Genomic DNA, 43,817 nt, shown 5'->3' on the forward strand with positions numbered 1-43,817 from the left:
GGATATGGTCTCCTCTCGTTCGGTTGTTGTCCGCAACTTCAACTATAACCGATGAGGCCCTGTCCTTCATCCTTTTTTATTCAGATGTCCAATATGTATTGTAGTCCTACAGGAGTGTATTAAACGTGTGATTGCAGTCACTTGACGGCGGGGGCGAAATGAGAGTAAAATAAAATGATTGTGTAAGAATGACAGCTTGGAGGGGTGCAGATGAAACAGAACGGCTTTGACAACGCAAAGTATTTGGAGACCCAGTCCGCTCACATCAAGGACCGCATCGCTCAGTTCGGGGACAAGCTCTACCTGGAGTTCGGCGGCAAGCTCTTTGACGACTACCACGCCTCCCGGGTGCTGCCCGGCTTCGCCCCCGACAGCAAGATCCGCATGCTGCTGGAGCTCAAGGATGACGTGGAGATGGTCATCTCCATCTGCGCCAACGACATCGAGAAGAACAAGATCCGGGGCGACCTGGGCATCACCTACGACGTGGACGTGCTCCGGCTCATCGACGCCTTCCGGGCCCAGGGCCTGTACGTGGGCAGCGTAGTGGTCACCCAGTATGACCGCCAGCCTGCCGCCGACGCCTTCAAGAAGCGGTTGGAGGACCTGGGCATGAAGGTCTTTCTCCACTACCCCATCGCCGGCTACCCCAACAACGTCTCCCTCATCGTCAGCGACGAGGGCTACGGCAAGAACGACTATATCGAGACCTCCCGCCCCCTGGTGGTGGTCACCGCCCCCGGCCCCGGCAGCGGCAAGATGGCCACCTGCCTCTCCCAGCTCTACCACGAGTACAAGCGGGGGGTGAAGGCGGGCTACGCCAAGTTCGAGACCTTCCCCATCTGGAACCTGCCCCTCCAGCACCCGGTGAACCTGGCCTACGAGGCGGCCACCGCCGACCTCAACGACGTGAACATGATCGACCCCTTCCACCTGGCTGCCTATGGAAAGACCACGGTAAACTACAACCGGGACGTGGAGATCTTCCCCGTTCTGGCCGCCATCTTTGAGAAGATCACCGGCGAGTGCCCCTATAAGTCCCCCACTGACATGGGGGTCAACATGGTAGGCAACTGCATTGTGGACGACGACGTGGTGTGCGAGGCCGCCCGGCAGGAGATCGTCCGCCGGTACTACGCCGCCCTGTGCGACCGCCGGCAGGGCCGCTGCGGGGACGAGCCGGTCTATAAGCTGGAGCTCCTCATGCAGCAGGTGAAGGCCGACGCCTCTCTCCGCCCGGTGGTGGGCGCCGCCCTGGCCGTGGCCGAGGAGACGGGCAAGCCCGCCGCCGCCATCGAGCTCCCCGACGGCGAGGTGGTCACCGGCAAGACCACCGACCTCATGGGCGCCTCCTCCACCACCCTTCTCAACGCCCTCAAGCGCCTGGCTGGCATCGGCCATGAGCACCACCTCATCTCCCGGGAGGCCATCGAGCCCATCCAGACGGTGAAGGTCAAGCATCTGGGCAGCGCCAACCCCCGGCTCCACTCCGACGAGGTCCTCATCGCTCTGGCCATCTCCGCCACCACAAACCCCCTGGCCCGTCAGGCCCTGGACCACCTGGCCCAGCTTCGGGACTGCGAGGCCCACGCCTCCGTCATCCTCTCGCCCCCCGACTCGGGCACCTACGCCAAGCTGGGTATGCGCCTCACCTGTGAGCCCACCTACGAGACCAATAAGCTCTACCACAGATAAATTCCTCTGCCGCGCCAGCGCCCCGGACCTCAAGTCTGGGGCGCTTTTCTGACGCCAAACTGTTACCCATCCTGCCTTGACAAAACGAGGTTACAGTTGTACCCTATATACAAAGGGTACAACTGTAACCTCGTTTACATGAAAGGGGGATACCCGTATGTGGGAGCGGGAGGCGAAGATCACCGACGCAGAGCTGGAGGTGATGGAGGTGCTGTGGCAGGGTGAGGACCTGACCCTGGCCCAGATAAAGGAGGGGGTCACCACCCGGAAGGGCTGGAGCGGCGACACCGTCAAGACCCTTCTCCGGCGGCTGCTGGAGAAGGGGGCGGTGGGCCAGGAGAAGCGGGGGGTGTACCACTACCGCCCCCTGGTGAGCCGGGAGGAGCTGGGGGACTACAAGACCCGCACCCTCATTGAAAAGCTCTACGACGGCAAGGCCAAGGACCTGGTGGCCGCCCTGGTGGAGCGGCGGCAGCTGGACCGCTCCGATGTGGCCGAGCTCAGGGACCTCTTCGACAGACTGTGGGAGGAGAGGGGGGAGGACACATGACCGGTTTTCTCCTCACCCTGCTGCGACTGAGTCTGCTGGGCTCGGTGCTGGGGGTGGTCCTCATGGGGGTGCTCCACCTGCTGGGCCGCCGCATCAGCCGGGCGGCGGGCTACTATTTATGGCTGCTGGTGCTGCTGCGGCTGTGCGTGCCGGTGTGGGTGGACCTGTCCATCCCTGCCTACCAGAGCATGACAACGGTTACCGGCATGGTGGTGCTGACCAACCCGGCGGACGGCCCTTCTGTGTGGACCGCACCTACGGCTCCACCTTCAGGCCAGGGTGGGCAGTCCCCGGACTCCGGAGGTGGGCCGTCGGTCCCTGACGGCGGAGGGGAGACGGTGACCGCCGCTCCAGCGGTGGACTGGGGGGTCGTCCTCACCTCGCCCGCCCTGTGGTTCACGGTGTGGGTTCTGGGTTTTGTCCTCAGCCTGGGCCGGTACGGCCGGAGTTACCATCGCTTTGCCCGGCTGGTACGGCGGGGGAGCCACGCCCCCGGTCCGGTGGCGCTGGAAGTGCTGAAGGACCTGGACCCCAGCGGGAAGATCGCCCTGGCGGTGTGCCCCGACCTCCCCTGTCCCATGGCCCTGGGGCTGCTGCGGCCCACCGTGTTTCTGCCCGAGGGGGTGGAGGACCGGGGGCGGTTGGAGGACATTCTCCGCCATGAGCTCACCCACCTGCGCCGCCGCGACCTCCTCTATAAGTGGTGCGCGGTGGTGGTGACCAGCCTCCACTGGTTTAACCCGCTCATGCCGGCGTTCCGCCGGGAGATGGCCCGGCGGTGTGAGCTCTCCTGTGATGAGGCCGCGGCGGGGAAGCTATCCCCGGAGGCGCGGCGGCGGTACGGAGAGACCCTGCTCTCCCTGGCGGCGGCACCCCCAAAGGGGCTGGTGGTCACCACCCTGTGCGAGGAAAAGGAGCATTTGAAGGAAAGACTGGTGGATCTGGTGAACGGGACAAAAAGAGGCCCTGCCGCCCTGGCCCTGACCCTGTGCGCGGCCCTACTGCTGGGGAGCTGTTCCCTGATCGGCGGCACGGCCATGGTGACGCCTGGCCCGGAGGTGTCGGTCCCCGCCGAGACCCAGGCGCCCAATCCGGCGCCCACGGTGGCCCCGGATGCCCTCTTTACCGACGCTGCCCTCTATGACCTGGGGGGCGGGCTCACCCTGGCCATCCCCACCGACATCGTGGAGGACACCATGGTCCTCTTTGACGAGGATCTGGGGGACGGCTCGGAGCCGGTGTTCCCCCGGGTCTACCACCGCTCCAGCTACGAGGCCGGCATGGAGGACTTCGACACCCCCATGGGCTTTTTGTTCTCCTTCTTCCGCTATGACCAGGTGGGGTACGAGCAGAACTATCTGGCCGTCCACGGCGGGGAGGGCCAGACCATCTTTGCCCGGGACGGCGAGTGGTACTACGGCATGGCGTACCCCACCGATGTGCAGTTTTTCACCGCAGACGGTGACCAGGACACCGGCAGCGCGGACTACCAGCGCTGGGAGTATGTCCGCTCCCGCATCCCCGACATCCAGGCCGACTTCATCGTCCGCAACGGCCTCACCCCCTACAACGGGGCGGAGCTGGACCGGCCCTTCCTGTGGACGGGAGAGCACCGCTATGTGGAGGTCCACAGCGCTGACTACGCCGTCTCCCTGACCCTCCTCCTCTCCCAGCCCGTCACCCAGGGCAGCGGCGGCATCTGGTGTGTGGAGGGCAGCTTTGACAACAACTATGGCAGCTGGAGCAGGGAGCTGCCCTACGGCATCGAGGTGACGGTGGCGGAGTACTACGCCGACCTCCAGGCCCAGGTGGACCAGGGCCACCGGCCCGGGCTCCTGGACCCGGTCCAGGCGGCCAGGGAGTGGTACCAGGAGAAGTACGACGCCGAGACCCTGGACGGCCTCACCTTCACCCTCCTGGAGGGGGAGCCCGCCGGGGACCTGGGGAGCACCATCGGGCGGTTGACGGGCCAGACCGGCACGCTGGAGAGCCTCTTCTATCTGGATGGCGACCCGGGCAGCAGCGAGGGCAGGCTGGCCTTCCACGACCCGGAGTTCCTGTCGGGCGAGGTGCGTTGGTACCTCCAAACCTTCGTGTGGATGGAGGGCCAAGGGCCGGAGACCATCGAGGGTGAGGCGGTGCGCTATCAGACGGAGAGCGGTGACGAGCTCCTCTTCCTGGAGGAGGACGGCCTTTTGCGCATCACCATCGGGGGTGAGGTTTTCTGGTACCGCCCTGCCTATGCCTACCAGGTGAGCCCCTATGACAAGATGCTAAGCTACTGCGCCGACCTGGCCCAGGAGGAGGACCCCTTCACTTGGGAGCAGATAGACGCCGGCATGGACGCCTTGTCCGCCTGGCTGGAAGGGCAGGGCTGGGGGACGCCCCTGGAGGGCTATCCCCAGTATCTGCCCCTCTACGCCCGCTACCATGCCCAGACCTATCTGGAAAACGGCAAGGGGCAGGGGCACGGCCTTGGCAGGACTGATGTGCTGGTCCTCTTCGCCGACTTTTCGGCGGACGTGTCTCAGGGGGAGGGGACCTACGTGTTCTGGCTCATTCCCGACGGCGCCGGCGGCTGGCAGGTGGACGACTGGGGCCGGACCGCCTTCCCTGACCTGGTGGGCTGAGAAAGCATGGGATCAGCGCCCTGTCAGTAGGAGTGACAGCAAAATGTAAAATTTTATATTGGGTGTCACTTTTTCCCCCGCTCAAGCGATAAAGAATAGGACGCCCCATGAATGGGGCGGAAGAAATCGAAGGAGGAAAATCCGAATGAAGAAGACATCCAAACTGCTCTCCCTGCTATTGGCACTGACCCTTGTGCTGAGCCTGGCCGCTTGTGGCGGCGGTAGTGGGAGCGAGACCACCGACCTCACCGGAACCACCTGGGTTCTCAGCGGCGGCTCCCAGGGAGACACCACCGTGGACAAGGAGACCCTGGAGGGCATGTTCGGTGGTGAGATGACCTACGCCTTTGAGGCTGACGGCAAAGTGACCCTGTCTCTGGCCGGCGTGTCGGTGGAGGGCACCTGGAGCCAGGACGGCAACAGTGTGACCGTGGACATTCAGGGCGATACCGGCACCATGACTCTGGATGGGGATAAGCTGACCATCGAGGAGTCCGGCGTGACGGTGGAGTTCAGCAAAAAGTAATCCTGCTCCATACGCTCGTCGGGGAACAGCCTTGGCCGTTCCCCGACGCTTTTTTATCCATCCTCTTGACGGAGCGGGTCTCTGAGCGTAGAATAGAAAAGATTTTTATTTCCCGCCTTTGATGGCGGACACAGGAGCTCAGCGCGTAGCGCTGTTTTGTGGGGCAATGGGGTCCCGGGGCAATGGCGTCCCATCCAAGATGGGAGGAATGTATATGGCGGTCAAGTATATTTTCGTTACCGGCGGTGTGGTCTCCGGCCTGGGTAAGGGCATCACGGCGGCCTCTCTGGGGCGGCTTCTGAAGCAGCGGGGGCTGAAGGTGGCCCTCCAGAAGTTCGACCCCTACCTGAATGTGGACCCGGGGACCATGAACCCCTTCCAGCACGGCGAGGTCTTCGTCACCGACGACGGCGCCGAGACCGACCTGGATCTGGGCCACTACGAGCGCTTCACCGATGAGGACCTGACGGTGGACTCCTCGGTGACCTCGGGCAAGGTCTACTGGACCGTCCTCAACCGAGAGCGAGAGGGCGGCTACCTGGGCGGCACCGTCCAGGTCATCCCCCACATCACCGATGAGATCAAGGACCGGATCTATCGGGTGGGCCGCCGGGGCGACGTGGACGTGGTCATCACCGAGATCGGCGGCACCGTGGGCGACATCGAGTCCCAGCCCTTCCTGGAGGCCATCCGGCAGGTGGCGGCCGAGGTGGGGCGGCAGGACGTCATGTACCTCCACGTCTCCCTCATCGTGGCCGTCCCCGGCTCCGACGAGCTCAAGAGCAAGCCCACCCAGCACTCGGCCAAGGAGCTGCTGGGCCTGGGCATTCAGCCCGACGTCATCGTCTGCCGCTCCGAGTACCCCATCCCCGACGACATCCGGAAAAAGATCTCCCTCTTCTGCAACATCCCCCCGGAGAACGTCATTGAGAACCTGACCGCTCCCTCCCTCTACGAGGTCCCCCTGATGCTGGAGGAGGCGGGCCTGGCCAGGGCGGTGTGCCGCCGTCTGGGTCTCACCGCCACGCCCCCCGACCTCATCGAGTGGACCGCCCTGGTGGAGCGGGAGAAGGCGGCCAAGGAGCACGTGGAGATCGCCCTGGTGGGCAAGTACGTGGGCCTCCACGACGCCTACCTCTCCGTGGTGGAGTCCCTGGCCCACGCCGGCATCATCAACGACGTGAAGGTGGACATCCGCTGGGTGGACTCCGAGACCCTCACCGACGACAACGCAGCCCAGGCGCTGGAGGGCTGCCACGGCGTGCTGGTGCCCGGCGGCTTCGGGAGCCGGGGCATCGACGGCATGATTGCCGCCGTGAAGTACGCCCGGGAGCAAAAGGTGCCCTACTTCGGCATCTGCCTGGGCATGCAGATGGCAGTGGTGGAGTTCGCCCGCCACGCCGCCGGCCTGGCCGGTGCCCACTCCAGCGAGCTGGACCCGGATACCTCCTATCCCGTCATCGCCCTCATGCCCGACCAGGTGGGAGTCACCGCCAAGGGCGGCACCATGCGCCTGGGGGCCTATCCCTGCCACCTCACCACGCCGGGCGGCCCCTGCCAGCGGGCCTACGGCGTCCAGGACGTCTCCGAGCGGCACCGGCACCGCTATGAGTTCAACAACGACTACCGGGAGGCCCTCACCTCCAAGGGACTGGTGCTGGCCGGCCTCTCCCCGGACGGCCGGCTGGTAGAGGCGGTGGAGCTCCCCGACCACCCCTGGTTCGTGGGCGTGCAGTTCCACCCCGAGTTCAAGTCCCGGCCCAACAAGGCCCACCCCCTCTTCCGGGCCTTCGTGGCGGCGGCCAAGGCCCAGGCAAATGCATAAAAAATCCCCCGGCGCTCATCTGTGAGCGCCGGGGGATTTTTTACAGGGCTTCTACCAGTGCGTAGTAGATGGGTACCGTGAGGAAGATCAGCCACCCCGGATGCCAGAGGTGGAAGGCAAAGCCCAGGACCAGGTAGACAAAGGGCAGACAGGCCCCGTAGGGAAAGGCCCGGAGCCGACGCTTCCACACGTTTCGCCGGCTGCGGGACTGGGCGTTTTCGGCCCGGTCCCAGGCCTCGGCGGCGGCCAGAACGGCTTCCCGCTCTTTGTCCTCGGGTGTGGCTCCTTTTGGGGAGAGCAGATCGTCCAGGGAAATGCCGTAAAGCTGGGACAGGGCAATCAGATTGTCGGTATCCGGAGAGGCCTCTGCCCGCTCCCACTTGGAAACGGCCTGACGGCTCACACCCAGGGCAGAGGCGAGCCCCTCCTGGGTGAGTCCATGCTCCCGGCGCAGGGCCACCAGGCGATTGGCGATCTCTAGGGTCAAAAATCTCACCTCCGGCACCATTGTATCAGAGCCGATCCGGTCTGACCAGAGCTTCTGCTTGACAGGCCGCAACCAGGGGTTGCGCCGGAGCTATTCCGCCTGGTTGTCGTCGTTCTCCAGGACCACCACCCGGATCTCCAGCACCCGGCGGTGGTCCACCTTGGTGACGGTGACGTCCAGGTTTTCGTAGACAAAGTGGTCGCCCTCCTCGGGCACCCGGCCCACCTCCTCCATGACCCAGCCGGAGACGGTGGTGGAATCGCTCTCCCCCTTGATGGAGAAGAGGTCGTAGAGGTCGGTGAGGTTGGCGTTGCAGGAGATGAGGTAGCTGCCGTCGGGCTGCTTTTTGAACTCTTCGATGACCTCGTCGTGCTCGTCCCAGATCTCGCCCACCAACTCCTCCACGATGTCCTCCATGGTGCACAGACCCTCGGTGCCGCCGTACTCGTCCACCACGATGACCATGTGGGCCTTGGCCTTCTGGAGGATGCGCAGCAGGTCGGAGATCTTGGTGTTGGCGGTGGTGTAGAGCACGGTGGAGACGATGGCGGAGACGTCGTCGTGGCCGTGGTAGCGGGCGGCGTGGAAGTCCTTCTCGTGGATGACGCCCACGATGTTGTCGATGTCCTCATGGTAGACCGGCAGCCGGGAGTAGCCGCTCTCGGCGAAGGCCTTGGCGATGTCGTCCATGGTATCGGTGTCCTCCACCGCCACGATGTCCACCCGGGGGGTGAGGATCTCGTCCACCTCCAGGTCGCCGAACTCGATGGCGGAGCGGATAAGCTCGCTCTCGTCCTGGTCCAGACCGCCCTCGGTCTCGGCCTGGTCCACCATGGTGATGAGCTCCTCCTCGGTGATGCCGCTGTCCGAGCTGTGGCGGAAGACCAGGCTGAGCAGCCGCTTCCACTGGGCAAAGAGGAAGTTCAGGGGGCGGAGAATGAGCATCAGCAGCCGAAGAATGGGGGCGGAAAACATGGCAAAGGCCTCGGGCTGCTCCTTGGCCAGACTCTTGGGGGAGATCTCGCCAAAGATCAGGATGACCACGGTGAGCACGATGGTGGACACCGCGGGGCCGTAGGCCGTGCCCACGTGCTTGGTGAAGAGGACGGTGCCCAGGGTGGAGGCCGAGATGTTCACGATGTTGTTGCCGATGAGGATGGTGGACAACAGCCGGTCATAGTCCTCCGCCAGGGCCAGGGTGCGGGCGGCCCGGCGGTCGCCGGCATCGGCCTTGCTCTTCAGGCGGATGCGGTTGAGGGAGGTGAAGGCGGTCTCCGTGGCGGAGAAGTAGGCGGAAAAAGCCACCATCAGGAACAAAACCGCAATCATTGTGATACTTTGGGGGTCCATAAGGACGATCAACTCAACTTTCTTTTAAATTAAATGTAGTTCCAGGAAAGGGGGGCGGGGAGGTGCAGAAGGGGGAAATTGCGCGCAAAAGGACAGCCCTACACCCTGAGGCTAAGGCTGCCCTTTGAAAGACATATGAAGCACTGACTAGGCGGAGGTTGGTCCACAGGGACTCACCAGACCCTTCTTTCCATAGAATGGGACCAGTATAACAGAAACCCGCCCGTCATGCAAGAGGGGATTTTTTCACCGGCGCTTTTCCGGCATCTGGAAGGTGCGGGGCGTTTTGCCGCTGCGCTGGGAGAGCAGGGGGAAGAGGGCGGCGGGGTCTCCCAGGGTAAAGTCCTTTTTCCGGGCCAGGACGCACTGGCCGCTTTTCAGAAAGACCAGCAGGTAGCCGGCGGTCTCCACCAGGTCGGTAATCTGGTCGTAGGGGGTCTCGGCGGAGCCGGCGCTGTCGGCGGAGTCCAGGTGATTTTCAAAGAAGCGGTAGCGGATGGGCTTGCCGTAGGCGCCGTTTTTCCGGGCGGCCTTCACCACCTGCTTTTCCATCCGGCGGCATACCCGCTGGGCGGCGAAGCGGTCCACATAGGGTACCCCCAGCAGAAAGAAGGCCAGGCAGAAGATGCCGGTGCCCAGGGCGCCCAGGTTGGTGTAGTTCCCGGCGGCGGCCAGCCACCAGATGGCGGCGGCCACCACCACGGCCAGGATATACAGGGCCCAGATGGGGTTTTTCTGATGGAGCATGTAGTGGACGGTCACCATGTTGCCGTAGGCGTCGGCGTCGTGGGAGGTCTCCACCTGAAAGAGCGGTTCCATGGTTGTCAGCCCCCTCTCAGCGCGGCGGCCTGCTCCTGGGTCAGGGGCACGCCCCCGCCCAGCAGCCGGACGTTGAGATGGATCTGGGCGGTGTGCTCCAGGGTCTCCATCCGCCAGTAGGCCCGCTCCAGGTCGGGACCCATGGTGAGGGCGCCGTGGTTGGCCAGGAGGATGGCGTCGTGGTCGGCCATGAGGGGGGCGGCGGCGGCGGGCAGCTCAGCGGTGCCGGTGCGGCCGTAGGGGGCGCAGGGGACCGGTCCCAGAGACATGACGGCCTCCCCCAGCAGGGGTTCCTCCAGGCCCATGTGAGCGCAGGCGAAGGCGGTGGCGGCGGGGGGATGGGCGTGGCACACGCCGCCCACGTCGGGGCGGACCCGGTAGCAGGCCAGGTGCAGGGGGGTCTCCGAGGAGGGGCGGTAGGAGGAGGGACTGGTCATCCGGCCCTGGCTGTCCACCACCAGCAGCATGTCGGTGGTGAGAAAGCCCTTGCTCACCCCGGCGGGGGTCACCAAAAAGAGGCCCTCTCCCAGTCTACGGCTGAAGTTGCCGTCGTTGGCGGCCACCCAGCCCCGTTCCCACAGTCTGCGGCCCAGCTCGCACATGAGCCGTCTTTGGGTCTCGTAATCCATAGCGCTCCTCCTTACTTGCGCACACGCGGTGCTTGTCCCCTCCATTATACCCTCTGGGAAGGCGCTTGACAACGGACAATTACCAAGGCCCGGAGCTTACGCTCCGGGCCTTGAGTCTCATCTTTGATCCAGCGGGGTGTAGTCCCGATGGGTGCCCACGTACTTGTAGGCGGGGCGGATGATCTTGCCCATGTTGATGAGCTCTTCGATGCGGTGGGCGCTCCAGCCGGCGATGCGGGCCATGGCGAAGAGGGGGGTGTAGAGCTCCAGGGGCAGGTCCAGCATGTGATAGACGAAGCCGGAGTAAAAGTCCACGTTGGCGGCCACGCCCTTGTAAATCTTCCGCTCATGGGCGATGATCTGGGGGGCCAGCCGCTCCACCCGGGCGTAGAGGTCGTACTCGTCGGTACGGCCCTTCTCCCGGGAGAGGGTCTCCACGAACCGGCGGAGGATGTTGGCCCGGGGGTCGGAGAGGGAGTAGACGGCGTGGCCCATGCCGTAGATGAGCCCCGCCTTGTCGAAGGCCTCCCCGTGGAGGAGGGCCTTCAGATAGGCGGAGATCTCCTCCTCGTCGGTCCAGTCCCGGACCTCCTTCTTCATGTCCTCGAACATCTGGATGACCTTGATGTTGGCGCCGCCGTGTTTGGGGCCCTTGAGGGAGGCCAGGGCGGCGGCCATGCAGGAATAGGTGTCGGTACCGGAGGAGGTGACCACGTGGGTGGTGAAGGTGGAGTTGTTGCCGCCGCCGTGCTCGGCGTGGAGCATGAGGCAGATGTCCAGGATGTGGGCCTCCCAGAAGGAATAGGCCGAGTCGGCCCGCAGGAGGGTGAGGATGTTCTCCGCGGTGGACAGTTCCGGCCGGGGGGCGTGGATGAAGAGGGAGTTGCCCTCCTTGTAGGTGTAGGCCTGGTAGGAGTAGACGGCATAGAGGGGGAAGGTGGCGATGAGCTGGATGCACTGCCGGGCCACGTTGGGGAGGCTGATGTCGTCGGTCTTGTCGTCGTAGGAGGCGATGGAGAGGACGCACTTGGCCAGGGAGTTCATCATGTCGCTGCTGGGGGATTTTAGAATCACGTCCCGGACGAAGTTCTTGGGGAGGGTCCGGTAGGAGGAGAGGAGCTGGGTGAAGTCGGCCAGCTCGGCGCGGGTGGGCAGCTGGCCGAACATGAGGAGATAGGCCGTCTCCTCGAAACCGAAGCGCTTCTCCCGCAGGGCGGAGCCCACCAGGTCCTCGATGTTGTAGCCCCGGAAGTAGAGCTCGCCCTCGCAGGGGACCTCCACCCCGTCCACCACCTTTTTGGAGATGATGTCGGAGACCTCGGTGAGTCCGGCCAGCACGCCCTTGCCGTCCAGGTCACGGAGGCCCCGTTTGACGTCGTAGCGGCGGTAATCTTCGGGGTCAATCTGACAGTTTTCCAGACTCCTGGCGGCGAGGGCCTGGATCTCGGGGGTCACGTCACTGTAATTGTAGCTGGCCATTGGCATCGCGCTCCTTTCTCTGCGAAGGCCCCGGGAGGGGCGGCGGTAGTTGTCATATGGGTATCTGAATGATTAGTGTATTTAACATTATTTTAGCATATAAATATTACTATTTTATGAATGGACAAACGTCCGCCCCACACGAATTTTGAGAAATGGGCAAAAAAATCCGCCCATGGGCCGGGCCCACAGGCGGATTTTGGGGATATATGGCGTTTATTCCAGGCCCTCCAGCTCCTCCAGCCAGAGGGAGGCCACGGCGTCGCTGGGCATTCGCCTCGTCGGCGCGGACTCCATATCCCTCGCTTCCGCCCGGAGGCGAAAGCTCGCTCATTTCGTCGGGCCTCCTCTCCCCGCGGGGGCCCCAATGGGCGACTGGCGGCGGAGGCGGTCTTGTTTACTCCAGGCCGTCCAATTCTTCCAGCCACAGTGCGGCCACAGCGTCAGACGGCATCCGCCAGTCGCCACGGGGCGACAGGGCCACGGAGCCCACCTTGGGGCCATCGGGGAGGCAGGAGCGCTTGAACTGCTGGGAGAAGAAGCGGCGGTAGAAGGTGCGCTCCCACTTGAGGATGGTGGCTCGGTCGTAGGTCCGGCCGAAGGCGTGCTCGGCCAGCCGAAGCACCTTCCGGGGCCGGAAGGCCCAGCGGACGGCGTAATAGAGGAAGAAGTCGTGGAGCTCGTAGGGACCCACCAGGTCCTCGGTCTTCTGGGCGATCTGGCCCTCGATGGCGGGGAGGAGCTCCGGAGAGACGGGAGTATCCAGGATGTCGGAGAGGACGCCGGAGAGCTGGGGGTCCTCCTGCTCCTTGTCGTCGCTGATGAAGCTCACCAGGTGGCGCACCAGGGTCTTGGGGATGCCGGCGTTGACGGCGTAGTTGCTCATGTGGTCGCCGTTGTAGGTGCACCAGCCCAGGGCCAGCTCGGAGAGGTCGCCGGTGCCGATGACCAGGCCGCCGGTCTGGTTGGCGATGTCCATGAGGACCTGGGTCCGCTCCCGGGCCTGGCCGTTTTCAAAGGTGACGTCGTGGTCGGACATGGACTGTCCGATGTCCCGAAAGTGCTGCTTCACCGCCTCACCGATGTCGATGGTCTTGAGGGTGCAGCCCAGCCGCTCGGCCAGCAGCACGGCGTTGGACTTAGTCCGGTCGGTGGTGCCGAAGCAGGGCATGGTGACGGCGATGATGTCGGTGGCAGGGCGCTGGAGCATCTGCATGGCCACCGCCGTGATGAGGACGGCCAGGGTGGAGTCCAGGCCGCCGGAGAGACCCACCACCGCCGTTTTGGCGCTGGTGTGCTCCAGCCGCTTCTTGAGGCCCAGGGCGGCCACGTACAGGATCTCGTTGCACCGCTCGGCCCGGTCGGTCTTGTCTTCGGGGACGAAGGGGGTGGGGGAGACGGGACGGGTCAGGTGGGTGTCGGCGGGCTCCAGGTCGAAGCCGATCCGCCACAGATCGTCCTGTTCGGGCAGGGGCTGGAAGGTATTGAGCCGCTGCCGCTCGGCGCACAGCCGGTCCACGTCGATCTCGCTGACGGTGAGGCCGGTGCCGAAGCGCCGCTCGGAGAGGAGGACGCCGTTCTCGGCGATCATGTTGTGGCCGGCAAAGACCAGGTCGGTGGAGGACTCCCCCTCGCCGGCGTCGGCATAGACGTAGCCGCACAGCAGCCGGCCCGACTGGCCGCACACCAGGGAGCGGCGGTAGACGGCCTTGCCCACTGTCTCATTGGAGGCGGAGAGGTTGAGGATGAGGGTGGCCCCCGCCCGGGCCGCCCGGATGGAGGGGGGCTCCGGCGCCCACAGGTCCTCGCAGATCTCCACGCCGATGACCAGCTGGGGCAGCTGGGTGCAGTAGAAGAGGCCGGTGGCCGACAGGTTGACCTCCTGGCCGCACAGGGGGAAGGTGACATCCACCCCGGCGCCGGAGGCGAACCAGCGCTGCTCATAGAACTCGCCGTAGTTGGGCAGGTGGGTCTTGGGCACCAGGCCTAAAATCTCCCCCTTGTGGATGACGGCGGCGCAGTTGTAGAGCTTGTTGTCATAGGGGCTGCGCACCGGCAGGCCGATGGCGGTGACCATGTCCAGGTTCTTGGTGGCATCCAGGATGGTCTGGAGTCCTTCCTCGGCTCCCTTGAGCAGGGTGGGCTGGAGGAAGAGGTCTCCGCAGGTGTAGCCGGTGAGGCACAGCTCCGGCAGGCAGAGGACCCGCACACCCTGGTGGTGGGCCTCCCGCATGAGGGTGAAGATCTGTTCGGCGTTATAACGGCAGTCGGCCACCCGTATGGACGGGGTGCCGGCGGCGACTTTCACAAAACCATCGCGCATATACATGACCTCCTATTCGCGTTGGTACCATTTTACCCCAAGGGGGAAGCGTTTGCAAGAAAAGCGGTCTTCCGATGTGAGAGAAAAAGTTTACCGGATTTTACATGGGTGGCCTTGACAAGGGGGGAAACAGTCGGTATAATCGTGGGTAGTTCAAAAGGGAGTAGTCGCAAGTTCCTCCTTCAACATCACGGCCTTTGGCCTGGGGGAGGACGCCGGTGACGGTGACAAGACTTTTGAGTATGTACTTCGCTGGGGCGGAGTGTATACTCAAAAGTCTTTTTTTATTGTTCCGGCGGGAGAATCGGTGGCTGTTCCCGGGGCAAGATAACCTGTAAAAGGAGTGTGCAGCATGGAAAAAGCCTTTTTCAACCGCACCCCGGAGGAGACCCTAAAGGCGGTGGAGTCCGCCCGGACGGGCCTCACTTCGGCCCAGGCGGCGGAGCGGCTGGAGCGGTTCGGCAAGAACGCCCTGGCCGAGGGCAAGAAGAAATCGGGCCTCCAGGTATTCCTGGAGCAGTTTCAGGACCTGTTGGTGGTCATCCTGCTGGTGGCCGCCGTCATCTCCGCCGTCTCCGGCAATCTGGAGAGCACCATCGTCATCTTCGCCGTCCTCATCCTCAACGCCATCCTGGGTACCGTCCAGCATTTCAAGGCGGAGAAGTCCCTGGAGAGTCTGAAGGCCATGTCCTCCCCCACAGCCAAGGTGCTGCGGGACGGCAAGCGCACCGTCATCCCCTCCGCCCAGATCGTCCCCGGCGACATCGTGGAGCTGGAGGCCGGCGACATGGTGGTGGCCGACGGCCGTATTCTGGAAAACTACTCCCTCAAGGTCAATGAGAGCTCCCTCACCGGCGAGAGCGAGGGGGTGGAGAAGACCGCCGACGTGATCCCCGGCGACGAGGTGGCCCTGGGCGACCGGAAGAACATGGTCTTTTCCGGCTCCCTGGTGACCTATGGCCGGGCCCTGGTGGTGGTCACCGGCACCGGCATGGACACCGAGCTGGGCAAGGTGGCCGCCCTCATGAACCAGACCCAGCAGCGCAAGACCCCCCTCCAGCAGTCTCTGGACGACTTCAGTAAGAAGCTGGCCATCGTCATCATGGCCATCTGCGTGCTGGTTTTCGGCCTGTCCCTCTACCGGGAGATGCCCATTCTGGACTCCCTCATGTTCGCCGTGGCCCTGGCCGTGGCCGCCATCCCGGAGGCCCTCTCCTCCATCGTCACCATCGTCCTGGCCCTGGGCACCCAGAAGATGGCCAAGGAGAACGCCATCATCAAGGACCTGAAGGCGGTGGAGAGCCTGGGCGCCGTGTCGGTCATCTGCTCGGACAAGACGGGTACTCTGACCCAGAACAAGATGACCCCCCAGAAGATCTATGCCGACGGCTCCCTGCTGGAGGGCAACGACCTGGACCTGGTCAACGATGTCCAGCGGCTTCTTTTGAAGGCGGCCCTCCTGGCCAGCGACGCCACCACCGACCCGGCCACCGGCACCGGCATCGGCGACCCCACCGAGGTGGCTCTGGTCATGCTGGGCGACCGGCTGGAGATCGACGAGGTGGCCTACCGCCAGCAGCACCCCCGCATCGGGGAGCTGGCCTTTGACTCCGACCGGAAGCTCATGAGCACCCTCCACGACATCGATGGCGTGCCCACCCTCTACACCAAGGGCGCCATCGACGTGCTCCTGGCCCGGTCCACCCACGTCCTCACCCGGGAGGGCAAGGTGCCCATGACCCCCGAGTGGAAGGAGCGCATCTCCCGGGTGAACATGGAGCTCTCCATGGAGGGCCTGCGGGTCCTGTCCTTCGCCTACCGAGAGCTGCCGGAGAACCACACCCTCACCCTGGACGACGAGCAGGACTTCACCTTCATCGGCCTCATCTCCATGATCGACCCGCCCCGGCCCGAGGCCATCCAGGCCGTGGCCGACGCCAAGCGGGGCGGTATCCGCACCATCATGATCACTGGCGACCACAAGGTCACCGCCTCCGCCATCGCCAAGCAGCTGGGCATCTTCCGGGAGGGGGACGAGGCCGTCTCCGGCGTGGAGCTGGACAACATGACTGACGCCGACCTGGACCAGCGGCTGGAGAAGATCTCCGTCTACGCCCGGGTGTCCCCCGAGCACAAGATCCGCATCGTGTCCGCCTGGCAGCGCAAGGGCAAGATCGTCTCCATGACCGGCGACGGCGTCAACGACGCCCCCGCCCTCAAGGCCGCCGACATCGGTGTGGCCATGGGTATCACCGGCACCGAGGTCTCCAAGGACGCCGCCTCCATGATCCTGGCCGACGACAACTTCGCCACCATCGTCAAGGCGGTGGTCAACGGCCGGGGCGTCTACACCAACATCAAGAACTCCATCAACTTCCTCCTCTCCGGCAACATGGCCGGCATCCTCTGCGTCCTCATCACCTCCATCCTGGGCCTCTCCGTCCCCTTCGCCCCGGTGCACCTGCTGTTCATCAACCTCCTCACCGACTCCCTGCCCGCCATCGCCATCGGCGTGGAGCCGGCCACCGGCGGCCTGCTGGACCAGAAGCCCCGTGACCCCAAGGAGCCCATCCTCACCAAGGGCCTCCTGGGCAAGATCTTTGCCTACGGCGCCATCATCGCCGTGGCCGTCATGGCCGCCTACTTCATCGGCCTCCGGGATGCCGGCGCCGAGCTGGCCATGACCATGGCCTTCTCCACCCTCACCCTGGCCCGGCTCTTCCACGGCTTCAACTGCCGCGGTCTCCCCTCCATCTTCCGCATCGGCCTCACCACCAACAAGGCCAGCATCGGCGCCTTCTTCGCCGGCGTGGTGCTCCTGGCCGCCGTTCTCTTCATCCCCGGCCTCAATACCCTCTTCGAGGTGGCCCCCTTCACCATGCAGGAGATCGGCCTGGTGGTCCTGCTGGCCTTCCTGCCTACGGTGGTCATCCAGATCTACAAGGTCATCAACGACGCCGTCCAGGCTTCCCGGCGGAAGTAAAAAGCAGAATGATGCCCTCCGATGCCTTTTGTTTGGGACAAATTGGCCGATATAACCAATAGAGACCTTGCCCATGGGCAAAAGGAGGGATCGCTATGGAGACGACCAGAGTGGATAGAACCACTTCGATCCAAATGCCGTCCAAAGCGGCTCCTGTCCGGAGCGGAACAGCTCCGCTCCGGCCCAAGACTGATCAGGTGGACCTTTCAGAGCAGGCGATGGAGCTGCTGCGCAGGATGGCCCGGCAGTCGGCCCAGGAGGACCGGGAAAAAAGCGCTCTGGAACAGCTGATGCGGCCCTGGGAACAGGAGGATGACGAGCCGTGGAGCAGCCTGAAAGAGGACCTGGAGGTCATGAAGGAGTGCGCCAAGATCGCCGCCAACATCCGCTCCGGAGACAGGGTGCCCCCGGAGGATCTGCGTTACCTCATCAAGCACGACCCGAAGCTCTATATGATGGCCATGGCCGTCCGGGAGCCGAAGGAGGACCCGGACAAGTGTGACCGGGTAAGTGAGGATGAGGAGCAGTCCGTCCAGGAATCGGCAGCGCCGTCGGCCGACGCTGGAGCCGCCAGCTCCAGCCCTGCGCCGGTTAGCGCGTCCGCCCCGGAGGGCGGCGGCTCTGACGCCCCGCCGGCAGAATAACGCCCGAGCAAGAAAAAGCGTGTGCCCCACGGAACAACTTCCGTGGGGCACACGCTTTTTTGAACGGTCACAGGTCAACAGGGGCCTTCGGCGTTTGGAAACATCTGCGCAGGGAAAAGAGCCCGAACATGAGCATCAGGGCGACAAGCATGGCCGCCAGGGCCATGCCAAGGAGGAGGAATGTGGCCACCCCCTCCGGCAGGGAGCTGCCCGGGAAGGTGAACTGCGCCCCGTTGGGGAAGCAGTAGCCCAGAACGGCAAAGGCGGTGAGGAGGAGGGTGTGGACCGTCCGCAGCCGCAGCAGGCTCCGGTCCAGCTCCTCTCCCTGGGGCTGGTAGCGCGCCGCCAGGTGGGCGAAGTCGGTGAAGAGCTGGAAGTGGAAGTAGATGGCCGCCACGGAGATGAGTAGGTCCATGGGCCGAAATTGTCCGTCCAGGGTCCCGCCAAAGAGGGTAAAGACCCAGTCCGCCCCCGCCCATACCCCCAGCAGCACGCACAGGGGCCGCAGCAGGGTGAGGTCCCGCTCCTCCTCCTCCAGACAGCCGATGGCCGACCACAGCAGGAGGTAGCACACGAAGTTGGGGAGGATGTTGATGGTGTTTAGGTTGACGTTGAAGTAGAGAAAGAAGTAGGCCCAGGCGGCGTGGGACACCCCACGGTACAGCTTCTCATGGTCTGGGATCACGACGCATTCCCTCCTTCCACGGGCCGGAGCTCCACGATCTGCTCCTCCCGGCCGTCCACATAGGAGAGGACCATGCGGTAGTGGTCCGGCCACACCGGCGCTTCATTGGGGTCGTCCCTGAAGCCGGAGCCGCCGCCGCTTTGCAGGCCGCCGCTGTCCCAGGCATTGCCCCAGAAGGTGCCGTCGCTGCTGCTGCCCTGGCCGGTGCCGAATACCAGGGAGGGTCCGCTGCCGTCGGCGTAGACCGGAGCGGCGGCGTAACGGTTCAGCCGGTCCACCGCCCCGGGGACGGTCTCGGTGCCGGTGAAATAGTAGTACTCCTTGGCGGCGTCAAACTGGGCGTTGGGCTTGGGTGTGGTGTCAAAGGAGGTGGAGGGTCCGGAAAACCAGGAGCCGCCAGTCTCCACTGTGCTGTCCACCGTGTGGACGGTCTGATAGGCGATTTCCAGGCGGAGGCCGTCCACATCGGCGGCGTAGGTGACGGCGGCGGGGAGGGCAGGATCACCCCAGGTGAGCAGGCTCACGCTGTCGTCATAGGCCTGCTGGAGTTCCGACACCTGGAAGTCCCCCTGGGGGATCACCACCCAGCGGTCCCCCTGTCGCTCCGCCCGGACGGTCTGCCAGGCGGCGTAGGCATAGCCCTCCTCGCTCTCACGGACCGGCGGGGCATCGGGGCCGTCCAGATAGGCCAGCTGGAGGGGAAAGACCATTACGGCGGTATAGCCGCCGTCCGCTTCGGTCAGGTTGTAGAGGAAATAGCCCACAGTTTGGTCAGCCCGGCCGGGGAGACCACTCTCCCAGTGCTCGTGGACCCAGTGGTCGGGCCCGTGGGCGAAGGACTCCATCTGGGAAGCCAGATCGGCCTGCTGGTCAATCGGGGCGCACAGAGCCCGGTAGATGCCGTTTTGTTCGATGACCGCCTTGCCGTAGGTGTCCAAGGCGCCGGCGGCGGTGGTGCAGGGGGTGAGCCGGGCCGAGGCCATGGCGGTGTGGAACTCCAGCTCGCCGGAGTGCCCCAGGCCGTTGGCCTTGGCCAAGGTCTGACCTTGACCCAGGACCAGGGGGAAGAGGAGCACCAACGCCACGCATACCGAGGCCAGGGCCATCCCCGCCGGATAGCGCTTGAAACGGGCGATGGCCTCGATGCGCGCCCGAATGTTGCGCCCGCCGTTGGCCATGGAGGAGGTGCCGGTTGCCCGGGCATACTTGCCCGAGGCCATGGAGAGGAGGATGCGGCCGTAGTCCCGGCGGTCCTCCCCCTCCAGCCGCTCCAGCACCCGCTGGTCGCAGAGGGCTTCGGCGTCGTTGCCCGCCCGGTCGGCGCAGTACCATAGGAGGGGATTGCACCAGTGGAGGCACCGGAAGAGGCAGATCAGGAGGCCCCAGGCGGCATCGTGATACTTGAGGTGCAAAAGCTCGTGGAGGAGCACCTTGTCGTCCACCGCCTGCCCGGCGGGGAGGGCCAGCACTGGCCGGACCACCCCGCAGACGAAGGCGGAGGGCAGTCCCTCCACCTCCACCGCCCGGCAGAGGGGGAGGTCGTACTGTGCCGCCACCCGGCGGAGCTGGGCGTCGTCGGCGAGGCTCCCCCGGCGGAGGGCCAGCCGCAGCCGGAGATAGGTGAGGGCGTACCACGCCAGCAGCACCACCACCCCGGCCACATAGAGGAAATAGAGGACGTCCAGGGGCGTCTGGGGTCCGCCCAGGGGGGCGGGCAGGGGGATGGGGGCTATCACACGGATGAGGGAGTAGTCCCCGGTGAGGGCGGTCTTGAGGGTCTCCAGCCACAGCGGCCAGTTGAGGAGGACGTACCGCCCGCCCTGCCCGGCGGGGTGGAGGAGCACCAGGGCCAACAAGCCCCAGATGCCGAACTGCCACCGGGGGGAGAGCTTGTCACGGAACAGGTACTTGACCACCAGCAGGAAGACGGCCGCTCCGGAGGCGGTGAGGGTCTGGAGGAGGAAGGACCACAGGTCGGTCATACTGTCACCTCGATTCAACAGGGATGGGGCGGTTTTAGTTGTGCTGTGCGAGACTTGTAGCCGTGTTCTGGCTAAAAGAAGATTAAACCTCCATGTCGTCCAGCAGGGTCTTGAGCCGGTCCCGCTCCTCGGCGGAGAGGGGGGACTCCTTCAAAAAGGCGGCCACCAGGTCCCCGGCGGAGCCCCGGTATACCCGTGTGAGAAAACTCTGCCGCTCCTGGGCCTGACAGGTCTCCCGGTCCAGGGCGGCCCGGTAGGTGTGGGGATAGTTTTCCTTGCCGATGGTCACCAGCCCCTTTTTCTCCATCCGGGTGAGGTAAGTGAGCACCGTGTTTCGGCTCCAGCCGGTGGCGGGGCGGAGGGCCTCCACCACCTCCCCCAGACTGGCGCCGCCGCTGTCCCACAATGCGGTGAGGACCTGCCACTCGCTGTCGCTGAGTCGGGGCATAAAAACACCTCCTACAAGTGTAGCATCTCTACCAAGATACTACACCTGTAGGAGGCATCTGTCAAGGGCTTCTCACACCAGACCATTGACGGCGGCCACCCGGGCGTTGAGGGCGTCCAGGTCGGGGAGGTCCACCGGGTCATTGGTGAGGCCGTAGCTCTGCTTCAGGGTGAGAATGCGCTGGACGCTCTGGTCCAGCCGGTCCACAGTGATGCGGCCGGCGTCCACGGCGTCCAGGAGGGCGGTGTAGACCTCCTCCACGCTGCCCGCCTCGTGGCAGACCAGCAGCACGTCGCACCCGGCCTCCACGGCCAGCACGGCGGCCTCCCCCAGACCGTAGTTCTGGGTGATGGCCCCCATAGTGAGGTCGTCGGTAAAAACCACCCCGTCAAAGCCCAGCTCCTCCCGGAGAAGACCGGTGACCACCTCGTGGGACAGTGTGGCGGGCCGGTCCGGGTCGATCTGGGTCATGAGGATGTGGGCCACCATGACGGCGGGAGCGCCGGCGTCGATGGCGGCCTGGAAGGGGAGAAGCTCCATCTCCAGCAGCTCCTCACGGGTCTTGTCCACCACCGGCAGGCCCACGTGGGAGTCGGTATCGGTGTCCCCGTGGCCGGGGAAGTGTTTTATAACCGGGATGGTGCCGCTCTCCTCCATGGCGGTGAGACAGGCGAGCCCGCGCTGGGTGACGGTTTCGGCGTCGGAGCCGAGGGCACGCTTGCCGATGACGGTGTTGTTGGGGTTGGACCAGATGTCCAGGGAGGGGGCGAAGTCGGTGTTGAGGCCGAAGGCGGCGCACTCCGCCCCCAGGGTGGAGCCGAAGGCCGCCGGGTCGGACACGTCGTAGGCGTTGGGCAGCCGCTGGACCTCCAGGGGCATCCGCTCCACCATACCCCCCTCCTGGTCGGTGGAGAGGAAGAGGGGGACACCGCCGCCCGCCAGGGCCTTCAGACCGTTGGTGAGGTCGGTGAGCTGCTGGGCGCTCTCCACGTTCCGGCCATAGAGGATGAGCCCGCCCACGTGGCAGTCCTGGATGTAGGACCGGGCCTCCTCACCGGCTTCCGTCTCGTAGAAGCCGGCAATGAGGAGCTGGCCCACCTTCTCCTCGGTGGTCATGGTGGAGAGGGCCGCCTCCACCGGGTCTGGGGTGGGGGTCGGCGTGGGTGTGGGCGTTGCGCTGGGCGTGGGGGGCGGCGTGGGAGACGGAGAGGCCGATGAAGTGGGGGCGGCCTGGCATCCGGCGACAAAAAGGAATACAATAAGCAATAATGCGGCGGTAAAATGCCGTTTTGTCATCGCTTTTTCTTTCCTTTCCCCGGCTTGGGAGGCCGGTAGCCGGGCTTGGAGGAGGGCTTGCGGCCTCTGCCGCCCCTGCCCTTGGGCGGCCGCCCGGCCTCCTTCACGGGCTTGGCGGGCCGGGCCGGCTGGGGAGCGGGGATCACCCCGGGCAGGGTGAAGTCGATCTGGCCGGAGCCGGGGTTGGCGGCGGCGCAGAGGACCTCCAGGGGCATGCCGAAGGTGTAGGTGAACTTGGTCCGGGCGCCGGTGAGGGTCATGCGGACCTCGTCGTACTCGTAGCGGTCGTCGGGGAGGGCGGTGACGGGGAGGAGGCCCTCCACGCCGTTGGGGAGGCCCACAAAGAGGCCGAACTTGGTGACGCCGGTGACGGAGCCCTGGAAGGTATCCCCCACGTGGGCGGTCATGAACTCAGCCATATAGCACTTCTCGATGTCCCGTTCGGCGGTCATGGCGTGGATCTCCCGGTCGGAGGACTGCTTGGCGGCCCGGTCGGCGGCGGCGGTGAGTTTTCCCTTCTTCTGCTCCAGGGAGCCGTCCAGCAGAGCGGTGAGGATGCGGTGGACCATGAGGTCGGGGTAGCGGCGGATGGGGGAGGTGAAGTGGCAGTAGTACTTGGCCGCCAGGCCGAAGTGGCCCAGGTTCTCGGTGTCGTACCGGGCCTTCATGAGGCTGCGGAGGACCATGGTGTGGACGGCGGGGGCCTGGGGAGTGCCCTTCACAGCCTCCAGCACCTTTTGGAGGCTGCCGTTGTCGGCCTGCTTCAGGTCGATGCCCAGAGGGGCCAGCATGGCCTTCAGGTTGGTCACCTTGTCCTCGGAGGGCTTTTCGTGGACCCGGTAGACGGCGGGGAGGCCCGCCTTCTTGAGGTGCTCGGCCACACACTCGTTGGCAGCCAGCATGAAGGACTCGATGAGCTTTTCCGACTCCCCAGTCTCCCGCACCCGGATGTCCACCGGAGCGCCGCTCTCGTCGCAGACGATATAGCACTCCTGACTCTCCAGGTCCAGGGCGCCCCGGGCCCGGCGGCTCTTCTCCAGAACCTTGGCCAGCCCCGCCATGTCCCGGAGCATGGGCAGGATGTGGGCGCAGCGCTCTGCCAGGGCGGGGTCCTGGTCCTTGAGGAGGATGTTGCAGTCGTCATAGGTCATCCGCTCGGTGGAGCGGAGGACGGTCTTGACGATCTTGTGGTCCAGTACCTGGCCGTGGGCGTCCATGGTCATGATGCAGGAGAGGGCCAGCCGGTCCACGTGGGGGTTGAGGGAGCAGATGCCGTTGGAGAGCTCCTCGGGCAGCATGGGGACCACCTGGTCGGCGAAGTACACCGAGGTGGCCCGGTGGAAGGCCTCCAGGTCCAGGGGGGAGTTTTCGGTCACGTAGTGGGACACGTCGGCGATGTGGACCCCCAGGACCCAGTGTCCCTCCTGGTCCTTCTCCAGGTTCACGGCGTCGTCAAAGTCCTTGGAGGAGGCGCCGTCGATGGTGATGATGGTCTTGTCCCGCAGGTCCAGCCGACCGACGCAGGCGGCGGGGTCCACCTCCTGGGGCGCCAGCTGGGCGGCGGCGGCCACCGGGGCGGGGAAGTCCCGGTCGATGCCGTGCTCGTAGAGGAGGGCGGCCACGGCGGCCTGACGGGTGCCCTCCTTGCCGAAGGCGAGCTTGAAGGTGCCCGTGGGGGGCAGCTTGGCGCTGCCGTAGCTGGTGACGGCCACGGCGATCTTGTCCCCCGCCTTCAGCTTGGCGGCGGAGCGGCCCACCACCTTCACGGCGTTGGGATAGCGGTCGCTGGTGGGCTGGAGCCACACCTCCCGGCCCCGGCGCTCCACGGCGCCCACCAGGGTGCGGTTGGTCCGCTCCACCACGGCGGTGATTTTGGCGATCTGCCGCTGGGGGTCTTTGGGGTCGGCACTGGTCTGGGCGGTGACCTTGTCCCCTGTCCAGGCGCCGCCGTCGCAGCGGGGCGGCACAAAGAGGTCGGACTCCCGGCCCACCGCGCCCTCCGGCGTAAAGAAGCCGAACCCACGGGCGGTGGCCTGATAGGTTCCCTGTAAGTTCATGAAAAAAGATTCTCCTTTGTAATTCTGATGTCTGTTGCGCCGACGGAAAGGGTGCTTTCCTCCATAGTATATCACCAATTTGCCCGCCTGCAACGAAAAAAGGACGCGCCCAAAAGGGCACGTCCTTTTTTTGGTCCATTTTCGTCCGATTTGCTCAGGCGGCGGCCCCGTCGGGCAGCAGGCAGAGCACCAGAGTCAAGATCATGAAGCCGATGGCCACCCACTTGGTCCAGCGGGCCAGCTTGGCGTCCCAGCTCTTGGCCTTGTTCTTGGAGAGGAAGGTGTCGGCGCCGCCGGCGATGGCGCCGGAGAGGCCGGCACTCTTACCGGACTGAGCCAGCACCACGAAGGTGAGGAACAGAGCGGCCAGCACCTGGACGATGGTGAGGACTAACTTGAGCGTACCCATGAAAGCATCGTTCCTTTCAAGCCCCGGAGGGCGTGGTCAGCGTGAAATGGGCGCAATGCACCCGAACAGTAATCATTATGATAACACACTTTTCATGGGAATGCAAGTCCAAGTTTTGCGGGCGTGGGGAGCGGTTCAGCCGTTCCCCCGGACCACAGTCCGGGCGCCGAAGTAGGTGGCCAGGAAGTAGGCGCCGTAGATGACCAGGAGGAGGACGGCGGTGACCAGGGAGCTTTGGACGGAGTCCACCCTGCCCACCGAGGCGATGACGGCGTTGGCCGCCGTCATGCCCACGATGGAGTGAACCACCGCCAGGGCCAGGGGCAGGAAGAAGGAGAGAAAGACCTGGGTGAAGAGGGCCTTGCTGCGCATGTTCTCCGGGGCGCCCAGCCGAGCGAGGATGGCGTACCGGGGCTGGTTGTCGGCGGCCTGGGAGAGCTGCTGGAGGGCCAGCACGGCAGCGGCGGTGACCAGGAACACCAGGCCCAGGTAGAGGCCCATGAAGAGGACCAGGATCTTGGTGCCCATGTTCTCCAGATAGATCTGGAGTTTGGTGGTGGTGTTGTAGGAGCCCGTATCGTAGAAGTCGGGGGAGTCCAGGGCGGCAGTGAGGGCGGCCTCGGCGGCCTGGGGGTCCCCGGCGTAGTTGCCCACGAAGATCTGCCGCCGGACGGAGAGGGTGGATGCCATGGCGTCGTCCACCACCAGATAGACCCCCACGCCGGAGAAGCCGGTGACCAGGGCCTCCGTCCGCAGCTGGGGCAGCTCGGCCTCCGTGAGGCCGGACTTTCCCTGGAGGGCCATGAGGGCGTTGTAGTCGGTGAGGGAGAGAACGGTGTCGGAGGAGCCCTGACCGGGGACGGAGAGGTCGGGGTCGTTGTAGTAGAAGTTGCAGAACCAGGCGTCCTTCAGCTGGGTATCAGGGTCGAAACCGTTCTCCGCGAGAAGGGCGGGAATGTCGGTGGGAGAGACGTCCCCGCTGTAATTCTGGATGGTGAAGTCGTAGGGGGCGGAGGCGTCCGTCATGGCGCCAATGGTGTTGTTGAGGCCCACGCAACAGGCGGTGACGCCGATGGCCAGCAGGAGCAGCAGGCAGATCACCGTCATGGACACATAGGTGGTGTGGATGCGGCTGTTGAACTGCCGCAGGACGAACATGTTGAGGTCCTTGTAGTAGAGCTTTTTGTGGCCCTTCACCAGCCGCAGCAGGAAGCCGGAGAGAGAGCGGAAGAAGAGGAGGGTCCCCAGGGTGCCCAGGGCAAGCATGAGGAAGAAGAGGGAGTCGATGCGGTTGATGCCCCGGATGAGCAGCATGGCGTAGGCGATGAGCAGCAGCACCACCCCCAGGAGGAAGGTGAGCACGCTCCGCCACAGGGGGCGTTCCCGCATCTCCTCGTTTTTCCGTCCTCCCTGGATGAGGTCGATAAGTTTGGCCCGGGAGACGGAGAGGCCGGTGAAGCCCATGACCACCAGGAAGATGACACCGAAGTAGAGGACGGTCTTGACGATGGCCTTCCAGGAGAGGATGAAGCCGAAGGACTCATCGGTGGGGTAGGAGGCGAACATGGCCATGGTGAGGAGGGCCAGGCCGTGGGAGAGGAGGACGCCCAACAGCAGGCCGGCGGCCAGGGACAGTAGGCCGATGAGCAGGGTCTCCAGCACCAGCAGCAGTGAGACCTTCCCCGTGGGCAGGCCCAGCAGGAAGTAGGTGGCCAGCTCCCGTTTCCGCCGCTTCATGAGAAAAGTGTTGGCGTAGAGGATGAGGCAGGCCAGCACCACAGACACGAAGACGGAGAACACGTCCATGAAGATGAGAATGGTGTCCACGATGTAGTGGGACGAGCGGGAGAGCATCTGCATGCACCACTGGCTCTCCAGGGAGTTGAAGATGTAGAAGATGCACACGCCGAAGGTGAGGGTGAGGAAGTAGACGGCGTAGTCCTTCAGGCTCCGGGTGACGTTGCGGAGCGCCAGCTTACAGAACATCGGCGCTGTCACCTCCCAGCAGGCTCACCACGCCCAGGATCTGGGCAAAAAAGGCCTTCCGGTCCAGGTCCCCCCGGCGGAGCTCCCGGTAGAGAACGCCGTCCTTGATGAAGAGGATGCGCCGGCACCAGGAGGCGGTGAAGGCGTCGTGGGTGACCATGAGGATAGTGGTCCCCTCCTCCTGGTTGAGGGCGGAGAGCTGCCGCAGCAGCTGCCCCGCCGACTTGGAGTCCAGAGCGCCGGTGGGCTCGTCAGCCAGCACCAGGGCGGGCCGGGTCAGGATGGCCCGGGCGGCGGCCACCCGCTGCTGCTCGCCGCCGGACATCTGGTAGGGGTATTTGTCCAGCACCCCCTCCAGGCCCAGCAATTCGGCGGCCTCCCGCACCCGGCGCTCAATGGCCTTGGGGGCGGTGCCCAGGATGGTGAGGGCCAGGGCCATGTTCTCAAAGCCGGTGAGGGTGTCCAGTAGGTTGCAGTCCTGAAAAATGAAGCCCAACCGTTCCCGGCGGAACCGGGAGAGGGCCTTGCCCTTCAGGGCGGTGAGGTCGGTGCCGTCCACGGTGATGGTGCCGCCGGTGGGCCGGTCGATGGTGGAGATGCAGTTCAAGAGGGTGGTTTTGCCGGAGCCGGAGGCCCCCATGATGCCGGTGAACTCCCCCTCCTCCACCGTAAAGCTCAGGTCACTCAGAGCCTGGGTACGGCTGCCCTTGGCGCCGTAAACCTTTTGCAGGTGGGATACAGTCAGTATGGGTTCCATAGAAAAGACGACCTCCTTCGTGATGCTTTCATGCTATCACGAAGGAGGTAAGGGTCTCTTGAGAAGGAGTGAAGAAAAGATAAAGTTTTTCTGACAGGATTTAGGAGACCTCCACGTCCTCCGGCGGGGTGAGGGTGTAGCTGTCCTCCACATAGCCCACCGCGTCGGTAGCAGAGGTTCCCGGGCCCGCTCCCACCGGATCTGGGCGCCCACGGCAGTGAGGTAATCCGCCAGAACTTCACGCGCCACAGAACACGCCCCCTTCCAGGACACCACGGACCCCGTCGGCGTAGGTCTGCCACTGCTCTGCCTGTTCCGCCAGGGCCCCCCGGCCCGTGGGAGTGATGGCGTAGTACCGCCGCACCCGGCCGCCAACCTCCCCGTCCCTGGAGGTGACGTAGCCCTGGGCCTCTAAGGTGTGAAGGAGCGGGTAGAGGGTCCCCGCCTTCAGGTCAAAGACGTGGTTGGACCGCTCCCGCAGGGCGGTGATCATCTGGTAGCCGTACATCTCCTGCCGGGAGAGGAGGGAGAGGAGCAGCATCCCTGTGCCCCCTGGAATATTCTTTTCTCGTGCCATGGCAAGACCTCCTGATAGATAGATTATCTATCTATTATTATATCGACAATCTATCTATTGTCAAGAGGGAGAGAAAAGGCCGAAGGCCGCGGGCATTGCCCGCGGCCTTCGGCCTCTAGAAAGGTGGGAAACAGAATGCTCAGCCCGCCACAGAGAGGGTGGGCAGGGTCACAGAGCTGGGATAGTCGCCGCCCAGGTGGATGGTCTGGTTGGCGATCTTGGTCTCGGTCTGCTCGGCCCAGTTGCCCACGGTGTTGGTGTGGCTGGTGAACTCGGGGAAGTCAGAGGAGGAGATGTCGATGCGGATGCGGTTGCCGGCGGAGACGGTCCACACGATGGGCAGGGACTCGATCTTCATCTCCACCACCTCGCCGGGGACGTAGTCGTACACAGCGGGGGCGTAGCGGTCGTTGCGGTAGGCCAGGGTCAGCAGGCCGTTGCGGATGTTGTGGGCCACGCCGTTGGCATCCACCTCACTGATGGTGTAGGTGAAGGCGGTGTCCTCCACGTCAGTGCTGACGAAGAGATCGGCCACCAGATTGCCGGCCAGGGTGGTGTCCTGGGCTACGGGGTCGCTGACGAAGCTGATCACGTCGTCCCGGTAGCCGGCGGGGGAGAGCTCGTTGCTGCCCCGGAGATTGCCGGTGGTGAGCAGGCACTCGCCGCCCTCGGTGAGCTTGGGATCGGTGGGATCGTAGACGTAGCTGATGGTGTCGGCCTCGGCGGCGGGCTCGCTGGAGAGGAGGTAGGCGGTGCCGTTGGACTCGGTGGGCTCGGTGGTCAGGTAGTAGGTGAGCGCACCGTCGCTCTCCATTGGGAAGGAGTCCAGGTGGACCCACTCGTCGTCGCCCACCACGTAGGCGTCCACGCCGGTGGCGGGAGCGGTGTCATTGACCATGATGCTGTAGAACCAGTTGAAGGTGTCGGTGTTCACATCGTAGGTGTAGTTCTCGCCGCCCTTCCAGGACGTGGCGAAGCCGAAGCTGTGGTTCCAGGGACCCAGGACCATGTGGCTCTGGGCGCGGGTCTCCTCACTGAGCATGTTCCAGGCCTCGATGGTGCCCTCGTAGTGGTGGTCGTAGTAGCCGCCGAAAATGGCCACGGGCACGTCGATCTCAGGGATGGCGTTCTTCAGATCGCCCCAGCAGCCCTCATCCCAGTAGGGGGCGGTGAAGTCGGGGTGGTTGATCCAGTCGTCGTAGCCTTCCACGTTGCCGCCCCACAGGTCGTCGTCGGCCTTGATGCCGGGCAGGTACTGGGCGGACTCCAGATAGTAGTCGTAGTCGTAGACGTCGGTGCAGTTCTGCATGGTCCAGGCGATGATGTTGTCGGCCGCCACCAGGCCGGAGTGGCTCACGGAGAGGTTCCGGAGCACGCCGTAGCACTGGGCGTGGAGAGCCTTGACCTTCTCAGGCAGGGCGTCGCCCACGATCCAGGTGGTGAGGGCCAGGTAGGAATGGCCGTGTATGCCGATGCTCTCCACCCAATCCTGGTCGTTGAGCCAGTTCAGGCTGGTGATGCCGTCGGCCCGCTCGTCCACGTTGGCCACGTACTCGCCCTCAGAGCCGCCCTTGCCGCGGCAGTACTGGTAAACGTAGGCGAAGCCGCGGCTGGCGTATTCCTCGCCCAGGGCGTCCTTGGTGGCCTCCTGCTGGGGGTAGGGCCCGCGGGTGAAGGCGGTGGGCCAGGGACCCTCGCCCACAGGCTTATAGACGATGGTGCGCAGCTTCACGCCGTCGTCCATGGGCACCATGACCTCATAGCGCTCGTACTCATAGGACTGCTTCACGCCGTAGTCGTTGGCGCGGATGTCGTTCCGGGTGCCGGCCATAGCGTCGGCGGCAGCGGTGGCGCTATCGCCGTCCACGGTCACCACCGTGTCGGCGTACTTGGACAGGAAATCGGGGTCGATGTAGATGCGGTCATCCTGGAGCAGGATGGGGGCCTCCACGGCGCCCTCCACATAGCTCACGTCGGCGGTGCCGGCCATGGGCTGGAGCTGGATGGACCAGATGCCGTTGGACAGGGTGGCGGTGAGGGTGGTCTGGTCCCAGGCCACGGAGAGGCCCAGGTCCTCGGCGATGGAGCGCAGGGGGACGTACTGGGTGCCGTCCTGGGTGAGGACGGGGTAGCTGGGGGCGGCGGCGGGCTCCGCCTCGGCGCCCAGGGCCGGAACGGCCAGGGACACGGAGAGGGCGCCTGCCAGCAGGGCGGACAGGAGCTGCTTTTTCATCATTTCATGGACCTCCTAGCACGATGTTTCCTCAAAGTGGGGAAAAAAACGGCGCGCAGCCGCAGGGCCGCGCGCCGCCCCACCGAAAGAACGGTGTAATGTGTTGGGGAGAATGGGAAACGTATATTTGGAACGGAGATCAGATCTCCATGTCCAGCAGATAGGAGCTCAGACCCTTGCCGTGCATGTCCACGGACAGGGAGCGGGTGACGCCGCCGCCCAGAGCGGCATACATCACGAAGTTGAGGGCGTGGATATTGGGCAGCTCATAGCGGACCACTTCACCCTTGACCATGCCCTTGAAGTGCTCCTTCACCTTCTCGGCGGTGACCTTCTCCTTGAGGAGCTCAAAGTCCTTGGGGTCATAGGCGATGAGGGAGATGTTGGAGATGTTGCCCTTGTCGCCGGTACGGGAGTGCGCGATATCCCAGAGTTTCATAGCTCTATGCTTCCTTTCTAACGAAATCAGACTTCAAAGATCTCGACCGCGGGCTTGACGTCGTAGCGGCTGACCAGGATGGAGGCCACGGAGACGATGTCGCGGGTGCGCTTCACAGCGCCGCAGCCGCCGGCGGGGCCGTTGGTGTAGAGGGCCTCGACCTCGTTGCCGATGATGTCGGCCTCGGCCTTGGTCTTGGCGCGGCCGGCCACACGGACGCGGACCTCGCTGGGCTCCTCGTTGTACTTGTAGTCGGGATTCCAGTAGAGGCTGTTGCAGCCGATGAGGTCGAACTTGAGCTCGTCGAAGGTTTTGGGAGCCACCAGGGCCAGACGCTCCTTGATGATGTCGATGGCCAGCTTGCCGCGGGCCACGCAGCCGGGGCCGCCGTAGCTGATCTCGCCATCGCCGATGAAGCAGTCGCGGTAGCCGATGGAGCACTTGAAGGTCTCGGTCTTGGACTTGCCGGTGGCGCCCTCCACCTGGACCTTATCCTTCTCCACCTCGGTAAACTTGACCTGCTTGAAGTTGGCCACCACGTCGGGGGTCAGGTAGTTCTCGGGATCGTGGATCTCGTAGACGATCTGCTCAGAGCAGGTCTCCACGGTGACCTTGCCGCCGGCCTCGGGGACCTTGGTGACGAAGAAGGAGCCGTCCTCGGAGATCTCCACAATGGGGAAGCCCAGGTGGCCCACGCCGGGCACGTCCTTCTTGCCGGGTTCGGCGAAGTAGCCGCCGGTGACCTGGCCGCCGCACTCCAGCAGGTGGCCCATCATGGTACCCTTGCCCAGCTTGTCCCAGTCCTCCAGGGACCAGCCGAACTCGTGGATGGCGGGGGCCATGAAGATGGCGGGGTCGGCCACACGGCCGGTGATGACCACGTCGGCGCCCTGATCCAGGGCCTTCAGGATGCCCTCCACGCCCATGTAGGCGTTGGCGGAGACGATCTCGCCGGGCAGCTTGGACAGGGGCTCGTGGGTCTCCCACACCTCGGTGTCCTTGTACTTGTCGATGACGGGCAGCAGGTCATCGCCGGTGACGCACGCGATCTTCATGCCGGTGAGGCCGTGCTTGCGGGCGATCTCCACGCACTTCTGAGCGGCGGCCTGGGGGTTGGCGGAGCCCATGTTGGTGATGAGCTTGACCTTGTGCTTCCAGCACAGGGGCAGGGCCTTCTCCATGCGGTGCTCCAGCAGGCCGTTGTAGCCCTTGGTGGGGTCCTTCAGCTTGGCCTGCTGGCCGATGGCGATGGTGCGCTCGGCCAGGCATTCGTAGCTGATGTAGTCCAGGTTGCCCTTTTCAATGAGTTCCAGGGAGGGCTCCAGGCGGTCGCCGGCATAGCCGGCGCCGCTGCCGATACGGATGGTTTTCATGGCATTAGCTTCCTTTCCAACGATTCAGAATGGATGTTACGACAGGATCAGATGGCGATACCGCCGGTGATAATGGCCACCACGACCATGATCAGGGAGACCAGCCAAGCCAGAGGAATGGTCTTCTTCTGGTGCTCGCCCAGGTCCACGCCGGCCAGGCCCACCAGCAGGAAGGTGGAGGCGGTCAGGGGGGAGACGGGGAAGCCGGTGGTCATCTGGCCCAGGATGGCGGCGCGGCCCGCATCGGCGCCCACGATGCCGAAGCCCTGAGCGGTCTCGGCCAGCACGGGCAGCACGCCGTAGTAGAAGGAGTCGGGGTCAAAGAGCAGGGAGGCAGGCATGCTGATGATACCGATGACCAGGGGGAAGAACTGGCCCAGAGAGTTGGGGATGACGGAGACCAGAGCGTTGGACATCTCGGAGATCATGCCGGTGCCCTGCATGATGCCGGTGAAGCAGCCGGCGGCGAAGAGGACGGAGCACATCATCAGGCACTCCTTGGCGTGGGCATCCACGCGGGCCTTGGACTCCTTGACGCTGGGGTAGTTGATGACGGTGGCCAGTACATAGAAGACCATGAAGACCACGGCGGGAGCAAAGCCGGAGAAGAGCAGGGAGACGATGGCGGCGACGATGAGAATGATGTTCACGATGAAGAGGTGGGGACGCAGGAGGGCCTTCTGCTCGTCGGTGAGCTCGGCCTCGGTGTGGCCCACGGACTGCAGGGCCACGTTGCCGATGCGCTTCTTCTCACGGCTGCCCAGGAAGGCGGCGATGACCAGCACGCACACCAGACCGACCAGGACGGCGGGCAGGACAGGCATGAAGAACTCAGTAACGGTGGCCTCAGTGCCCTCCATGGTGGCGAGGGCGGTGTGGGCACGGATGGTGGGGCCGCCCCAGGGCAGGATGTTCATGGTGCCGGCGGAGAGAGCCACGATGGTGGCCAGGGTGGTGTGGCGCATGCCCAGCGCGTCATACAGGGGGAGCAGGGCGGGGACGCAGATCAGGAAGGTGACAGCGCCGGAGCCGTCCAGGTGGACAATGGCGGCCAGGATGGCGGTGCCGATGCCGATCTTCACGGGATCGGTGCCCACCATGTTCAGGATGCCCTTGATGATGGGGCGGAAGGTGCCGGCGTCGGTGAGGATGCCGAAGAACAGGATGGAGAAGATGAACATGACGCCGGTGGCGGCAACGGAACCGATGCCCTTGGAACCGGTGATCATGCCGCCCAGGCTCTTGAAGTTGGCCACGAAGTCCACCACACCGGCGGTGCCTTCGGGAGCCCCTTCAGGGACGACAGAAATGAAGGCGCAGGCGATGATGCCGGTGACCACAGGGACCGCGATCAGCGCCACCAGCGGCGAGGCCTTCTTGGTCATGATCAGGACGAGCATGACAATGACCGTGATGAAACCGAGTGCTGCTAACATGGATTTACCTCCTCTTTCTTTTCGGGCCGCAGCCCGTTTCAGAGATGCAATCCTCTCTTTTTGATTGCACTTGTTTAAAAAGCAAGCGCTGTGCCAAAACCGGTTACAAGTGCAAAAAAGTCCGGAAACCCTTGGAATAAAAGGGCTCCGGACTTTTCCAGAAAGAGGTGGAAAAGAGAGAAAAAATTCTAAAATTCTGGAAATGGATCCGGTGGAATTGGTAGGACCAAAACGCCAAACGCAGGTTTCAAGCGGGTGTTCCAGGATTTTAGAAGCAGATTCTAAGATCCTGGAACTCTGGTCAGGAGGGGGAGGAGCCCAGCTTGTTGTAGAGGCTGGACAGAGAGATGCCCAGCTCGGCGGCGGCCTTTTTCTTGCCCTCCAGGGAGGAGCCGTATTTCTCCAGGGCCTTGCGGATCTCCCGCTGTTCAAAGGCACGGACCCGCTGGGCCAGGGTGGTGTCGGCGGGGGATTCCTGCTTGGGCCGGCCCAGATCGCCGGGGAGGGCGTCGGCGGTGATGATGCCGGAGGGGGTGAGGTAGGCGGAGAACTCCAGCACGTTCCGGAGCTCCCGGACGTTGCCGGGCCAGTCGTGGGAGCGGAGGCGCTCGGCGGCGTCCTCGGTGAGGGTAAAGGGCCGGCGGAGCTTGTGGGAGAGCTCGTTGAGGATGGAGTTGGCCAGGGGGGAGATGTCGGCGGGCCGCTCCCGGAGGGGCGGGATGTGGAGGGGAAAGGTGCTCAGACGGTAATAGAGGTCCTTTCGGAACTTGCCGTCCCGCACATACTGGGGCAGGTCGGCGTTGCAGGCGGCGATGACCCGCATGTCCACGTCGATCTCCTTGAGCCCGCCCACGGGGCGGACCCGGTGCTCCTGGAGGACCCGGAGGAACTTGGCCTGGAGGCCGATGTCCATCTCGGAGATCTCGTCCAGGAAGAGGGTGCCGCCGGCGGCGGCCTCAAAGAGGCCCAGCTTGCCGCCCTTTTTGGCGCCGGTGAAGGCCCCCTCGGCGTAGCCGAAGAGCTCGGACTCCAGCAGGTCGGCGTTGAAGTTGGAGCAGTTGATGGCCACGAAGACCCCATCCCGGCGGGGGCTGGCGTTGTGGATGGCCTGGGCGTAGAGCTCCTTGCCGGTACCGCTCTCCGACTCCAGCAGAACGGTGGCGTCGGTGGCGGCGATCTTTTCGGCCAGGGCCTTCACCGCCGCCACCGGGGGGGAGACTGCCACGATGTCGTCGAAGGTGTAGCGGGCGCCGTTGGCCTTGTTCAGGCGGCGGAGGACCCGCTGGCTCTTGGCCTCCATGGCGTCCAGCTCCTGGCGGGTGCGGTAGGCGTCCTCCAGGAAGGTGACCACCGAGATACCGCCGATGAGGGCGCTGTTTTCGTAAATGGGGTACATGTTGACGAAGTAAAAGTCCTGGATCTCCTGGCGGGTGATGTGGAGGTGGGGCTTGCCGGTCTCCAGCACCTCGGGGAGCCGGGCGCCGGGGCGCAGGTCCCGGAGGCGATAGCCCTCGATGGGGCCGATGTCGCCGCCGGCCTCCTTATTGAGGAAATCCCGGTAGGCCCGGTTGCCGAAGACGATGATCCCGTTGGTATCAATGATGGTAATGCCCTCGCTCATGGCATCGAAGGCGGCGCGGGCGGCGGCGTTGAGCTCCATGGAATACACCCTTCCTGTCAAAGACAGCCGCGGCTGCGGCTGAGCACCTAGATTATAGCCTTCCGACAGCGGGAACGCAAGAGGCGGGGCGGGCGGAGCCGGAAGAAAGCCCCGGGCCTTGATTTTCAAGGCTTGCGGCTTTGTCCCGGAGGCATTATAATGGTCCCTGAGAGAACGATCCTCCGACGGAGGAAAGAAAAGGAAGGACGGTGGAGCAGCCACATGGATACCATGATCATCGGCATCGCCGGCGGGACTGGCTCCGGCAAGACCACGCTGACGGAAAAGCTCAAGGCGGAGTTCGGGGAGGACGTGAGCGTCCTCTACCACGACAACTACTACAAATCTCACAGCGAGATGCCCTATGAGGAGCGGACCAAGCTCAACTACGACCACCCCGACGCCTTCGACACCGATCTGATGATCCGGGACATCCAGGCCCTCCGCCGGGGGGAGACGGTGCACTGTCCCGTCTACGACTACACCATCCACGACCGCTCCGGGGAGACGGTGGAGGTGCGTCCCACCAAGGTCATCATCGTGGAGGGCATCCTCATCTTTGAGAACCAGGCCCTCCGGGATCTGATGGACATCAAGATCTTCGTGGACACCGACGCCGACGTGCGCATCCTGCGGCGGATCATGCGGGACGTGAAGAAGCGGGGCCGGAGCCTGGACTCGGTGGTCAAGCAGTACCTCACCACCGTCAAGCCCATGCACGAGCAGTTTGTGGAGCCCTCCAAGCGGTATGCCGACATCGTGGTGCTGGAGGGCGGCCACAACCTGGTGGCCCTGGATATGATCATCGGCCGCATCCGGGCCCACGTGGCCGGCTGAAAAAGCAGAGAGTCCCCGCGCCCGGCGCGGGGACTTTTTCTGACATGATATGGGAACTTTTCCCCTCCCACCTGCGTCAAAGGAAAAAGCTGCGCCGCTTTCTCCATTTCTGCGGCATACTATCCCCGAGACTATTGAATCGAACTGAGGTGTTTGCGCTTGGTTTTCTCCAGCCTGCTCTTTCTCTTCACCTACCTGCCCATTGTGCTTTTGATCTACTACCTCTCGCCTCTGAAGTGGCGCAATGGCGTGCTGCTGATCTTCAACCTGATCTTCTACGGCTGGGGTGAGCCGGTCTATATCGTCATCATGTTTGCCTCCATCGCCATCGACTACACCCACGGTATGTTGGTGGACAAGTGCAAGAAGAAGGGAAATGACCGGGGAGCCCGGATGGCGGTGGCCTCGTCGGTGATCTTCAACCTGGCCCTGCTGTTCTTCTTCAAGTACTGGGACTTCCTGGCCGGCAGCCTGTCCGCCCTGGGGCTCCACTTCATGCCCATCCTGGGGGTGAGTCTCCCCATCGGCATCTCCTTCTACACCTTCCAGACCATGAGCTACACCATCGACGTCTACCGGGGGGACGCCAAAGTCCAGCGGAACATCGTCAGCTTCGGCACCTTCGTTACCCTTTTTCCCCAGCTCATCGCCGGGCCCATCATCAAGTACAAGGACCTGGGGGAGCAGCTGGACCACCGGGACCACACCGCCGAGCGCTTTGCCAGCGGCGTGGAGATCTTCGTCATCGGCCTGGCCAAAAAAGTGCTCCTGGCCAATAATCTGGGTATGCTCTGGGACGCCTACAAGGCCCTCCCCACCTCTGAGCTCACCGTCCTGGGGGCCTGGCTGGGGGTGGTGGCCTTCTCCCTCCAGCTCTACTTCGACTTCTCCGGCTACTCCGACATGGCCATCGGCCTGGGCCGGATGCTGGGCTTCGAGTTTCTGAAGAACTTCGACTACCCCTATATCTCCCGCTCCATCACCGAGTTCTGGCGGCGGTGGCACATCTCCCTGGGCTCCTGGTTCCGGGAGTACGTCTATATCCCCATGGGGGGCAACCGGGTCTCCCGGGGCCGGCTGTGCTTCAACCTGCTGGTGGTGTGGGGCCTCACCGGCATCTGGCACGGGGCCAGCTGGAACTTCCTCCTCTGGGGCCTCTACTTTGGTGTCCTCCTCATGGTGGAAAAGCTGTGGCTCAAGAAGTGGATCGACCGCTGGCCCAGAGTGCTCCAGCATATCTACACCCTCTTCCTGGTGCTGGTGAGCTGGGCCATCTTCGCCGTGGAGGATTTTGGCCAGCTGGGCGGCTACCTCTCCGCCATGTTCGGCCTGAACGGCGGCGGCCTGGCCGACGGCGCCTTCGGCTACTACCTGGGCTCCTACGGCCCCTCCCTCCTGGCCGCCTGCGTGGCCTCCACCCCCCTGATGGCCTCCCTGTGGCGGCGGCTCCCCAGGCGGGCCGGGCAGGTCCTCCTGCCGGTGGTCCTGCTGGCAGGGCTCCTCCTCTGCACCGCCTACCTGGTGGACGCCACCTACAACCCCTTCCTCTATTTCCGCTTCTAAAGGAGGCCCGGACATGTCAAAACGCTACGCTTTTTTCCTCACCATCCTGTTCTGCGGCTTCCTGGCCGTCTTTTTCGCCGCCAACCTCATCTCCCCGGACCGGGACTTCTCCCAGGATGAGAACCGCTACCTGACCCAGAAGCCCAGCCTGAAGGCCAAGGACTTTGTCCTGAAACTCCCCCTGGACGAGAGCGGCGACTTCTTCACGGGCAAGTTCATGTCCGATTTTGAGAGCTACCTCACCGACCAGTTCGTCTTCCGGGACGAGTGGATCGCCGCCAAGGCCATGGCCGAGCGCCTGGCGGGCAAGGGGGAGAACAATGGGGTCTACCTCTGCGACAAGGACACCCTCATCCCCCGGTTCGACCGGCCCGACCCTACCAAGGTGACCAATAATCTGGATTATGTGAACAAACTGGTGGAAAATGTGGATGTGCCGGTGTACTTCTCCCTCATCCCCGGCAAGGTGTCGGTGTGGGCGGACCGGCTGCCGGAGGGAGCCCCCAATGCCAGCGAGGGGGACATTCTGACCCAGGCCCAGACCACCACCCAGGCCCACTGGGTGGACATCGCCTCCGCCCTGGAGGCCCATAAGGACGAGGACATCTACTACCGGCTGGACCACCACTGGACCAGCCTGGGGGCCTACTACGGCTATGCCGCCCTCATGGAGGCCATGGGGCTGGAGGTCACCCCCCTGAGCGACTATGAGAAGACCACCGTCTCCACCGATTTCAAGGGCACCACCTACTCCAGCTCCGGCGTCCGGTGGATGGCCCCCGATTCCATCGACATCTATGTGCCCGAGGAGGGCGTCACTGTCACCGCCTGGAACGGCACCCAGCCCGAGGCCGGGGTCCTCTACGACTGGAGCAAGCTGGAGGTCAAGGACAAGTACTCCTTCTTCCTGGGGGGCAACAAGCCCCTGGCGGTGGTGAAGGGCCAGAATACGGCCGGCCCCAGGCTGCTGGTCATCCGGGACTCCTACTCGGACAGCCTGGCTCCCTTCCTGACGGCGGACTTCTCCGAGGTCCACCTCTTCGATCCCCGGTACAACAAGACCCCGGTGAGCCAGTATGTGGCCGAGAATGGCATCGACCAGGTGCTGGTCCTGTACAGCGTCTCCAATTTTGTCAGCGATGGCAACCTCTTCATCCTGAGTAAATAACAGAAGAAAACCCAAAAGACCTTCCGGGCATAGAATGGCCCGGGAGGTCTTTTGCATGCGTGATGATACTTATTGCTGCCCCTGGTGCTGGGCCGTGGGCCCCACCGGCCCAACGGGTCCGACAGGGGCGACAGGCGCCACCGGGGCGCTCCATATAGGAAAGGTAATCGTCTGTAAAAATGCGGTTTCTTGTCAAACCGCCTCATTATGGGTATTGAGCGCAATCAACTCTGTGATCCGGCGCAGCTCGTCGGCAAAGCGGAACACAATGCTGATATTGCCGCCCTCATACACCTTGATATGATCCACCAGCTCAATGAGAATGTCCCGTGTCAGCTTGTCGATATTCCGGTACTGACGGAACGCAGCCAAGAACGGGTTTTCGGCATCCACGCCATTTTTCAGCTCCGCCTGTTCTGCCCGGAGGGTCTGCAGCACTTCCTCCAGAGCCTGGGCCTGCTGCTCGTAGTCCTCTTTCATGTGGCGGTAGTCCGAGTGGCTGACTTCGCCGTCTTTCCAGTCCTGATAGATCGATTGCTTGTAACGGGAGATTTTCGATAGCTCCCGTTCTTTTTGTTCGATGGCATCCATCCGCTTTTTGGACTGGCTTTTCACCAGCGGGGCCCGGTTGATCCGTTCAATGATCTCGGTGTAGTTCACCGCCAGATAGACCTGCTGCTGAATGGCGTAGAGGACAGCGGCCTCCAGACGGTCATGCTTGACGGTATGCTTGGTGCAGGCTGTTTTGGATTGGTCTTTATAAGTACGGCAGTAGTAGTACACCACGCTGCCCACCTTGCTCCGGCTCATAGCCTTGCCGCAGTCAGCACATTTCAGAAAGCCGCTGAACAGATACAGCTCCTTCTGCTGGGGACCTGTGCGGGTGTCCCGGTTCAAAAGACGCTGCACCTTTTCAAAGGTGTCCCGGTCAATAATCGCCTCATGCGTGTTTTCCACGATGTACCATTCCTCTTTGGGAACCACTTCCTGAATATGTACCTTGTAGCTTTTCATGCGGTAGCGTCCCTGCACCATATCCCCGCAGTACATACGGTTCTTCAAAATGGTACTTACAGACGTTGCACACCACAAAGGACGTTTTGCGGGATCAATGCTGGGGTTTTGGTATTTCAGCCCCAGACGTTCCCGCTTGTAGGCGGCGGGGCAGAGAACCCCGTGCTCGTTGAGAGAGTGGACAATGGCGTTTTTACTCATGCCGTCCAGGAACATGGAGAAAATCTCCCGGACAACAGCGGCCGCCTCCTCGTCCACTACCAAGGCATTTTTGTCGTTTGGATCTTTGATATAGCCATAGACCGCGAAGGAGCCGATGTGCTCCCCGTTGCGGCGTTTCATATCAAATACCTCCCGCACCTTGTCAGAGGTTTCCGCACAATGGTTTTCATTGAGCACCCCCTGGATGGGAACCGCGATGCTCCGCATAGTTTGTGGCTCTTTATAGCTGTCCAGGGGCTGATGAAATAGAGAAATAAAACGGACATTGTACCGGGGGAACCAGTCATCCAGATAATAGCCCTGATCGCTGTAATTACGGAAAGAACGGGCCAGGTCTTTGACAATCACGCAGTTCACGCGTCCCCGTTTGATGTCAGCCAACATCCGCTGGAAGTCATCGCGCTCGTCATCCGTTGTGCCGGAAATGCCGTCATCTACATATTCGTCTACAATCATGTACTCATCGCCGTCGTGAAACCCGGCGATATGATCCTCAATGATTGCGCGCTGATTGGTGACGCTTTCGGACTCGTCTAAGCACCGAGCGTCCTCTTTGGATAAGCGGATATAGATGGCAATTCTCCATACTCGAATCTGCGATTTTACTGTTTCAACAATAGCCCGGCTTTTACGTGCCATGTGCGCCTCCTTGCCTATCGCATTACACCCTGCATCTGTCCCAAAGGCTCACGCCGCCTCCAGACAGAGTGTCCGGAAAGAAATTAAAGCCCTCTTTTTTTTCGCTGAAAGAAGTTGGAAAGGGCATCCTGTAAGGACGGGGCGCTGTCCAGAAACTCCAGCTTGACACCTAAGTCACCCACGCGGAAACAGTAGGGATTTCCCGTTGCTTTTAAGATATAACCAGCCCGAAGCTCCAGGGGGATTCCGGGATCAAGAGCAAGGCTGCTCACATCCACCAATTCATCCTTATTCATTTTCTGAATATCAACGCTTGCCAGCGCCGAGATATTAAGCTGTGAATGGTTCATCAAACATACGCCTCCTTTCCAACATTTTTATGCGCCAATCAACTCGTCTTATGAGAAGGCATTTACAATTTTCAAAGCTTGCCTGAGCATGCAGAACGAAGATGGCTGATTGCATTTTTAGGCGTCCTGGCCGTATTCATACTGGACAGATGGGTGATTTCGTGATATGGTAACATTGCTATTATTTATACAAGGGGTTTTGGAAAACAAACCATATTGCCGGATAAGCAAGGGGCGGTTACCCCATAAAGAGCGCACTTACCCGACATGGGATAAGACATGCGCTCTTATTATTTGGCGATAACGGGCAGACCGCTCTATAATATGTAAAAATATGCTGCAAGGAGGAAACATAGCATGGCTTATCAATTTACAAAGGACTTGGAAACTGGAAACCGTGTCATCGACGCGGAGCACCGTCAGCTAATCGACACTGTAAATTCATTGCTGGACGCTTGTACAAAAGGACAGGGACGCACCCAGCTATTAGATACAGCGCATTTCCTTTTGCATTATACCGAGAAGCACTTTTCCGATGAAGAAGCGATTCAGGTAAAAAATCGTTATCCGGATTATACGCGTCACAAGAAAATTCACGATGATTTCAAAAAATCAGCTGCTGATTTGGTGCGTAAAATTGAAAATGAGGGGCCGACCGTGGCAAATGTGGGCCAGATCAATACCCTACTGGCAGGATGGCTGTTAAAGCATATCAAAGTCGAAGACAAAAAATTAGCAGACTACCTGAAAAGTATTGCATAATACAAGAGGGCGAATACCGTAAATTCGGCCCAATCAAAATTTCAGATGGAGCGGCGGGATAGGTGTTGACTATCCCGCCGCTTATCTGTTGCCCCTGCATATCGCGCACGTTTCTTCCTTCGGTCTGTTTCCTTTTCATACCGCCCCGACCGGGCCTACCGGCCCCACCGGCGCTACTGGCCCTACCGGTGCTACCGGCCCCACCGGACCGGGAGAAGGTGCTACCGGTCCCACCGGCCCTACGGGGGTCACCGGACCAATGGGGCCAACTGGCCCTACCGGAGCCAACGGCCCCACCGGGGCCACGGGAGCCACAGGCGCCACCGGCCCAGCAGGTCCCGCTGACGGTCCGGCAGGGCCTACCGGCGCTACCGGGGCCACGGGGGCTGTGGGGCCAACGGGTCCCACCGGTCCTGCTGGAGCGGTGGGAGCTACGGGAGCTACGGGCCCCACCGGCGCAACAGGGGCAACAGGCCCCGCTGGTGTTGACGGCGCCACCGGCGCCACGGGGGCCACCGGCGCTGCCGGGTCCGGCGGCGGACTGCCCGCCGCGGTGCAGTTTCTGGTACAGCCGGGGGAGTATGCGTCGGGCCAGACCCTGCGGCTCTACCCATACTACCTGGTGGGGGAGGGCATCTCCCTGAGCGGGGACGGCACTACGGTGCTGCTGACGGAGCCTGGGCTGTACAGCCTCTCCTATGTGGTCCAGTGCCGGCCGGAGGAGGACGGTACCGTGGGGGTGCTGCCCTTCCAAGGGGCGGCGGCCCTCACCGAATTTGAGTTCGTGGCGCCGGCCCAGGCTGGCATTTCCCAGAGTGGGTCCGGGACCTACTATGAGTTTTCCCCTTCGATTGCCTACGCTAGGCTTCTCTACCAGGGGTCGGGACCGGCCCAGGTCACCGGCGGTCTCGCGGTGGCCCGCATCTACGACAGCTGAAAAAAGAGGCCGCCCGGCATCTGCCGGACGGCCTCCTTGCGATGGGGGTTAGTTCAGTTTGCCCAGCCGGGCCAGGACGGCGGCGGCCTGCTCCCGTGTCAGGGGGGCCTGGGGCTTGGTGCCGTCAAAGACCCCGGCGGCCACCGCCGCCTCCCAGGCCTCCTTGGCCCAGTCACTGACGGGCTTGGACTCCTGAGCGGCGGCCCGGCGGGCCAGGGCTTCGGTCAGCATGGTGTCAAAGGTGTTCTGATCCATCGTATCCTCCTCTTCTCCCTTCAGCAGGGCCGCTACGTCGGCCCGGAAGGTGTCCATACTCTTGCCGTGCTTGGGGAACCAGTGCATCACGTCGGCGTGGTTGCTGGCGATGTCCAGCTTGCAGCCCTCCTGGTGGTCCACCACCTGGGTCATGGGGTCCAGGGAGAACTGCCGGCACAGCCAGGCGGTCAGCTCCACCGCGTTCCGGTAGACGGCATCAAAATAGGCGGCGTTGGCCTTCACATCGTAGCCCACCATGGTGCCGCCCTGATAGGTGTGGCCTTTGGGCTCCAGGATCTCAAAGGCGATGTGGGTGTTGTTGGCAGACAGTCCGCCGTTCCTGGGACTGCCGGCGTGCCAGGCTCTGTGGTTCCAGGGCAGGGTCTGGATCACGCCCCCCTGGTGGACCAGGGCGTGGACGCAGGCGTCCGCCCCCGGCTGGTCCCAGAGCTTGAGAAAGACGGCCGGGTCGGGCTGGGCTACGCCGGTGGAGTGGACCATGATCCCTTTGGGCACGATGGTCCGGCCCGCCTTGTAGCAGCCGCTCTGGGTGAGAATGTGTTGGGTGAGTTCCATAGAAAACCTCCCCGCGCCTGCGGCGCGCAAATTCGAGGGGAAGGCCGAAAGGCCTCCCCTCATTTCTATGCGGGAAGGGGCCTTTTGTTGTACGTCCTGGGGTCTTGTAGGTTTGTCAAACATATTGGACGGTGAACTCTCGAGGAGAAAGCCAACCCAAAGGTCTCATGGGGAAGTTATTGGAGCGGCGGTTGTGGGCAGCGAGCTGCTTTGCGA

Annotated in this window: 35 protein-coding genes; 12 read left to right on the plus strand and 23 right to left on the minus strand. The window is 63.4% G+C overall.

All coding sequences use genetic code 11. From position 1 onward, the window contains the following. The first annotated feature begins 210 nt into the window (after nucleotides 1-210). The 5 genes from ACTNBK_RS10945 (at nucleotide 211) to ACTNBK_RS10965 (ending at nucleotide 7,226) form a co-directional block, all read left to right on the plus strand. Nucleotides 211-1,695: a DUF1846 domain-containing protein gene (locus ACTNBK_RS10945; protein ID WP_441146053.1), complete on the plus strand. Its 1,485-nt coding sequence runs from the start codon at nucleotides 211-213 to the stop codon at nucleotides 1,693-1,695. A 157-nt stretch (nucleotides 1,696-1,852) separates the two neighbouring features. Continuing rightward, nucleotides 1,853-2,245 carry a BlaI/MecI/CopY family transcriptional regulator gene (locus tag ACTNBK_RS10950; protein WP_441146055.1) on the plus strand — a complete coding sequence of 131 codons (393 nt, stop codon included), beginning with the start codon at nucleotides 1,853-1,855 and terminating at the stop codon, nucleotides 2,243-2,245. Further along, nucleotides 2,242-4,875 carry a M56 family metallopeptidase gene (locus ACTNBK_RS10955; RefSeq protein WP_441146057.1) on the plus strand — a complete coding sequence of 878 codons (2,634 nt, stop codon included), beginning with the start codon at nucleotides 2,242-2,244 and terminating at the stop codon, nucleotides 4,873-4,875. The genes ACTNBK_RS10950 and ACTNBK_RS10955 overlap by 4 nt, the downstream gene beginning before the upstream one ends. A gap of 145 nt (nucleotides 4,876-5,020) precedes the next feature. Beyond that, nucleotides 5,021-5,401: a hypothetical protein gene (locus ACTNBK_RS10960; RefSeq protein ID WP_441146059.1), complete on the plus strand. Its 381-nt coding sequence runs from the start codon at nucleotides 5,021-5,023 to the stop codon at nucleotides 5,399-5,401. A gap of 214 nt (nucleotides 5,402-5,615) precedes the next feature. Beyond that, nucleotides 5,616-7,226: a CTP synthase gene (locus ACTNBK_RS10965; RefSeq protein WP_441146061.1), complete on the plus strand. Its 1,611-nt coding sequence runs from the start codon at nucleotides 5,616-5,618 to the stop codon at nucleotides 7,224-7,226. Between the two features lie 40 nt (nucleotides 7,227-7,266). On the opposite strand, the gene ACTNBK_RS10970 is transcribed toward ACTNBK_RS10965, so the two are convergent. The 6 genes from ACTNBK_RS10970 to ACTNBK_RS10995 all read right to left on the minus strand — a co-directional run bounded on the left by ACTNBK_RS10970 (nucleotide 7,267) and on the right by ACTNBK_RS10995 (nucleotide 14,313). Further along, entirely contained in the window at nucleotides 7,267-7,713 is a 447-nt protein-coding gene (locus tag ACTNBK_RS10970; protein WP_441146063.1) for a helix-turn-helix transcriptional regulator, read from the minus strand. A gap of 90 nt (nucleotides 7,714-7,803) precedes the next feature. Next, a complete protein-coding gene (locus ACTNBK_RS10975; RefSeq protein WP_441146065.1) occupies nucleotides 7,804-9,063 on the minus strand; it encodes an HlyC/CorC family transporter in 1,260 nt (419 codons plus the stop codon). Between the two features lie 246 nt (nucleotides 9,064-9,309). Beyond that, on the minus strand, nucleotides 9,310-9,882 hold the full coding sequence (locus ACTNBK_RS10980; RefSeq protein ID WP_441146067.1) for a YcxB family protein: 573 nt from the start codon (nucleotides 9,880-9,882) through the stop codon (nucleotides 9,310-9,312). Nucleotides 9,883-9,887: 5 nt separating this feature from the next. Beyond that, nucleotides 9,888-10,511 carry a class II aldolase/adducin family protein gene (locus ACTNBK_RS10985; RefSeq protein WP_441146069.1) on the minus strand — a complete coding sequence of 208 codons (624 nt, stop codon included), beginning with the start codon at nucleotides 10,509-10,511 and terminating at the stop codon, nucleotides 9,888-9,890. A gap of 117 nt (nucleotides 10,512-10,628) precedes the next feature. Beyond that, a complete protein-coding gene (locus tag ACTNBK_RS10990) occupies nucleotides 10,629-11,990 on the minus strand; it encodes a citrate/2-methylcitrate synthase (protein WP_441146071.1) in 1,362 nt (453 codons plus the stop codon). Between the two features lie 397 nt (nucleotides 11,991-12,387). Next, nucleotides 12,388-14,313, minus strand: a complete 1,926-nt coding sequence (locus tag ACTNBK_RS10995) for an NAD(+) synthase (RefSeq protein WP_441146073.1) — start codon at nucleotides 14,311-14,313, stop codon at nucleotides 12,388-12,390. 352 nt (nucleotides 14,314-14,665) lie between these two features. Between ACTNBK_RS10995 and ACTNBK_RS11000 the strand changes: the two genes are divergently transcribed. Both ACTNBK_RS11000 and ACTNBK_RS11005 read left to right on the plus strand, forming a co-directional pair. Continuing rightward, nucleotides 14,666-17,296, plus strand: coding sequence for a cation-translocating P-type ATPase (locus tag ACTNBK_RS11000; RefSeq protein ID WP_441146075.1), 2,631 nt, complete (start codon nucleotides 14,666-14,668; stop codon nucleotides 17,294-17,296). Between the two features lie 95 nt (nucleotides 17,297-17,391). Beyond that, a complete protein-coding gene (locus tag ACTNBK_RS11005) occupies nucleotides 17,392-17,940 on the plus strand; it encodes a hypothetical protein (protein ID WP_441146077.1) in 549 nt (182 codons plus the stop codon). Between the two features lie 67 nt (nucleotides 17,941-18,007). Here ACTNBK_RS11005 and ACTNBK_RS11010 read toward each other — a convergent pair whose 3' ends face one another. From ACTNBK_RS11010 to ACTNBK_RS11075, 14 genes are all read right to left on the minus strand, one after another. Next, complete coding sequence (locus tag ACTNBK_RS11010) at nucleotides 18,008-18,625, minus strand: hypothetical protein (RefSeq protein ID WP_441146079.1); 618 nt, start codon at nucleotides 18,623-18,625, stop codon at nucleotides 18,008-18,010. Further along, nucleotides 18,622-20,607: a M56 family metallopeptidase gene (locus tag ACTNBK_RS11015; protein ID WP_441146081.1), complete on the minus strand. Its 1,986-nt coding sequence runs from the start codon at nucleotides 20,605-20,607 to the stop codon at nucleotides 18,622-18,624. Before ACTNBK_RS11015 ends, ACTNBK_RS11010 begins: the two co-directional genes overlap by 4 nt. Nucleotides 20,608-20,689: 82 nt before the next feature. Then, nucleotides 20,690-21,055 (minus strand): BlaI/MecI/CopY family transcriptional regulator, encoded by a 366-nt coding sequence (locus tag ACTNBK_RS11020; RefSeq protein WP_441146083.1) that lies wholly within the window; start codon nucleotides 21,053-21,055, stop codon nucleotides 20,690-20,692. Between the two features lie 72 nt (nucleotides 21,056-21,127). Next, a complete protein-coding gene (nagZ, locus tag ACTNBK_RS11025) occupies nucleotides 21,128-22,351 on the minus strand; it encodes a beta-N-acetylhexosaminidase (protein WP_441146085.1) in 1,224 nt (407 codons plus the stop codon). Next, nucleotides 22,348-24,483 (minus strand): ribonuclease R, encoded by a 2,136-nt coding sequence (gene rnr, locus ACTNBK_RS11030; protein ID WP_441146087.1) that lies wholly within the window; start codon nucleotides 24,481-24,483, stop codon nucleotides 22,348-22,350. Before rnr ends, nagZ begins: the two co-directional genes overlap by 4 nt. 79 nt (nucleotides 24,484-24,562) lie before the next feature. Next, nucleotides 24,563-24,817: a preprotein translocase subunit SecG gene (gene secG / locus ACTNBK_RS11035; protein WP_130848233.1), complete on the minus strand. Its 255-nt coding sequence runs from the start codon at nucleotides 24,815-24,817 to the stop codon at nucleotides 24,563-24,565. Between the two features lie 135 nt (nucleotides 24,818-24,952). Continuing rightward, nucleotides 24,953-26,803, minus strand: a complete 1,851-nt coding sequence (locus ACTNBK_RS11040) for an FtsX-like permease family protein (RefSeq protein WP_441146089.1) — start codon at nucleotides 26,801-26,803, stop codon at nucleotides 24,953-24,955. Then, nucleotides 26,793-27,560: an ABC transporter ATP-binding protein gene (locus tag ACTNBK_RS11045; protein ID WP_130848230.1), complete on the minus strand. Its 768-nt coding sequence runs from the start codon at nucleotides 27,558-27,560 to the stop codon at nucleotides 26,793-26,795. Before ACTNBK_RS11045 ends, ACTNBK_RS11040 begins: the two co-directional genes overlap by 11 nt. Nucleotides 27,561-27,798: 238 nt before the next feature. After that, nucleotides 27,799-28,137, minus strand: a complete 339-nt coding sequence (locus tag ACTNBK_RS11050) for a PadR family transcriptional regulator (protein WP_441146091.1) — start codon at nucleotides 28,135-28,137, stop codon at nucleotides 27,799-27,801. 139 nt (nucleotides 28,138-28,276) lie between these two features. Beyond that, nucleotides 28,277-30,373, minus strand: coding sequence for a CocE/NonD family hydrolase (locus ACTNBK_RS11055; RefSeq protein WP_441146093.1), 2,097 nt, complete (start codon nucleotides 30,371-30,373; stop codon nucleotides 28,277-28,279). Nucleotides 30,374-30,509: 136 nt separating this feature from the next. Then, complete coding sequence (locus tag ACTNBK_RS11060; RefSeq protein WP_227604375.1) at nucleotides 30,510-30,809, minus strand: AtuA-related protein; 300 nt, start codon at nucleotides 30,807-30,809, stop codon at nucleotides 30,510-30,512. Nucleotides 30,810-30,835: 26 nt separating this feature from the next. Continuing rightward, entirely contained in the window at nucleotides 30,836-32,182 is a 1,347-nt protein-coding gene (locus ACTNBK_RS11065; protein WP_441146096.1) for an acyclic terpene utilization AtuA family protein, read from the minus strand. 47 nt (nucleotides 32,183-32,229) lie between these two features. Beyond that, complete coding sequence (locus ACTNBK_RS11070) at nucleotides 32,230-33,618, minus strand: CitMHS family transporter (RefSeq protein ID WP_441146098.1); 1,389 nt, start codon at nucleotides 33,616-33,618, stop codon at nucleotides 32,230-32,232. A gap of 301 nt (nucleotides 33,619-33,919) precedes the next feature. Further along, nucleotides 33,920-35,278: a sigma-54 interaction domain-containing protein gene (locus tag ACTNBK_RS11075; protein WP_441146100.1), complete on the minus strand. Its 1,359-nt coding sequence runs from the start codon at nucleotides 35,276-35,278 to the stop codon at nucleotides 33,920-33,922. A gap of 222 nt (nucleotides 35,279-35,500) precedes the next feature. Between ACTNBK_RS11075 and udk the strand changes: the two genes are divergently transcribed. The 3 genes from udk (at nucleotide 35,501) to ACTNBK_RS11090 (ending at nucleotide 38,846) form a co-directional block, all read left to right on the plus strand. Then, nucleotides 35,501-36,115 carry a uridine kinase gene (gene udk, locus ACTNBK_RS11080; RefSeq protein ID WP_294511917.1) on the plus strand — a complete coding sequence of 205 codons (615 nt, stop codon included), beginning with the start codon at nucleotides 35,501-35,503 and terminating at the stop codon, nucleotides 36,113-36,115. Nucleotides 36,116-36,274: 159 nt separating this feature from the next. Beyond that, the gene (locus ACTNBK_RS11085; RefSeq protein WP_441146102.1) at nucleotides 36,275-37,678 is read left to right on the plus strand and encodes an MBOAT family O-acyltransferase; all 1,404 of its coding nucleotides are present in this window, start codon (nucleotides 36,275-36,277) and stop codon (nucleotides 37,676-37,678) included. A gap of 13 nt (nucleotides 37,679-37,691) precedes the next feature. Next, entirely contained in the window at nucleotides 37,692-38,846 is a 1,155-nt protein-coding gene (locus ACTNBK_RS11090) for a DHHW family protein (protein ID WP_441146104.1), read from the plus strand. A gap of 192 nt (nucleotides 38,847-39,038) precedes the next feature. Here the strand turns inward: ACTNBK_RS11090 and ACTNBK_RS11095 are convergent, their stop codons facing one another. Both ACTNBK_RS11095 and ACTNBK_RS11100 read right to left on the minus strand, forming a co-directional pair. Next, nucleotides 39,039-40,721, minus strand: coding sequence for a recombinase family protein (locus ACTNBK_RS11095; RefSeq protein WP_441146106.1), 1,683 nt, complete (start codon nucleotides 40,719-40,721; stop codon nucleotides 39,039-39,041). Between the two features lie 83 nt (nucleotides 40,722-40,804). Further along, nucleotides 40,805-41,071 (minus strand): DUF6870 family protein, encoded by a 267-nt coding sequence (locus tag ACTNBK_RS11100; protein WP_441146113.1) that lies wholly within the window; start codon nucleotides 41,069-41,071, stop codon nucleotides 40,805-40,807. A gap of 357 nt (nucleotides 41,072-41,428) precedes the next feature. Between ACTNBK_RS11100 and ACTNBK_RS11105 the strand changes: the two genes are divergently transcribed. Both ACTNBK_RS11105 and ACTNBK_RS11110 read left to right on the plus strand, forming a co-directional pair. Then, nucleotides 41,429-41,833 carry a bacteriohemerythrin gene (locus ACTNBK_RS11105; RefSeq protein WP_441146108.1) on the plus strand — a complete coding sequence of 135 codons (405 nt, stop codon included), beginning with the start codon at nucleotides 41,429-41,431 and terminating at the stop codon, nucleotides 41,831-41,833. Nucleotides 41,834-42,257: 424 nt separating this feature from the next. Then, nucleotides 42,258-42,770, plus strand: a complete 513-nt coding sequence (locus ACTNBK_RS11110; protein ID WP_441146109.1) for a hypothetical protein — start codon at nucleotides 42,258-42,260, stop codon at nucleotides 42,768-42,770. A 48-nt stretch (nucleotides 42,771-42,818) separates the two neighbouring features. On the opposite strand, the gene ACTNBK_RS11115 is transcribed toward ACTNBK_RS11110, so the two are convergent. Further along, nucleotides 42,819-43,601, minus strand: coding sequence for a peptidoglycan recognition protein family protein (locus tag ACTNBK_RS11115; protein WP_441146111.1), 783 nt, complete (start codon nucleotides 43,599-43,601; stop codon nucleotides 42,819-42,821). Nucleotides 43,602-43,817: the final 216 nt, after the last annotated feature.

Origin of the sequence: Intestinimonas sp. HCP28S3_D6 (assembly GCF_052065695.1) — a bacterium.
Taxonomy (GTDB): domain Bacteria; phylum Bacillota; class Clostridia; order Oscillospirales; family Oscillospiraceae; genus Intestinimonas.

Coding starts and splice junctions, on each gene's coding strand:
- ACTNBK_RS10945 (WP_441146053.1), top strand. CDS start 211: ATGAAACAGAACGGCTTTGACAACGCAAAGTATTTGGAGACCCAGTCC.
- ACTNBK_RS10950 (WP_441146055.1), top strand. CDS start 1,853: ATGTGGGAGCGGGAGGCGAAGATCACCGACGCAGAGCTGGAGGTGATG.
- ACTNBK_RS10955 (WP_441146057.1), top strand. CDS start 2,242: ATGACCGGTTTTCTCCTCACCCTGCTGCGACTGAGTCTGCTGGGCTCG.
- ACTNBK_RS10960 (WP_441146059.1), top strand. CDS start 5,021: ATGAAGAAGACATCCAAACTGCTCTCCCTGCTATTGGCACTGACCCTT.
- ACTNBK_RS10965 (WP_441146061.1), top strand. CDS start 5,616: ATGGCGGTCAAGTATATTTTCGTTACCGGCGGTGTGGTCTCCGGCCTG.
- ACTNBK_RS10975 (WP_441146065.1), bottom strand. CDS start 9,063: ATGGACCCCCAAAGTATCACAATGATTGCGGTTTTGTTCCTGATGGTG.
- ACTNBK_RS10980 (WP_441146067.1), bottom strand. CDS start 9,882: ATGGAACCGCTCTTTCAGGTGGAGACCTCCCACGACGCCGACGCCTAC.
- ACTNBK_RS10985 (WP_441146069.1), bottom strand. CDS start 10,511: ATGGATTACGAGACCCAAAGACGGCTCATGTGCGAGCTGGGCCGCAGA.
- ACTNBK_RS10990 (WP_441146071.1), bottom strand. CDS start 11,990: ATGGCCAGCTACAATTACAGTGACGTGACCCCCGAGATCCAGGCCCTC.
- ACTNBK_RS10995 (WP_441146073.1), bottom strand. CDS start 14,313: ATGCGCGATGGTTTTGTGAAAGTCGCCGCCGGCACCCCGTCCATACGG.
- ACTNBK_RS11000 (WP_441146075.1), top strand. CDS start 14,666: ATGGAAAAAGCCTTTTTCAACCGCACCCCGGAGGAGACCCTAAAGGCG.
- ACTNBK_RS11005 (WP_441146077.1), top strand. CDS start 17,392: ATGGAGACGACCAGAGTGGATAGAACCACTTCGATCCAAATGCCGTCC.
- ACTNBK_RS11015 (WP_441146081.1), bottom strand. CDS start 20,607: ATGACCGACCTGTGGTCCTTCCTCCTCCAGACCCTCACCGCCTCCGGA.
- ACTNBK_RS11020 (WP_441146083.1), bottom strand. CDS start 21,055: ATGCCCCGACTCAGCGACAGCGAGTGGCAGGTCCTCACCGCATTGTGG.
- nagZ (WP_441146085.1), bottom strand. CDS start 22,351: ATGACAAAACGGCATTTTACCGCCGCATTATTGCTTATTGTATTCCTT.
- secG (WP_130848233.1), bottom strand. CDS start 24,817: ATGGGTACGCTCAAGTTAGTCCTCACCATCGTCCAGGTGCTGGCCGCT.
- ACTNBK_RS11040 (WP_441146089.1), bottom strand. CDS start 26,803: ATGTTCTGTAAGCTGGCGCTCCGCAACGTCACCCGGAGCCTGAAGGAC.
- ACTNBK_RS11045 (WP_130848230.1), bottom strand. CDS start 27,560: ATGGAACCCATACTGACTGTATCCCACCTGCAAAAGGTTTACGGCGCC.
- ACTNBK_RS11050 (WP_441146091.1), bottom strand. CDS start 28,137: ATGGCACGAGAAAAGAATATTCCAGGGGGCACAGGGATGCTGCTCCTC.
- ACTNBK_RS11055 (WP_441146093.1), bottom strand. CDS start 30,373: ATGATGAAAAAGCAGCTCCTGTCCGCCCTGCTGGCAGGCGCCCTCTCC.
- ACTNBK_RS11060 (WP_227604375.1), bottom strand. CDS start 30,809: ATGAAACTCTGGGATATCGCGCACTCCCGTACCGGCGACAAGGGCAAC.
- ACTNBK_RS11065 (WP_441146096.1), bottom strand. CDS start 32,182: ATGAAAACCATCCGTATCGGCAGCGGCGCCGGCTATGCCGGCGACCGC.
- ACTNBK_RS11070 (WP_441146098.1), bottom strand. CDS start 33,618: ATGTTAGCAGCACTCGGTTTCATCACGGTCATTGTCATGCTCGTCCTG.
- ACTNBK_RS11075 (WP_441146100.1), bottom strand. CDS start 35,278: ATGGAGCTCAACGCCGCCGCCCGCGCCGCCTTCGATGCCATGAGCGAG.
- udk (WP_294511917.1), top strand. CDS start 35,501: ATGGATACCATGATCATCGGCATCGCCGGCGGGACTGGCTCCGGCAAG.
- ACTNBK_RS11090 (WP_441146104.1), top strand. CDS start 37,692: ATGTCAAAACGCTACGCTTTTTTCCTCACCATCCTGTTCTGCGGCTTC.
- ACTNBK_RS11095 (WP_441146106.1), bottom strand. CDS start 40,721: ATGGCACGTAAAAGCCGGGCTATTGTTGAAACAGTAAAATCGCAGATT.
- ACTNBK_RS11100 (WP_441146113.1), bottom strand. CDS start 41,071: ATGAACCATTCACAGCTTAATATCTCGGCGCTGGCAAGCGTTGATATT.
- ACTNBK_RS11105 (WP_441146108.1), top strand. CDS start 41,429: ATGGCTTATCAATTTACAAAGGACTTGGAAACTGGAAACCGTGTCATC.
- ACTNBK_RS11115 (WP_441146111.1), bottom strand. CDS start 43,601: ATGGAACTCACCCAACACATTCTCACCCAGAGCGGCTGCTACAAGGCG.